Origin of the sequence: Pseudomonas sp. BN515, from assembly GCF_029873155.1 — a bacterium.
GTDB lineage: Bacteria > Pseudomonadota > Gammaproteobacteria > Pseudomonadales > Pseudomonadaceae > Metapseudomonas.
On the sequence record NZ_SSOH01000092.1, the window covers coordinates 159,578 to 213,170 of the forward strand.

56 protein-coding genes (1 of these 56 only partly in view) are annotated in these 53,593 nt (G+C 64.4%); 29 read left to right on the plus strand and 27 right to left on the minus strand.

Annotated features, from left to right (window positions below; genetic code table 11):
- Positions 1-281 precede the first annotated feature (281 nt).
- From phnE to E8E91_RS26360, 4 genes are read right to left on the minus strand one after another with little or no spacing between them, the layout of a single operon-like run.
- Positions 282-1,046 carry a phosphonate ABC transporter, permease protein PhnE gene (phnE, locus tag E8E91_RS26345; RefSeq protein ID WP_280379964.1) on the minus strand — a complete coding sequence of 255 codons (765 nt, stop codon included), beginning with the start codon at positions 1,044-1,046 and terminating at the stop codon, positions 282-284.
- On the minus strand, positions 1,043-1,870 hold the full coding sequence (locus E8E91_RS26350) for an ABC transporter permease (RefSeq protein WP_280379966.1): 828 nt from the start codon (positions 1,868-1,870) through the stop codon (positions 1,043-1,045). Before E8E91_RS26350 ends, phnE begins: the two co-directional genes overlap by 4 nt.
- Complete coding sequence (locus E8E91_RS26355; protein ID WP_280379968.1) at positions 1,864-2,670, minus strand: ATP-binding cassette domain-containing protein; 807 nt, start codon at positions 2,668-2,670, stop codon at positions 1,864-1,866. The genes E8E91_RS26350 and E8E91_RS26355 overlap by 7 nt, the downstream gene beginning before the upstream one ends.
- Entirely contained in the window at positions 2,667-3,518 is an 852-nt protein-coding gene (locus E8E91_RS26360) for a putative selenate ABC transporter substrate-binding protein (protein WP_280379970.1), read from the minus strand. Before E8E91_RS26360 ends, E8E91_RS26355 begins: the two co-directional genes overlap by 4 nt.
- Positions 3,519-3,643: 125 nt before the next feature.
- Between E8E91_RS26360 and E8E91_RS26365 the strand changes: the two genes are divergently transcribed.
- The 4 genes from E8E91_RS26365 to mnmH all read left to right on the plus strand — a co-directional run bounded on the left by E8E91_RS26365 (position 3,644) and on the right by mnmH (position 7,602).
- On the plus strand, positions 3,644-4,531 hold the full coding sequence (locus E8E91_RS26365; protein ID WP_280379972.1) for an NAD(P)-dependent oxidoreductase: 888 nt from the start codon (positions 3,644-3,646) through the stop codon (positions 4,529-4,531).
- Entirely contained in the window at positions 4,531-5,316 is a 786-nt protein-coding gene (locus E8E91_RS26370) for a TIM barrel protein (RefSeq protein WP_280379974.1), read from the plus strand. Before E8E91_RS26365 ends, E8E91_RS26370 begins: the two co-directional genes overlap by 1 nt.
- A gap of 145 nt (positions 5,317-5,461) precedes the next feature.
- Positions 5,462-6,496 carry a selenide, water dikinase SelD gene (gene selD / locus E8E91_RS26375; protein ID WP_280379976.1) on the plus strand — a complete coding sequence of 345 codons (1,035 nt, stop codon included), beginning with the start codon at positions 5,462-5,464 and terminating at the stop codon, positions 6,494-6,496.
- Positions 6,496-7,602, plus strand: coding sequence for a tRNA 2-selenouridine(34) synthase MnmH (gene mnmH, locus E8E91_RS26380; RefSeq protein ID WP_280379978.1), 1,107 nt, complete (start codon positions 6,496-6,498; stop codon positions 7,600-7,602). Before selD ends, mnmH begins: the two co-directional genes overlap by 1 nt.
- Before the next feature lie 27 nt (positions 7,603-7,629).
- Here the strand turns inward: mnmH and E8E91_RS26385 are convergent, their stop codons facing one another.
- Positions 7,630-9,831: a bifunctional diguanylate cyclase/phosphodiesterase gene (locus E8E91_RS26385; RefSeq protein ID WP_280379980.1), complete on the minus strand. Its 2,202-nt coding sequence runs from the start codon at positions 9,829-9,831 to the stop codon at positions 7,630-7,632.
- Between the two features lie 285 nt (positions 9,832-10,116).
- On the opposite strand from E8E91_RS26385, the gene E8E91_RS26390 reads away from it, so the two are divergent.
- Positions 10,117-11,445, plus strand: coding sequence for an MFS transporter (locus E8E91_RS26390; RefSeq protein WP_280379981.1), 1,329 nt, complete (start codon positions 10,117-10,119; stop codon positions 11,443-11,445).
- 71 nt (positions 11,446-11,516) lie between these two features.
- Here E8E91_RS26390 and rapA read toward each other — a convergent pair whose 3' ends face one another.
- On the minus strand, positions 11,517-14,366 hold the full coding sequence (gene rapA / locus E8E91_RS26395; protein WP_280379983.1) for an RNA polymerase-associated protein RapA: 2,850 nt from the start codon (positions 14,364-14,366) through the stop codon (positions 11,517-11,519).
- A 155-nt stretch (positions 14,367-14,521) separates the two neighbouring features.
- Between rapA and E8E91_RS26400 the strand changes: the two genes are divergently transcribed.
- From E8E91_RS26400 to E8E91_RS26420, 5 genes are all read left to right on the plus strand, one after another.
- Positions 14,522-14,818, plus strand: coding sequence for an aspartate-semialdehyde dehydrogenase (locus E8E91_RS26400; RefSeq protein WP_151132488.1), 297 nt, complete (start codon positions 14,522-14,524; stop codon positions 14,816-14,818).
- 42 nt (positions 14,819-14,860) lie between these two features.
- Positions 14,861-15,454, plus strand: coding sequence for an alpha-ketoglutarate-dependent dioxygenase AlkB (locus E8E91_RS26405; RefSeq protein ID WP_280379985.1), 594 nt, complete (start codon positions 14,861-14,863; stop codon positions 15,452-15,454).
- Positions 15,454-15,609: a hypothetical protein gene (locus E8E91_RS26410; protein ID WP_178119283.1), complete on the plus strand. Its 156-nt coding sequence runs from the start codon at positions 15,454-15,456 to the stop codon at positions 15,607-15,609. Before E8E91_RS26405 ends, E8E91_RS26410 begins: the two co-directional genes overlap by 1 nt.
- 318 nt (positions 15,610-15,927) lie before the next feature.
- On the plus strand, positions 15,928-16,044 hold the full coding sequence (ccoM, locus tag E8E91_RS26415; RefSeq protein WP_280178739.1) for a cytochrome c oxidase subunit CcoM: 117 nt from the start codon (positions 15,928-15,930) through the stop codon (positions 16,042-16,044).
- 103 nt (positions 16,045-16,147) lie between these two features.
- A complete protein-coding gene (locus tag E8E91_RS26420) occupies positions 16,148-17,275 on the plus strand; it encodes a GNAT family N-acetyltransferase (protein ID WP_280379987.1) in 1,128 nt (375 codons plus the stop codon).
- On the opposite strand, the gene E8E91_RS26425 is transcribed toward E8E91_RS26420, so the two are convergent.
- The 6 genes from E8E91_RS26425 to E8E91_RS26450 all read right to left on the minus strand — a co-directional run bounded on the left by E8E91_RS26425 (position 17,276) and on the right by E8E91_RS26450 (position 22,534).
- The gene (locus tag E8E91_RS26425; protein ID WP_280379988.1) at positions 17,276-17,620 is read right to left on the minus strand and encodes a DUF2790 domain-containing protein; all 345 of its coding nucleotides are present in this window, start codon (positions 17,618-17,620) and stop codon (positions 17,276-17,278) included. It lies immediately after the preceding gene.
- 317 nt (positions 17,621-17,937) lie between these two features.
- The gene (locus tag E8E91_RS26430) at positions 17,938-18,204 is read right to left on the minus strand and encodes a DUF2790 domain-containing protein (RefSeq protein ID WP_280363073.1); all 267 of its coding nucleotides are present in this window, start codon (positions 18,202-18,204) and stop codon (positions 17,938-17,940) included.
- Positions 18,205-18,345: 141 nt separating this feature from the next.
- Positions 18,346-20,178 (minus strand): ABC transporter ATP-binding protein, encoded by a 1,833-nt coding sequence (locus tag E8E91_RS26435; protein ID WP_280379990.1) that lies wholly within the window; start codon positions 20,176-20,178, stop codon positions 18,346-18,348.
- Between the two features lie 58 nt (positions 20,179-20,236).
- Positions 20,237-20,791, minus strand: coding sequence for a peptidylprolyl isomerase (locus E8E91_RS26440; protein WP_190832824.1), 555 nt, complete (start codon positions 20,789-20,791; stop codon positions 20,237-20,239).
- On the minus strand, positions 20,785-21,594 hold the full coding sequence (locus E8E91_RS26445) for an alpha/beta hydrolase (protein ID WP_280379992.1): 810 nt from the start codon (positions 21,592-21,594) through the stop codon (positions 20,785-20,787). The genes E8E91_RS26440 and E8E91_RS26445 overlap by 7 nt, the downstream gene beginning before the upstream one ends.
- A gap of 13 nt (positions 21,595-21,607) precedes the next feature.
- Positions 21,608-22,534 (minus strand): LysR family transcriptional regulator, encoded by a 927-nt coding sequence (locus E8E91_RS26450; RefSeq protein WP_280379994.1) that lies wholly within the window; start codon positions 22,532-22,534, stop codon positions 21,608-21,610.
- A gap of 109 nt (positions 22,535-22,643) precedes the next feature.
- Between E8E91_RS26450 and E8E91_RS26455 the strand changes: the two genes are divergently transcribed.
- The 3 genes from E8E91_RS26455 to rarD all read left to right on the plus strand — a co-directional run bounded on the left by E8E91_RS26455 (position 22,644) and on the right by rarD (position 25,005).
- Positions 22,644-22,958: a 3-phosphoglycerate kinase gene (locus E8E91_RS26455; protein ID WP_280363083.1), complete on the plus strand. Its 315-nt coding sequence runs from the start codon at positions 22,644-22,646 to the stop codon at positions 22,956-22,958.
- 160 nt (positions 22,959-23,118) lie between these two features.
- Positions 23,119-23,718: an FMN-dependent NADH-azoreductase gene (locus E8E91_RS26460; protein ID WP_280379996.1), complete on the plus strand. Its 600-nt coding sequence runs from the start codon at positions 23,119-23,121 to the stop codon at positions 23,716-23,718.
- A gap of 390 nt (positions 23,719-24,108) precedes the next feature.
- Positions 24,109-25,005, plus strand: a complete 897-nt coding sequence (gene rarD, locus E8E91_RS26465; protein WP_280379998.1) for an EamA family transporter RarD — start codon at positions 24,109-24,111, stop codon at positions 25,003-25,005.
- A 10-nt stretch (positions 25,006-25,015) separates the two neighbouring features.
- On the opposite strand, the gene E8E91_RS26470 is transcribed toward rarD, so the two are convergent.
- Together E8E91_RS26470 and E8E91_RS26475 are read right to left on the minus strand one after the other, a co-directional pair.
- A complete protein-coding gene (locus E8E91_RS26470; protein WP_280380000.1) occupies positions 25,016-25,411 on the minus strand; it encodes an NUDIX domain-containing protein in 396 nt (131 codons plus the stop codon).
- Complete coding sequence (locus E8E91_RS26475; protein ID WP_280380001.1) at positions 25,408-25,953, minus strand: dihydrofolate reductase family protein; 546 nt, start codon at positions 25,951-25,953, stop codon at positions 25,408-25,410. Before E8E91_RS26475 ends, E8E91_RS26470 begins: the two co-directional genes overlap by 4 nt.
- 137 nt (positions 25,954-26,090) lie before the next feature.
- On the opposite strand from E8E91_RS26475, the gene E8E91_RS26480 reads away from it, so the two are divergent.
- Both E8E91_RS26480 and E8E91_RS26485 read left to right on the plus strand, forming a co-directional pair.
- Positions 26,091-27,422: a DEAD/DEAH box helicase gene (locus E8E91_RS26480; RefSeq protein WP_280380003.1), complete on the plus strand. Its 1,332-nt coding sequence runs from the start codon at positions 26,091-26,093 to the stop codon at positions 27,420-27,422.
- Between the two features lie 3 nt (positions 27,423-27,425).
- A complete protein-coding gene (locus tag E8E91_RS26485; RefSeq protein WP_263399191.1) occupies positions 27,426-27,713 on the plus strand; it encodes a DUF1294 domain-containing protein in 288 nt (95 codons plus the stop codon).
- Positions 27,714-27,843: 130 nt separating this feature from the next.
- Here E8E91_RS26485 and E8E91_RS26490 read toward each other — a convergent pair whose 3' ends face one another.
- On the minus strand, positions 27,844-28,821 hold the full coding sequence (locus tag E8E91_RS26490; protein ID WP_280380005.1) for a zinc-dependent alcohol dehydrogenase family protein: 978 nt from the start codon (positions 28,819-28,821) through the stop codon (positions 27,844-27,846).
- Between the two features lie 221 nt (positions 28,822-29,042).
- Between E8E91_RS26490 and E8E91_RS26495 the strand changes: the two genes are divergently transcribed.
- Both E8E91_RS26495 and E8E91_RS26500 read left to right on the plus strand, forming a co-directional pair.
- On the plus strand, positions 29,043-30,101 hold the full coding sequence (locus E8E91_RS26495; protein WP_280380007.1) for a haloacid dehalogenase-like hydrolase: 1,059 nt from the start codon (positions 29,043-29,045) through the stop codon (positions 30,099-30,101).
- Positions 30,102-30,272: 171 nt separating this feature from the next.
- Complete coding sequence (locus E8E91_RS26500; protein WP_280380009.1) at positions 30,273-31,565, plus strand: phospholipase; 1,293 nt, start codon at positions 30,273-30,275, stop codon at positions 31,563-31,565.
- Between the two features lie 65 nt (positions 31,566-31,630).
- Here E8E91_RS26500 and E8E91_RS26505 read toward each other — a convergent pair whose 3' ends face one another.
- A complete protein-coding gene (locus E8E91_RS26505; RefSeq protein ID WP_280380011.1) occupies positions 31,631-33,964 on the minus strand; it encodes an LTA synthase family protein in 2,334 nt (777 codons plus the stop codon).
- 272 nt (positions 33,965-34,236) lie between these two features.
- On the opposite strand from E8E91_RS26505, the gene E8E91_RS26510 reads away from it, so the two are divergent.
- Both E8E91_RS26510 and E8E91_RS26515 read left to right on the plus strand, forming a co-directional pair.
- Positions 34,237-35,073: a S1-like domain-containing RNA-binding protein gene (locus E8E91_RS26510; RefSeq protein WP_280380013.1), complete on the plus strand. Its 837-nt coding sequence runs from the start codon at positions 34,237-34,239 to the stop codon at positions 35,071-35,073.
- Positions 35,074-35,329: 256 nt separating this feature from the next.
- On the plus strand, positions 35,330-35,590 hold the full coding sequence (locus E8E91_RS26515; RefSeq protein ID WP_190832800.1) for a DUF3509 domain-containing protein: 261 nt from the start codon (positions 35,330-35,332) through the stop codon (positions 35,588-35,590).
- Between the two features lie 46 nt (positions 35,591-35,636).
- Here the strand turns inward: E8E91_RS26515 and E8E91_RS26520 are convergent, their stop codons facing one another.
- A complete protein-coding gene (locus tag E8E91_RS26520) occupies positions 35,637-35,960 on the minus strand; it encodes a hypothetical protein (protein WP_280380015.1) in 324 nt (107 codons plus the stop codon).
- A 282-nt stretch (positions 35,961-36,242) separates the two neighbouring features.
- Between E8E91_RS26520 and E8E91_RS26525 the strand changes: the two genes are divergently transcribed.
- Positions 36,243-37,154 carry a c-type cytochrome domain-containing protein gene (locus E8E91_RS26525; protein ID WP_280380017.1) on the plus strand — a complete coding sequence of 304 codons (912 nt, stop codon included), beginning with the start codon at positions 36,243-36,245 and terminating at the stop codon, positions 37,152-37,154.
- Between the two features lie 66 nt (positions 37,155-37,220).
- Here E8E91_RS26525 and E8E91_RS26530 read toward each other — a convergent pair whose 3' ends face one another.
- Positions 37,221-38,156, minus strand: coding sequence for a DMT family transporter (locus E8E91_RS26530; RefSeq protein WP_280380019.1), 936 nt, complete (start codon positions 38,154-38,156; stop codon positions 37,221-37,223).
- A 127-nt stretch (positions 38,157-38,283) separates the two neighbouring features.
- Here E8E91_RS26530 and E8E91_RS26535 point away from each other — a divergent pair, with 127 nt between their 5' ends.
- Positions 38,284-39,222, plus strand: coding sequence for a LysR substrate-binding domain-containing protein (locus E8E91_RS26535; protein WP_280380021.1), 939 nt, complete (start codon positions 38,284-38,286; stop codon positions 39,220-39,222).
- A 46-nt stretch (positions 39,223-39,268) separates the two neighbouring features.
- Here the strand turns inward: E8E91_RS26535 and E8E91_RS26540 are convergent, their stop codons facing one another.
- The 3 genes from E8E91_RS26540 to E8E91_RS26550 form a co-directional block, all read right to left on the minus strand.
- Entirely contained in the window at positions 39,269-39,823 is a 555-nt protein-coding gene (locus E8E91_RS26540; protein WP_280363120.1) for a magnesium transporter, read from the minus strand.
- 188 nt (positions 39,824-40,011) lie between these two features.
- Positions 40,012-40,191 (minus strand): hypothetical protein, encoded by a 180-nt coding sequence (locus tag E8E91_RS26545; RefSeq protein ID WP_028626729.1) that lies wholly within the window; start codon positions 40,189-40,191, stop codon positions 40,012-40,014.
- A 92-nt stretch (positions 40,192-40,283) separates the two neighbouring features.
- The gene (locus tag E8E91_RS26550; RefSeq protein WP_120652128.1) at positions 40,284-40,493 is read right to left on the minus strand and encodes a cold-shock protein; all 210 of its coding nucleotides are present in this window, start codon (positions 40,491-40,493) and stop codon (positions 40,284-40,286) included.
- A 429-nt stretch (positions 40,494-40,922) separates the two neighbouring features.
- Here E8E91_RS26550 and E8E91_RS26555 point away from each other — a divergent pair, with 429 nt between their 5' ends.
- A complete protein-coding gene (locus tag E8E91_RS26555; RefSeq protein ID WP_280380022.1) occupies positions 40,923-41,996 on the plus strand; it encodes a GGDEF domain-containing protein in 1,074 nt (357 codons plus the stop codon).
- On the opposite strand, the gene E8E91_RS26560 is transcribed toward E8E91_RS26555, so the two are convergent.
- Positions 41,984-42,898 carry a LysR family transcriptional regulator gene (locus E8E91_RS26560; RefSeq protein WP_280380024.1) on the minus strand — a complete coding sequence of 305 codons (915 nt, stop codon included), beginning with the start codon at positions 42,896-42,898 and terminating at the stop codon, positions 41,984-41,986. The two genes, E8E91_RS26555 and E8E91_RS26560, sit on opposite strands and share 13 nt — an antisense overlap.
- Positions 42,899-43,028: 130 nt before the next feature.
- Here E8E91_RS26560 and E8E91_RS26565 point away from each other — a divergent pair, with 130 nt between their 5' ends.
- Together E8E91_RS26565 and E8E91_RS26570 are read left to right on the plus strand one after the other, a co-directional pair.
- Positions 43,029-43,787, plus strand: coding sequence for an SDR family oxidoreductase (locus E8E91_RS26565; protein WP_190832784.1), 759 nt, complete (start codon positions 43,029-43,031; stop codon positions 43,785-43,787).
- 262 nt (positions 43,788-44,049) lie between these two features.
- Positions 44,050-44,922 carry a universal stress protein gene (locus tag E8E91_RS26570; RefSeq protein ID WP_280380026.1) on the plus strand — a complete coding sequence of 291 codons (873 nt, stop codon included), beginning with the start codon at positions 44,050-44,052 and terminating at the stop codon, positions 44,920-44,922.
- Between the two features lie 48 nt (positions 44,923-44,970).
- On the opposite strand, the gene E8E91_RS26575 is transcribed toward E8E91_RS26570, so the two are convergent.
- Positions 44,971-45,102 carry a hypothetical protein gene (locus tag E8E91_RS26575; protein WP_263399190.1) on the minus strand — a complete coding sequence of 44 codons (132 nt, stop codon included), beginning with the start codon at positions 45,100-45,102 and terminating at the stop codon, positions 44,971-44,973.
- A gap of 250 nt (positions 45,103-45,352) precedes the next feature.
- Here E8E91_RS26575 and E8E91_RS26580 point away from each other — a divergent pair, with 250 nt between their 5' ends.
- The 3 genes from E8E91_RS26580 (at position 45,353) to E8E91_RS26590 (ending at position 48,575) form a co-directional block, all read left to right on the plus strand.
- Positions 45,353-46,120 carry a protein phosphatase 2C domain-containing protein gene (locus E8E91_RS26580; RefSeq protein WP_280380028.1) on the plus strand — a complete coding sequence of 256 codons (768 nt, stop codon included), beginning with the start codon at positions 45,353-45,355 and terminating at the stop codon, positions 46,118-46,120.
- 4 nt (positions 46,121-46,124) lie between these two features.
- Entirely contained in the window at positions 46,125-47,660 is a 1,536-nt protein-coding gene (locus tag E8E91_RS26585; protein ID WP_280380029.1) for a serine/threonine-protein kinase, read from the plus strand.
- 75 nt (positions 47,661-47,735) lie between these two features.
- The gene (locus E8E91_RS26590; protein WP_280380031.1) at positions 47,736-48,575 is read left to right on the plus strand and encodes an FHA domain-containing protein; all 840 of its coding nucleotides are present in this window, start codon (positions 47,736-47,738) and stop codon (positions 48,573-48,575) included.
- Between the two features lie 382 nt (positions 48,576-48,957).
- Here E8E91_RS26590 and E8E91_RS26595 read toward each other — a convergent pair whose 3' ends face one another.
- The gene (locus E8E91_RS26595) at positions 48,958-49,548 is read right to left on the minus strand and encodes an NAD(P)H-dependent oxidoreductase (protein ID WP_280380033.1); all 591 of its coding nucleotides are present in this window, start codon (positions 49,546-49,548) and stop codon (positions 48,958-48,960) included.
- Positions 49,549-49,706: 158 nt separating this feature from the next.
- Here E8E91_RS26595 and E8E91_RS26600 point away from each other — a divergent pair, with 158 nt between their 5' ends.
- Complete coding sequence (locus tag E8E91_RS26600) at positions 49,707-50,021, plus strand: putative quinol monooxygenase (protein WP_280380034.1); 315 nt, start codon at positions 49,707-49,709, stop codon at positions 50,019-50,021.
- Here the strand turns inward: E8E91_RS26600 and E8E91_RS26605 are convergent.
- Together E8E91_RS26605 and E8E91_RS26610 are read right to left on the minus strand one after the other, a co-directional pair.
- Positions 50,018-50,782 carry an alpha/beta fold hydrolase gene (locus E8E91_RS26605; RefSeq protein WP_280380036.1) on the minus strand — a complete coding sequence of 255 codons (765 nt, stop codon included), beginning with the start codon at positions 50,780-50,782 and terminating at the stop codon, positions 50,018-50,020. The two genes, E8E91_RS26600 and E8E91_RS26605, sit on opposite strands and share 4 nt — an antisense overlap.
- 45 nt (positions 50,783-50,827) lie before the next feature.
- A complete protein-coding gene (locus tag E8E91_RS26610; protein WP_280380037.1) occupies positions 50,828-51,616 on the minus strand; it encodes an SDR family oxidoreductase in 789 nt (262 codons plus the stop codon).
- Positions 51,617-51,790: 174 nt separating this feature from the next.
- Between E8E91_RS26610 and E8E91_RS26615 the strand changes: the two genes are divergently transcribed.
- Positions 51,791-52,114: a carboxymuconolactone decarboxylase family protein gene (locus E8E91_RS26615; RefSeq protein ID WP_280380039.1), complete on the plus strand. Its 324-nt coding sequence runs from the start codon at positions 51,791-51,793 to the stop codon at positions 52,112-52,114.
- Positions 52,115-52,281: 167 nt separating this feature from the next.
- Here the strand turns inward: E8E91_RS26615 and E8E91_RS26620 are convergent, their stop codons facing one another.
- Positions 52,282-53,593, minus strand: partial view of an ABC transporter ATP-binding protein/permease gene (locus E8E91_RS26620; RefSeq protein ID WP_280380040.1) — the 3' portion only. 536 nt of this gene lie beyond the right edge of the window; 1,312 of the gene's 1,848 nt are visible here — the last part of the coding sequence; its start codon lies beyond the right edge, outside the window; the stop codon is at positions 52,282-52,284.

A 53,593-nucleotide genomic window follows, 5' to 3' on the forward strand; every position in this document is an offset into this window, starting at 1 on the left:
GCGATCGGGTAGGGTGCGCCGTGCGCACCGGCGGTTTGGCCTGGTGCCGAAGCGGGTCCTGAAGTCGGTGCGCACAGCGCACCCTACGGTCCAGACCGGGCGAAAGAGGTCGGCGTTGTGCTCGGTAGTGGATTCGCCCCCTTCCAGGGGGCTACCGCAAGTCCACGTTCTACGAACGTGGTTGTTCACTCGCAAAGGGCGGCAACGCTGCCCCTGTGGATTTCGAAGGGCAGCCCTTCGGACCGCTAAGCGATTGAAATCGCCCCCACAGTCTTGCCCGCCTACGCGCTGACCCAGCGCTGGCGCATCCAGCCGCTCAAGGCATCCACGCCCAACACGAGCACCAGCATGGCGAGGATCACGCTGGAGGCCTGGGCTTCCTGGAACAGGGACAGGCTCATGTAGAGCATCTGTCCGAGACCTCCGGCGCCAACGAAGCCCAGCACGCTGGCCATGCGGATGTTGTTCTCCCAGCGATAGAGCATGTAGGCCACCAGTTGCGGCCAGACCGCCGGCAGGGTGCCGTAGCAGAAGGCCGTGATGCGCCCGCCACCGTTCAGGCGGATGGCTTCGGCCGGTTCCGCCGGAGTGTTTTCCAGGGCTTCGGCGAACAGCCGGCCCAGCACGCCAGCGGTATGCAGGGCCAAGGCCAGGGTGCCGGCGTTCGGGCCGAGGCCCGCGGCCAGCACCATCAACGCCGCCCAGACCAGCTCCGGCACGGCACGCAGGGCGTTGAGCACCAGCCTCGCGCCACCCTGGGCAGCCCCGCCGAAGCGGCCAGCGGCGGGTATGGCGAACGCCATTCCCAGCAGGGCCGCCAGCAGGGTGCCCAGTGCCGACATGGCGAGGGTTTCCAGGGCGCCCCTGCCGATGGCTGCAAGATGCGGGGCAGACAGGTCGGGCTTGAGGAAGCGTGCCGCGTAGCTGCCCATCTGTTGCAGGGCATCGCCACTGACGAGCGCGCCGAGATCGATACCCAGCCCTATAAAGGAGGCGATCACTGCCGCCAGCAGGCTGAGAAGCACCAGGATATTGCCTGGCTTCACGCGAACCTCCCGCGCAGGAAGCGACTGAGCTGGTCGGCCAGCAATACCAGGGCGAGGAAGGTCAGCAGCATGCTGGCCACTTCGCCACCGGCGAACATGCGCATGGACAGGTCCATCTGCTGGCCCAGGCCGCCGGCGCCGACGAAGCCCATCACCACCGAGGCGCGCACCGCGCACTCCCATCGGTATACGGTGTAGGAAATCATCTCCGCCGCAGCAATGGGCAGCACGCCGTAGGCGAAGGCGGACAGGCGCGGGCTACCGGCGGCGAGCAGGGCTCGGGTGGGGCGCGGGTCGACGGATTCGAAGATTTCCGCATAGACCTTGCCGAGCATGCCGCTGTAGGTGATGGCGATGGCCAGCACCCCGGCTGTCGGACCCAGGCCCACGGCGCGGACGAACAGCAGCGCCCAGACGATCTCCGGCACGCTGCGCAGGAAAATCAGCAGCCCGCGCACCGGCCAGCGCAGGGCCTGCGCCCACCAGGCCGGGCGACCACCGCGGTGCAGGGCGGACAGCGACAGCGCACGACTGGCCCAGAGGGAAGCGGGCAGGGCGATCAGCAATGCCAGGCTCATGCCGGCGGTGGCGATGGCCAGGGTTTCCAGGGTGGCGCGGCCCAATAGCAGAAGGAATTCCTCGCCGTGCTCGGGAGGCCAGAAGGCGGAGAGGAACTGCCCCATGGTGCGGGCGTTGCCTTCATCCAGCAGGACGGCCGGGTTCAGCTCGCTCAGCTTCAGGCCGGGCCATAGCAGCGCCAGGGCCAGCAGGGTGAGCAGCAGCCGGGGCAGTGCCGCAGGGTCGCGAGGGGAAGACTTCAGCATCGCGGAATATGCAGTACGGGCGGCGCCACGGGCGGGGAAGACGGTAGGTCGCCGCGCAATTGCTCGTTGGCGTAGAGACTATCCAGATCGGCCTGAGTCACGGCCTCGCGGTGACGGTCAAAGGCGATGCGTCCATCCCGTACGCCGACGATGCGCGGGAAGTGCGCCAGGGCAAGCTCCACTGCGTGCAAGCTGGCGAGCAGGGTGACGCCACGACGGCTGGCATCGGCGCAGAGGACGCCGAGGGTGTGGTCGGCCAGGACTGGGTCCATGGCGGAAACCGGCTCGTCAGCGAGGATCAGTTCCGGCGTCTGGTAGAGCACGCGGGCGATGCCCACCCGCTGCAATTGGCCGCCGGAGAGTTGGTCGCAGCGCTCGAAGAGTTTTTCGGCCAGATCGAGCCGGGCCAGCGCAGCCTGGGCACCGGCTCCGTCCAGTGGATGCAGAAGGCTGAGCAGTCCCTTGGCCAAGGACCATTGGCCGAGCTTGCCGGCCAGCACGGCAGTGACTACCCGCTGGCGTGGTGGAAGCGGCGGGGCCTGGTGGACCAGGCCGATGCGTGCGCGCAGTCGCTTGCGTTCCCGCGCGGAGAGCGACCAGGGCGCTGCGCCGAGCAGCTGGAGCTGCCCGGCTGAGGGCTTCAGGCTGGTTGCCAGCAGGCGCAGCAAGCTGGTCTTGCCGGCACCGGACGGACCGATGATGGCGACCCGTTCGCCGTTGCCGACGTTCAGGTCGATGCCCCTGAGCGCCGGCTGGCCGTTGGCGTGGACCAGGTCCACGCCATGCAGCGACAGGCTCACTTCAAGAGGCCGGCCGAGCGTGCGGCTTCCTCGATGCCCTGGTAGTTCTCGGGCTTGGTCGGAATGAAGCGGCTGGCGGCCTGCAGATCGAGGATCGCCTTGTGCTCCGGGTTGGCCGGGTCGAGGGCGAGGAAGGCCTGCTTGATCTTCTCGGCCAGGGCCGGGTCGAGGGTGCCACGCACGGTCCAGTTGTAGTCGTAGTAGGTCGGGGTGGTGGCGAAGACTTTCACCTTGCCGGTGTCGACCTTGCCGGCGTCCACCAGCTTCTGCCAGACGCTGGCGTTCAGCACGCCGCCGTCCACCTTGCCGGCCTGGACCCAGGCCACGGTGGCGTCGTGGGCGCCGGAGTAGGCGACGCGGGAGAAGAACTGCTCGGGCACGATGCCGTCCTTCTGCATGAAGTAACGCGGCATCAGGCTGCCGGAGGTGGAGGACACCGAACCGAAGGCGAAGGTCTTGCCCTTGAGGTCCTGCAGGGACTTCACCGCCGGGTCGGCGCTGATGAATTTGCTGGTGAACTTCTCGTCCTGCTCACGCTGCACCAGCGGAATGGCGTTGCCGGTCTTCAGGCGGGTCTGGACGAAGGTGAAGCCGCCGAGCCAGGCCATGTCCAGGCGGTCGGCCGCCAGGGATTCGACCACGGCGGCGTAATCGGCCACGGGAACGAACTCCACCTTCATGCCCAGTTGCTGCTCGAGGTAGGCACCGAGCGGCTTGAACTTGCGCAGCAGTTCGGTGGGGGCTTCATCGGGGATGGCCGAAACCTTGAGGACGTCGGCGGCCTGGGAAACAACAGCGGATATGGACAGGGCAATGCCTGCCACAAGGGCGAGAGAGCGTTTGAACATGGGATTCTCCGGTTCAATAGCGGAAAAGGCAGGCGGATTATAGTGAGCGGCAAGGCGCTTGGTAGCTTCATGTTGCGGCCCACACGTTTAAGATGTGCGTTTCGCCAACTGTCTGGAGTCTCGGCATGACCGATTCCCTGCCTTCCATTGCTTTCGCCGGCATCGGCCTGATGGGCCTGCCGATGACCCGCCGCCTGCTGGCTGCAGGTTTTCCGCTGACCGTTTGGAACCGTTCCCCGGAGAAATGCGCGCCGCTGCTGGAGCAGGGTGCCCATCGCGTGAAGACTCCGGCCGAACTCTGTGCCGAGGCGGATATCGTCATGCTCTGCCTGGCCGATACCCGTGTGGTGCGCAAGGTGGTGTTCGGTGAGGGCGGGATAGTCGAAGGCGCGAAACCGGGCCAGTTGCTGGTGGACTTCTCCAGCCTGGAACCGGCGGCCACCCGTGAAATGGCGGCCGAGCTGGAGGCCCGTACCGGCATGCGCTGGATGGATGCCCCGGTATCCGGCGGCACTCCCGGCGCCGAGGCCGGCACGCTGGCGATCATGGCCGGCGGCCATGCAGAGGACGTGGAGCGGGTACGGCCGATCCTCGCCCACCTGGGCCAGCGCCTGACCCGCATGGGCGGGGTTGGGGCCGGCCAGGTGACCAAGGTGTGCAACCAGATGATCGTGGCCTGCAACGCGCTGGTGATTGCCGAAGTGGTGGCCCTGGCGGAAAAGGCCGGTGTGGATGCCAGCCTGATCGCTCCGGCTCTGGCGGGCGGCTTCGCCGACTCCAAGCCCCTGCAGATCCTCGGGCCGCAAATGGCCGAGAGCCGCTTCGAACCCATCAAATGGCACGTGCGCACTCTGTTGAAGGACCTGGATACCGCCGTCCGCCTGTCCCGTGAACACGACTCGGCAACACCGCTCAGCGGCCTGGCTGCGCAGTTGATGCGCCTGCACGGCAGTCAGGGCAATCTGGAACGTGATCCGGCTACTCTGGTGGAAATGTACCGGGAGGATCTCTGATGAAGATCGCCGCCAACCTGTCCCTGTTGTTCACCGACCGCCCGCTGATCGAGCGCGTCATTGCTGCCCGCGTCTCCGGCTTCGATGGCGTCGAGGTGCAGTTTCCCTATGAGTTGCCGGCGATCCGCATGAAGGAAGTGCTGGAGGCCGCCGGCCTGCCGCTGATCCTGTTCAACCTGCCGGCCGGCGACCTGATGGAAGGCGGCCCGGGGCTGGCCGCGGTGCCGGAGCGCCAGGAACAGTTCGACGACGCCCTGGAGCAGGCGCTTGCCTACGCCGCCATGACCCGGCCGCGCTTCGTCAACGTACTGGCCGGGCGTCAGGCCGAGGGTGTCAGCCGCGATCGGGCGCTGGCCTGTCTCGCCGCCAACCTGCGCAAGACCGCCGAAGCCTTCGCCGTGCTGCACATCGGCGTGGTCTGCGAGGCGATCAACCCGCTGGACATGCCGGGCTTCCTGATCAACACCCCGGAGCAACTGGACGTGCTGCTGCGTGATGTCGATCACCCGAACCTGCACGCGCAGTACGACCTCTATCATATGGCCCGCCAGGGCGTGGACGCGGCGGCGGGCATCCGTCTGCTGGCCGGCCGCATTGGCCATGTGCAGTTCGCCGACTGCCCCGGCCGTGGCGAACCGGGCACCGGCAATACCGACTTCGACCCGGCCATGCGTGCCCTGCAGGAAGACGATTACCCCGGCTGGCTGGGCGCCGAATACAAGCCCACCGGCGTGACCGCCGAGACCCTCGGCTGGTTGCCGGAGTGGAAGGCCAGGCTGGCCTGACCCAACGAATACGACGTTTGTAGGGGCGAATTCATTCGCCAAGGGCAGCCTAGCTGCCCCAATGCATTGCAGGGCAGGCCGTTGGCCTGCTTGGCGAATGAATTCGCCCCTACAGGAAACCCAAATGCATTTTGTAGAGACGACGATGACCGACCCCATCCGCCTGACCCAGTACAGCCATGGCGCTGGCTGCGGCTGCAAGATTTCCCCCAAGGTGCTGGAAGTGATCCTTGCCGGTAGCGGCGCCCAGAACCTCGATCCGAAGCTCTGGGTGGGCAACGCCTCCAAGGATGATGCGGCGGTCTATGCGCTGGACGATGAGCGCGGCGTGGTGTCCACCACCGACTTCTTCATGCCGATCGTCGACGATCCCTATGATTTCGGCCGCATCGCCGCCACCAATGCCATCAGCGATATCTACGCCATGGGCGGCGACCCGCTGATGGCCATCGCCATTCTCGGCTGGCCGGTGAACCTGCTGCCGCCGGAGGTGGCCCGCGAAGTGATTCGGGGCGGCCGCTCGGTATGCGATGAGGCGGGCATTCCGCTGGCCGGCGGACACTCCATCGACGCGCCGGAACCGATCTTCGGCTTGGCCGTCACCGGCGTGGTGGACAAGCGCAACATGAAGCGCAACGACACCGCCACCGCCGGCTGCAAGTTGTACCTGACCAAACCGCTGGGGATCGGCATCCTCACCACCGCGGAGAAGAAGGGCAAGCTGCGCGAGGCCGACGTGGGTCTGGCCCGCGACTGGATGTGCACCCTGAACAAGCCCGGCAGCCGTTTCGGCAAGCTGGCGGGGGTCACGGCCATGACTGACGTCACCGGCTTCGGCCTGCTCGGCCACCTGGTGGAAATGGCTGACGGCAGCGGCCTGACCGCCCGCATCGATTACGCCAAGGTGCCCAGCCTGCCCGGTGTCGAGTACTACCTGGAACAGGGCTGCGTGCCCGGCGGCACCCTGCGTAATTTCGACAGCTACGGCCATCGCCTGGCGCCGCTGGCCGAGGTGCAGAAGCTGTTGCTCTGCGACCCGCAGACCAGCGGTGGGCTGCTGGTGGCGGTGACGCCGGAAGGGGAGGCGGAGTTCCTCGCCGTGGCCGAGGAGCTTGGCCTGCAACTGGCGCCGATCGGCCAGCTGCACGAGCGACAGAGTCTCGCGGTAGAGGTGTTCTGATGCGTCCCGATACCTCGAATTACCGCGAAATCTTCCTCAATGACGTACCGATGATGGATGCCCGCGCTCCCGTTGAATTCATCAAGGGCGCCTTCCCGCACACGGTCAACCTGCCGCTGATGAGCGACATCGAGCGGCAGAAAGTGGGTACCTGCTACAAGCAGCAGGGCCAGGACGCCGCCATCGCCCTGGGCCACCAGTTGGTCAGCGGCGCCATCAAGGCTGAGCGCATCGAGGCCTGGGCTGCCTTCGCCCGTGCCAATCCCCAGGGGTATCTCTACTGCTTCCGTGGCGGCCTGCGTTCGCAGCTGGTCCAGCAATGGCTGAAGACCGAAGCCGGCATCGAGTATCCGCGCGTGAAGGGCGGCTACAAGGCGATGCGGACCTTCCTCCTGGAAACTACCCAGCAAGCGGTGGAACAGTGCGAATTCGTGCTGGTCGGCGGCCTGACCGGCACCGGCAAGACCGACGTGATCACCCAGCTGGCCAACAGCCTCGACCTGGAAGGCCATGCCAACCATCGCGGTTCCAGCTTCGGCAAGCGCGCCACGCCGCAGCCGGCGCAGATCGACTTCGAGAACAGCCTCGCCATCGACATCCTGAAGAAGCGTGCTGCCGGCCATGAGCAGTTCGTGTTGGAAGACGAGGGGCGCATCGTCGGCAGCTGTTCCGTGCCGCTGGAGCTTTACCAGGGCATGCAGGACTACCCGCTGGTGTGGCTCGACGACAGTTTTGAAGACCGCGTCGAACGCATCCTGCGCGACTACGTGGTGGACCTGTGTGCCGAGTTCATCGACACCCACGGTGCCGAGCACGGCTTTGCCCGTTTCGCCGCGCGTTTGCGCCAGAGCCTGGCCAATATCGTCAAGCGCCTGGGCGGCGAGCGTCATCAGCGCATGTCGGCCCTGATGGACCAGGCCCTGGCCGAGCAGGAGGCCACCGGCAAGGTGGACTTGCATCGTGCCTGGATCGAAGGGCTGCTGCGGGAGTACTACGACCCCATGTACGCCTTCCAGCGCGAGAGTAAGGCCTCGCGCATCGAGTTCGCCGGGGAACAGGCGGCGGTGCTGGAATACCTGCGTCAGCGTGAGCTGGCGCGCGCCTGAGCGGGCTGGCCGAGCGGGGCCGGGACGCTAGGCAGGGTTCGAGTCAATCGGCCTCAGCGGCCTTACGTTGCTGCTGCCCAGCCCGTGGGAGTGGCGCAGGAAATCCTCGATGACCACCAGCGGCTGGGGACGGCTGAGCAGGTAACCCTGGATGTAGTCGCAGCCGTGGCTGCGCAGGAAGTCCAGTTGCTCACGGGTCTCCACGCCTTCGGCCACCACCTGCAGGTGCAGGGTGTGAGCCATGCCGATGATGGCCTGGACGATCTCCATGTCGGCATGGCTACCGGGAATGTCCATGACGAATGACCGGTCGATTTTCAGGGTGTCCAGTGGCAGGCGCTTGAGGTAGGCGAGGGAGGAATAGCCGGTACCGAAGTCGTCGATAGAGATGCTGACGCCCAGGCCGCGGATGCCCTCCAGCAGGTGCAGGGCCTGGCTGACATTACTCATCAGGGCGTTTTCGGTGACTTCCAGTTCCAGTCGTTGTGGGCGGATGCTGTTTTCCGTCAGGGCATGTTGCACTTCGTCCACCAGGTCGTCACGGCTGAGGTTCAGCGCCGAGCAGTTCACCGCCACGCGCAGGTCTTGGAAACCCTGCGCTGCGAGGCTGGACAGGTCGCGGCAGGCCTGGCGCAGCACCCAGCCATCCAGGTCGGCGATGAAGCCGTTGGCCTCGGCAACGCCGATGAAACGATCCGGCGACAGCAGCCCCAGCTGCGGGTGCTGCCAGCGCACCAGGGCTTCCAGTTTGGTCACCTGGCCGCTGTGCAGGTCGAGGATGGGCTGGTAGTTGAGGAACAGCCCCTCGTCCTCGGCCAGCGCCAGGCGCAGCTCTTCTTCCAGTTGCAGTTCAAAGGTGGCCTTGTTCTTCAGGTGGCGGCTGAAGAAATGCAGGTTATTGCGTCCGCTGCTCTTGGCCTGGTAGAGCGCGAGGTCGGCGTGTTTGAGCAGCTCCTCGCAGGTTTCGCCATCGTCGGGGTAGAGGCTGATGCCGATGCTGGTGGTCATGGTGACATTGCGCCCGGCCAGGGTGATGGGCTCCTTCATGCGCTGCATGATGCGCTGGGACAGGGCCTTGGCTTCGGTCAGGTTGCCCAGGCTGGCGAGCACGCAGAACTCGTCACCTCCCAGGCGCGCAATCACGTCGTCGCGGCGCAGGACACTTTGTACCCGGTCGGCTACTACCTTGAGCAGTTCGTCACCGGCGTCGTGGCCCAGGTTGTCGTTAATGCGTTTGAAGTGGTCCACGTCCAGGAACATCACCGCCAGCGACTGCTTGAGCTGGGCGTGGACGAGCAGCTTTTCCGCAAAGAACTCATTGAAGGCGCGGCGATTGGGCAGGTTGGTCAGTGCGTCGTAATGGGCGACGTTCTGCAGCTTCACCTTCACCTGTTCCAGCTCCCGCAACAGATTGCTGACGTGCTGCAGGTCGCGCTCCTTGCGTTGCAATTTCTTGTCGGCCCAGGCCACACCCAGGGCGGACAACAGCACCATGCCGGCAATCACCGCCAGGCTTGAGCCGAGTTGTACGGCATTGTCGGCGTGGTCCAGTTGCAGTTCGGTGCCGACCGGCACCACCAGTTGCAGGGCCAGCATCCCGGTGAAATGCATGGCGCAGATGGCAGCGCCCATGGCCAGGCTGGCGGGAATCTTCAACAGCTGGTGGCCTTCGTCGTGGTCGCGGAAAAAGGTGGAAAGGAGCATGGCGGCCAGGCTGGCGGCGATGGCAACGCCCACCGAGACCGCGACCATGCCGGGGTGGTAGTACTGGGTAGCCGCCGAGCGGATGGCGGCCATGCCGCAGTAGTGCATCAGGGTGATGCCCAAGCCCACGGCGAGGGCCGCGATGACATAGTGTCGGGGCTCCAGCTTGGCCCGCCCGAGGGTGTACATACCCACCAGCGAGGCGGCGACCACGATCATCAGGGAAAGGGCGGTCGTGGGGATGTCGTAATCGATGCTGACTGGCGCCTCGAAAGCCAGCATGGCGATGAAGTGCATCGCCCAGATTCCGCCACCCAGGCAACAGGCGCCGAGCCAGCTCCACCATCGCCGGGTTTCCGACTGTTGCGCATGGGCCACCCGTTCGGCCATGTCGAAGGCGCAGTAGCCAGCTCCCGAAGCCACCAGGAAGGCCAGCAGCACCAGCCAGCTGTTATGGGTGCAAGCCAGCAGAATCTGGCCGTCCGCAGGGAGTTCGGTACCGAAACGCAGGCCCAGCCAATCCATAGATAATTTCCCATGCAGGCGGTTCGAGTTCACGGAAAGAGGTCTGATGGCACAGTGCTGTCAGTTTAGTCAGCGTAGGGGGTCTTTTTTGGTACTAAGGTACCTTGGCGCTGAACGGTCGCCGACGTTGGATAGCTGGCAGGGGAGGGCTCCCATTACCGCAGCATCGGGTTACATAAATCACACGAATTTTCGCAGACAGCTGTCAGCAGGAGGCTCTAGATTGCTGCATCGACCCCGGCTTGCGGTTACCCGGGCGCCTGACAACAACAACGAGACCGACACATGCAGCAATCTCCTCAAGCGGCCAATGCCTGGCGCGTGCTCTTCCTGCTTTTCCTGGCGAACCTGTTCAACTTCTTCGATCGGACCATTCCGGCCATCATCATCGAGCCGGTTCGTCACGAGTGGAGCCTCTCCGACTTCCAGCTTGGCCTGATCGGCACCGCCTTTACCCTGGTCTATGCCGTTGCCGGCGTGCCGCTGGGACGTATGGCCGATACCGGCGCGCGCAGGAAAATCATGGGTTGGGGCCTGGCGGTCTGGAGCGGGCTGACGGCGGTGAATGGCCTGGCCTGGAACTTCTGGAGCTTTCTCCTGGTGCGCATGGGCGTGGGCATTGGCGAGGCCAGCTACGCACCAGCGGCCAACTCGCTGATCGGTGATCTCTTCCCCGCCCACAAGCGCGCCCGCGCCATGGGCATCTTCATGCTCGGCCTGCCGCTGGGGCTGGTACTGGCCTTCTTCACCATCGGCGCCATGGTCAAGGCCTTCGACAGCTGGCGCGCTCCGTTCTTCATCGCCGCTGTGCCGGGCCTGATCCTGGCCATCTTCATGTTCTTCATCAAGGAACCGGCTCGCGGTGCCGCCGAGGTGGTGAAGGTTTCCAGCGCAGTTCCGGTGGATAAGCCGCTGCGCCGGGTGCTGGCTATCCGCACCTTCTGGTGGCTGACCGTGGCCGGCCTGACCTACAACTTCGCCACCTACGCCACCAACTCCTTCATGGTGCCGATGCTGCAGCGCTACTTCCTGATGCCCCTGGAGCAGGCGGCCATCTCAACCGGGATCATCACCGGCCTGACCGGTCTCGTGGGGCTGACCCTGGGTGGCTGGGTGGCGGACAAGGTGCACCAGAAGTCCGAGCGTGGCCGCCTGTTGTTCGCCGCCTTCAGCATGGCGGTTGCGGCCGTTTGCACCGGTTACGCGCTGATGGCGGGACGTATCGAGATCGGCCTGTTCGTCGGCGTGTTCAGCCTGGGCTGGCTGTTTGCCTACAACTTCTACACCTGCGTCTACACCGCCATTCAGGACGTGGTGGAGCCGCGCCTGCGGGCCACCGCCATGGCGCTGTACTTCGCCGGCCTTTACCTGCTTGGCGGCGGCCTCGGCCCGGTCGTGGTGGGCTTGCTGTCGGACCACTATTCCCAAGTGGCGATGCTGGCGGCTGGTGCCAGCGAAATGAACGAAACCTTCAAGGCCGTGGGCCTGCACAATGCCATGTACCTGGTGCCGGCGGCGCTCACCCTGACCATGCTGGCGTTGTTCCAGGCCGCTCGTTGCTTCGTGCGCGATGCGGCGAACATGCGCCAGGGAATGGTGGCTGCCGCGGCCTGATAACGGCCCGGAAAGCAAGAAGGCCCGCATCGCTGCGGGCCTTCTTTTTTGGAGGGGCGGCTGATGGCTGATCAGCCCGCCACCAGCACCCGGATCGACTCCAGACGCAGGGCCGCCTTGTCCAGCAGTTGCAGACCTTCGTCACGCTGATGACGAACGGCTTCCAGCTCGCTGTCGCGCACGGTTGGGTTCACCGCTTGGAGGGCAGTGAGGCGGGCCAGCTCTTCGTCCAGCTCGGCCTTCAGGCGGCGCTGGGCTTCGGCCACACGTTCGGCATGGCGCGGGGCGATCTTGGCTTCGCCAGCGTTGATCTGCACCGCGAGCACATCGCGCTGGGCCTGGACGAACTTGTTGGCGCTGCCGCGCGGCACGCTTTCCAGCTGGTCATTGAGGGTGTCGAAGGCCACCTTCGCCGCCAGGTCGTTGCCGTTGGCGTCCAGCAGGCAGCGCAGGGCCTTGGGCGGCAGGAAGCGGCTGAGCTGCAGGGCGCGGGGAGCAACCGCTTCGCTGACATAGATCAGTTCCAGCAGCACGGTGCCGGGCTTGAGTGCCTTGTTCTTGATCAGCGCCACGGAGGTGTTGCCCATGGAGCCGGAGAGCACCAGGTCCATGCCGCCCTGCACCATGGGGTGCTCCCAGGTGAGGAACTGCATGTCCTCGCGGGATAGTGCCTGGTTGCGGTCGTATGTGACGGTCACGCCTTCGTCGTCGCCCAGGGGGAAGCCGGCGTCGAGCATCTTCTCGCCGGGCTTGAGTACCAGGGCGTTCTCGGAGTGGTCTTCGCTGTCGATGCCGAAGGCTTCGAACAGGGATTCCATATAGATAGGCAGGGCGAACTGGTCGTCGATCTCGAGGATGTCCTCCACCAGGCGCTCGCCCTCGCCGGCGCCGCCGGAGTTGAGTTCCAGCAGGCGGTCACGGCCGTTGTGCATTTCGCCTTCCAGGCGCTTGCGCTCGGCTTCGGCCTCATCCACCAGGGCGTCCCAGTCCTTGTCGTCGCCACCTTCGAGCATGGGCAGCAGGCGCGGGCCGAACTTGTGCTGGATCGCGCTGCCGGTGGGGCAGGTGGCGAGGAAGGCGTTCAACGCCTGGTTGTACCACTGGAACAGGCGCTCCTGCGGACTGGTTTCCAGGTAAGGCACGTGCAGCTGGATGGTGTGCTTCTGGCCGATACGGTCGAGGCGGCCGATGCGCTGTTCCAGCAGGTCCGGGTGGGCCGGCAGGTCGAACAGCACCAGGTGGTGGGCGAACTGGAAGTTGCGGCCTTCGGAGCCGATTTCCGAACAGATCAGCACCTGGGCGCCGAATTCCTCGTCGGCGAAGTAGGCGGCGGCGCGGTCGCGCTCGAGGATGCTCATGCCTTCGTGGAACACGGTGGCGGGAATGCCGGAGCGCACGCGCAGGGCGTCTTCCAGGTCCAGGGCGGTTTCCGCGTGGGCGCAGATCACCAGAACCTTGAACTTCTTCAGCATCTTCAGGGTGTCGATCAGCCACTCGACGCGCGGGTCGAAGCGCCACCAGCGTTCGGATTCGTCGCCGCTGTCTTGTTGCGCCTGGAAGCTGACCTCCGGGTAGAGGTCAGGATGCTCGCCGATCGGCAGCTCCATGTATTCCACCGGGTTGGGCAGCGCGTAGGGGTGCAACTGGCGCTCAGGGAAACCCTGCACGGCGGCACGGGTGTTGCGGAACAGCACGCGGCCGGTGCCGTGGCGGTCCAGCAGCTCGCGTACCAGGCGCGGCGAGGCTTCTTCATCGCCCTCGGCAAGGGCCTTGAGCAGGCTTTCGCCCTCATCGCCGAGGAAGCCCTTGATGGTGGCTTCGGCCTTTGCGCTCAGGCGGCCCTGGTCCAGCAGTTCCTGGACGGCCTCGGCCACGGGGCGGTAGTTGGCGCTTTCGGCGCGGAAGGCGTCCAGGTCGTGGAAGCGGTTCGGGTCCAGCAGGCGCAGGCGCGCGAAGTGGCTTTCCAGGCCCAACTGCTCCGGGGTCGCGGTGAGCAGCAGCACGCCGGGGATGACTTCGGCCAGTTGCTCCACCAGGCGGTATTCGGGGCTGGCCTGTTCCGGGTGCCAGACCAGGTGGTGGGCTTCGTCGACCACCAGCAGGTCCCAGCCGGCGGCGAAGGCAGCATCCTGGGCGCGCTCGCTGCTCTTCAGCCATTCCAGGGAAACCAGGGCCAGCTGAGTGTCCTCGAAGGGGTTGCTGGCATCGCTTTCGGCGAAGCGCTCGGCATCGTACAGGGCAACCTGCAGGTTGAAGCGGCGGCGCATTTCGACCAGCCACTGGTGCTGTAGGTTTTCCGGGACCAGGATCAGCACGCGGTTGGCGCGACCGGAAATGAGCTGGCGATGGATGACCAGGCCGGCCTCGATGGTCTTGCCCAGGCCCACTTCGTCGGCCAGCAGAACGCGCGGCGCAACGCGGTCGGCCACTTCACGGGCGATGTGCAGCTGGTGGGCGATGGGCTGCGCGCGGGCGCCGGAGAGACCCCAGAGGGACGACTGCAGCAGGCGCGAGCGGTGCTCCAGGGTGTGGTAGCGCAGGGCGAACCACTTGTGCGGGTCGATCTGGCCGGCGAACAGGCGGTCGTTGGCCAGACGGAACTGGATGAAGTTGTTCAGCTGGGTTTCCGGGAGGATGCGGCGCTCGTTCTGGGCGGTGATGCCGTGATAGATGAGCAGGCCGTCGACATCCTCGACTTCCTGGACGTTGAGTTTCCAGCCGTCGAAGTGGGTGATCTCGTCGCCGGGGGCGAAGCGCACGCGGGTCAGGGGAGCATTGCGCAGCGCGTACTGGCGGGTGTCGCCAGTGGCCGGGTAGAGCACGGTGAGCAGGCGGCCATCCGACGTCAGGATGGTCCCGAGCCCCAGCTCCGCTTCGCTGTCACTGATCCAGCGTTGCCCCGGTTGATACTGCTGCGCCATGCCTGTCTCCCTGAGATGAAAAAAGCCGCGTATGTTAACGGAACAGCGGGCGCAGGGCGACGCCGGATACGGGCCGTATGTCCGCAAAAGTGTAGCGAGCGCTGGTAAAGAAGCGGCGAAGGCGGCCGACAGACTGACCAAAGGAGGGCGTCACCATGCTGCCACCCATTCCGCAGAGCCTGGTCCCGGTCACGGCCCAACAGGACGTGGTCAAGCCGCGCCCCGACATTCCACCGGTAACACCGATGCAGGAGAGCGCGCAGGAGAGTGCCGTGGGCCTGGACAAGCGCCATCCCCAGGAAGCTGAGGAACTGTTGCGCGAAGAGCAGCGCCGCCGCCAACGACGTGGCTATACCCCGCAGGAGCTGGCGACGGGCGAGGTGGCCGAAGAAGACCAGTCGGTGCTGGAGGAGCTGCCGCGACAGGGCCTGTGGGTGGATGTGGAAGTCTGACGCGCGCAGAATGAGCCATCTTCTTTCCTGAAGCCGATACCGGTGGACCTGTTCGACGATATCCCCTTCCAGCTGCCCGACGCCGAATTGCGCTACGAGCCGCACTTCCTGTCGAGGGATGAGGCTAGCGACTGGTTCGCGAGGCTGGTGGCCGAAACGCCCTGGGAACAACCCGAGGTCTATTTGCACGGCCGCTATTACCCGGTGCCGCGTCTGGTGGCCTGGTACGGCGATCCCGAGGCCAGCTACCGTTATTCCGGCCTGACCCACCAGCCCTTGCCCTGGACGCCGTTGCTGGCGGAAATCCGCGCGCGGCTGGTGGATGCGACAGGCCAACCTCTCAATGGCGTGTTGCTCAACTACTACCGCGACGGCCAGGATTCCATGGGCTGGCACAGCGACGACGAGCCCGAGCTGGGGCGCAATCCCCTGGTGGCCTCGCTGAATCTGGGTGGCACCCGTCGTTTCGACCTGCGGCGCAAGGGCGGCAGCCGCATCGAGCACTCTCTGGAACTGGGACATGGCGCGCTACTGGTCATGAGCGGGCCGACGCAGCATCATTGGCAGCACCAGGTGGCGAAGACCCGTACCCCTTGCGCCCCCCGGCTCAACCTCACATTCCGCTGGATCCGCTGATGAGCAATGACGACAACCTGATCGACTTCGGCGCCGAGCGCGACAAGCGCATCCATGACGTCCACGAGAAGCGCCTGAACGACATGCGCAAGGCCTTCGAGCAAGCCATGCCCTTGTCCAAGGGCAAGAAAGGCAAGAAGCCGAAGAAGCGCTGAGCTTCTTTCGAGTCGCCCTGATACCGCTCCGGTAGGGTGCGCCGCGCGCACCGGCGGTTAGACGTGGCGCCGAAGCTGATGCTCATGCCGGTGCGCATAGCGCACCCTACGATCTAGACCGAGCTAAAGAACTCGGCTTCGCTCCCACAAGCCCTCCATTCCGCGACTTCGATCCCCTCGAAAATTGACTTGGATCAGTCTCCGGCAAGGCTGTTTGCGGGGGCTCGTAGCCTATTGATCCACGTCAATTTTCCCTTCCTGCCGTGCGGGTAACTTGAACCCATCGAAGCAACAACGCCACAACGCAGGAGGCAGATCATGTTCATCGATACAGTCGTTCTCGCCGGTATAGGCACCGTCGGTCTCATGGTCGCTTTCTTCGCCGGTGTTGGTTACTTCATCTGGAAAGACTCCCACAAACGCAATTCGCGTTGAGTCACTCTGGGTTTACAGGCACGCAAGGCACCTCGGGCGACTTCGGTCGCCCATTTTTTTGTTCCCGCTTTTCTTCCTTCCCGGCCCGCGCCAGACTGGCGCAATGCCAATCCAGACCCTTTCCCGCCTAGACGATCTCGACCCGCAGCACTGGGACGCCCTGCTGCCGGACGACCAACCGTTCCTGCGTCATGCCTTTCTATCCACCCTGGAGGAAAGCGGTAGCGTGGGTGGCCGCAGTGGCTGGCATCCGGCCCATCACCTGCTCCGAGGGGCGAATGGCGAGCTCAAGGCCGCCATGCCGGCCTATCTGAAAAGTCATTCCTACGGCGAGTACGTGTTCGATTGGGCGTGGGCCGATGCTTGCCAACGTGCAGGCATTCCTTACTACCCCAAACTGCTGGCGGCAGTGCCTTTCACTCCGGTGGGCGGAGCGCGGTTGCTGGCGGTGGATGATGCTGCGGCAAGCGAGCTGCTCGATGCGGCGGTGGCCGACGCGGCTGCCGACGACCTGTCCGGGCTGCATATCAATTTCACCGATGCCTTCGCCGACCACCATTTGCGTCACCGCGACGGCTGGCTGGAGCGCCTCGGCTGCCAGTTCCACTGGCGCAATCACGGTTATCGGGATTTCCAGGACTTCCTCGACGCCTTGAGTTCGCGCAAGCGCAAGCAGATCCGCAAGGAGCGCGAGCAGGTGGCGGGGCAGGGGATCGAGTTCCAGTGGCGCAGTGGCCAGGAACTGGATGAGGCGGACTGGGATTTTGTCTATTCGTGCTACGCCAACACCTATCGTGTGCGCGGACAGGCGCCTTACCTCACGCGCAGCTTCTTCAGCCTGCTGGCCGAGCGGATGCCGGAGGCGATTCGCGTGGTACTGGCGTTGCAGCACGGCCGGCCGGTGGCCATGGCGTTTTCGCTACAGGGCGGTGACACCCTTTACGGGCGTTACTGGGGGTGTCTGGCGGAGTTCGACAGGCTGCATTTCGAAACCTGTTTCTACCAGGGTATCGACCAGGCCATCGCAGCGGGACTCCAGCGTTTCGATGCCGGGGCCCAGGGCGAGCACAAGTTGATACGGGGATTTGAGCCGGTGATCACCCGCTCCTGGCACTGGCTGTCCCATCCCGGCTTGCGGGCTGCGGTGGACGACTTCCTGGTGCAGGAGCGGGGTGGGGTGCTGGCCTACGCAGAAGAAGCGCGTGGCCTGCTGCCCTACCGGCGGGATTGATCAGCCGATCTGAGCGGGGTCAGCGGAGATGTCAGTCCCGCTGTCGGGGGATACGTCGACCTGGCTGACGAGGGTGCCGTCAGCGGTAGTGCCACCCCATTCGAGGAAGCGGAGCTTGTGCACTTCGCCCTCGCTGTCTTCGTAGACGAGGGTGACCGGCACTACGCCTGTCTTCTGGGAGGTGTCGGTGCGGTGCAGCACCTTCTGGATGTCGACTTCCATTCCGTAGTGATAGTCCACGGGCTGCAGGGCGGCACCGTGGTTCTGGTTCTGAATGCCATCCTGGGCGAATACGCTGGGCGCGAGGCTAGAGAGCAGGGCGCTTACAACCGAGGCCATTTTCATAAGGCTTGTATTCCTCTGTTGGGTTTCGCTTACAAGGGACTCCATCTGACCCGCTGAGCATTTTTAGTTCAACCGCCCTCCTCGGCGAGCCTCGGTTTGGGTGTTTTTTAACCAGCTGCAATCGCCCGAGCTTGAGGTGTTGCGACCGTTTGTCGCAGGTGGTGAATTTTTTTATCTACTGGCCTTTCTGGGCGTTAATTCCACCCCGACCAAACCGTTTATCTGGTGATTTCACCTGGGTAAGGTGCACCGCTCATTCCAGGGCACGAAGTCGGGGGCGCATGGTGCGCCCTACCGTCTGTCAGGTACCGCACAGCTCAGCTGTTGCTGGTATGGCTGCCCCATTCCAGGAAGCGGACCTTGTGCAGTTCGCCCTGGCTGTCCTCGTAGACCATGGTGACGGGAACCACGCCCGCGCGCTGGCTGGCGTCGGTGCGATACAGGACACGCTGAACGTCCAGTTCCATGCCGTAGTGGTAATCGACTGCCGGGATGCCGGCCCCGATATCCCGCTGGTATTCGTGGGCGAACACGCTGGGGGCGAGGCTGGCGAGCACGGCGCTGACGGCGGATGCGATTTTCATGGGCTGATCCTCTCTGGGTCCGTTGATGGTTTCAGGTGAAACCGGATACGGGCTCCATATGACCAGCCGGGCGCGCCGGGTTGAAATCAATGCGCCTTGTAATGGAGATCAGCCGCGTCGATGCAGGGACGCGGCCCGGGATCAATCCACACCGACGAAACCACCTGTCTGGTGCTGCCAGAGGCGCGCGTAGAGGCCGCCGTATTCCAGCAGTTCCCCGTGGGTGCCGCTCTCCACGATCCGGCCCTTGTCGAGTACCACCAGGCGATCCATGCGGGCGATAGTGGAGAGGCGGTGAGCGATGGCGATTACCGTCTTGCCACGCATGAGGGTTTCCAGGCTTTCCTGGATCGCCGCTTCTACTTCCGAGTCCAGCGCGGACGTCGCTTCATCCAGGATCAGAATGGGGGCGTCCTTGAGCAGGACGCGGGCGATGGCGATGCGCTGGCGCTGGCCGCCGGAGAGCTTCACCCCGCGTTCGCCGACATGGGCGTCGAAACCGCGCCGCCCGCTGGCATCGGAAAGCAGGGGGACGAACTCGCTTGCACGGGCCTTGCGTACCGCCTCCAGCAGTTCCGCGTCGCTGGCACCGGGGCGGCCGTAGAGCAGGTTGTCGCGGATGGATCGGTGCAGCAGCGAGGTGTCCTGGGTGACCATGCCGATCCGGGCGCGCAGGCTTTCCTGGGTTACTCGGGCAATGTCCTGGCCATCGATCAGGATGCGTCCGCCCTCCAGGTCGTAGAGCCGCAACAGCAGGTTGACCAGGGTCGACTTGCCGGCACCGGACGGCCCCACCAGGCCGATCTTCTCGCCGGGGCGCACCACAAGGTCGAGGCCTTCGATCACGCCGCTGCCTTTGCCGTAGTGGAAGCTGACGCGCTCGAAACGCACCTCGCCCTGGTTCACCTTCAAGGGCTGGGCGTCCGGGTTGTCGACGACCTGGCGCGGTACCGAAATGGTCTGCATGCCGTCCTGGACCTGGCCGATGTTGTCGAAGATGCCGGTGACCACCCACATGATCCAGCCGGACATGTTGATGATGCGGATCACCAGGCCGGTGGCCAGCGCAATGGCGCCGACGCTGATCAGGCCCTGGTTCCACAACCAGAGCGCCAGGCCGCAGGTGGTAACGATCAGCAGGCCGCCCATGGTGGTGATGGTGGCGTCCATGGCGGTGATCACCCGCGCGGTCATCCGGGTCTTGTGGGTCTGCTCGTTGATGGCTTCGCGGGCGTAGTCCTCTTCCTGGCGGGTGTGCGCGAAGAGTTTGAGCGTGGTGATGTTGGTGTAGCCGTCGACGATGCGCCCCATCAGCTTCGAGCGGGCATCGGAAGATTCCACCGAACGCTGCTTCACCTTGGGGACGAAGTACATGATTGCGAAGAGGTAACCGGCGATCCAGAGCGCCAGCGGCAGCATCAGGCGCCAGTCCGCTTCGGCGAACAGCACCAGGGAGCTGACGGCGTAGATCAGCACATGCCAGAGGGCGTCCACAGCCTGCACTGCGGAATCGCGCAGCGAGTTGCCGGTCTGCATGATGCGCTGGGCGATGCGCCCGGCGAAGTCGTTCTGGAAGAAACCCAGGCTCTGCTTGAGCACGTAGCGGTGGTTCTGCCAGCGGATCAGGTTGGTGAGACTGGGGTTGATGGTCTGGTGGACCAGCAGGTCGTGCAGGCTGTTGAACAGTGGCCGCAGGATCAGCGCCACGATTGCCATCCACAGCAGTTCGGTACCGTGTCGCTGGAACACTTCGCCGCTGGGGGTGGCTTGCGCCAGGTCGACGATGCGGCCGAGGAAGCTGAACAGCGCCACTTCGATCAGCGCGACGATCAGCCCCACCAGCAGCAGGGCGCTGAACACCGGCCACACCTGGCGCAGGTAGTAGACGTAGAAGCGCACCACACTGCGCGGGGGCATTTCATCAGGCGCCTGACGAAAGACGTCGATCAGGCGCTCGAAGCGTTTGAACAACATAACGAGTCCATCCGAAAGTGAAGCGGTCGGCCCGGGCGTCCTGCCCGGGCTGAATAAATCAGAGCCGCTTGGCGGAGAGGATCACCACCGGCTGCAACGGAACATTCTGGTACATCCCGCGATTGCCGGTGGGGACGTTGGCGATCTGGTCGACCACATCCATGCCACGCACGACCTTGCCGAACACCGCGTAGCCGAAGTCCCGGCTGCCGTGGTCGAGGAAAGCGTTGTCGTTGTGGTTGATGAAGAACTGGCTGGTAGCCGAGTTCACCGCCTGGGTGCGCGCCATGGCCAGGGTGCCACGCAGGTTGCGCAGGCCATTGTCCGCTTCGTTCTTGATCGGGTCGCGGGTTTCCTTCTGGCTCATATCGGTGTCGAACCCACCGCCCTGGATCATGAATCCGGGAATCACGCGATGGAACACGGTGCCGTTGTAGAAGCCGGCGTCCACGTAATCGAGGAAGTTCTTCACACTGGCCGGCGCCTTGTCGGCTTCCAGTTCCACCTCAATTTCCCCGGCGCTGGTGGTCAGCAGCACATGGGGCTTGTCGGCGGCCAGGAGGTTGACGGAGAAGAGCAGGGCGCAGGCGCCCAGGACGAGTTTCTTCAGCATGGTTTTGGGTCCTTGTTGCGCTCCACTTCGGCCAGGAAGTCAAGCAGGGTGGCGTTGAATCGTTCGGGTTGATCCAGCGGTGTGGCGTGACGGGAATTCTCGATGACCACCAGCCGCGCGTTCGGTAGCTCCTTCACGTAGGCCTCTTTCTCGGAGACCGGTGTGTAGTCGCGGTCGGCGGTGATCACCAGGGTCGGGCTCTGGATACGCTGCAGGTGATCGCGTACGCCCCAGCCAATGATGGCGTCCAGTGAGGAGAGGTAGGCGCGCTTGTCGTTCTGCGGCCAGCGCTCCTCGATCTTGCTGCGCAGGTCGCCCTGTTCGGGCAGCGGGAACAGCAGGCGGCCAAGGGCCTTGGCGATGCTGTCGAGGCTGAGCAGGCGCGAAAGAGTCCAGCGCTTGGCGATTTCCAGGTAGTCCTTCGGTGAACGGGGCTTCACCTCGGGACCGCTGTTGACGATGGTCAGACTGCGTAGCAACTCCGGGCGATCGACGCCAAGCTGGAAGCCGATCATGCCGCCCATGCTGATACCCACCAGATGCACATCGACCAACCCCAGGTGCTCGATCAGCGCCGCCACGTCTTCGGCGAATGCGGCGATGCTGTAGCGCTCCTGGGGTTTGTCGGAGCGGCCGTGGCCACGCACATCGATGACGATGACGCGGTAATGGGCGGCGAGGGCGGGGATCTGGTACTCCCAGTCGCGGGTGCTGGAGCCCAGGCCGTGCACCAGCAGCACCGGCATGCCGCGGCCGTAGTCCTCGTAGTGCAGCTGGCAACCATCATTCTCGAAATAGGACACGAGCGGCCTCCTGTCAGGCGCTGGGGAGCGGTGCGGCGAATGGCGCATCCAGCGGCGCCGAGTCGAAGGTTTTGATCAGTTCGACCAGGATCTGTGACGCCGGACCCAGGGCCTTGTCCTTGTTGGCATACAGATAGAAGGAGGGATGGCGGCTGCCGCCCTGTTCCAGTGGCAGCGGCTTGAGCTGGCCATCCTTGAGTTCCCGCTCGATCAAGTGACGCGGCAGCCAGGCAAAGCCGAGACCGCTGCTGACGAAGTTGGCGGCGGTGGACAGGCTGCCCACCGTCCAGCGTTGCTCCGCGCCTAGCCAGCCGACATTGCGTGGCTGGGTTCGGCCGGTATCGCGGATCACCACCTGCAACTGGCTTTCCAGGTCCTGGAAGTTGATCTGGCGCTGCAGGCGATGCAGGGGATGATCGGGGTGGGCAACGGCGACGAACTCCACCGAGCAGAGCCCGGCACCCAGGTAGCCCTGGATGTCCAGGCCGGTGATGGCGAGGTCTGCGGAGCCTTCCAGCAACACTTCCTCGACGCCGGAGAGCACTTCCTCGCGCAGGCGCACGCGGCATCCGCGGCTTTGCGGCATGAAGGCGGAGAGGGCGCGTACCAGGCGGGCATTGGGGTAGGCCGCGTCCACCACCAGGCGTACCTCGGCTTCCCAGCCCTGTTCCATGTGGTGGGCCAGCTCTTCGAGCTGGCTGGCCTGCTTGACCAGTTGGCGCGAGCGGCGCAGCAGCACTTCACCGGCTTCGGTCAGCACCGCCTTGCGTCCTTCGATGCGCAGCAGGGGAACACCCAACTGCTCCTGCATGCGCGCGACCGTATAGCTGACCGAGGATTGCGAACGATGGGTCGCTTCCGCCGCCTGGGCGAAGCCGCCGTGATCCACCACGGCCTGCAGGGTCCGCCACTGGTCCAGGGTTACGCGCGGGGCTTTCATGCGGTGCTGCTCCTCTAGCTGCTCATGCCGGCAGATCGTGTGTGCCCATGGCGCTGATTCCGCCTGTGGCGCTCTGTTAAGCTGGCGCTCTCTGCACTGGAGATCGCCCATGAAGAAACTCTGCTGTGCCCTTTTCGCCCTGCTGCCGACCCTGGCCTTCGCATACCCCATTGAGGTGGAGAAGCAGTACAACGGCGCCGAGATCGTCTACGACACCACCGATATTGCAAACAACATGGCCGCCATCAATATCCAGAACGTTGGTGGAACCGCAGCGGAGTGCAAGGCAGTGTTCGTCAACGGACCTGAAACCCCCAAGGTGCGCAAGGCCGTGATCGAAAGTGGCAAGAGCGCCTACGTGACGGCCAATTTCACCCGTGCAGTGATCAAGCTGCGGATCAAGCTGACGTGCAACCCCAAGTAGTCAGAGCCAGGATTCGGGCACAGCAACCAGCCTAGTGCCCCTTCTTATACAAATCAACTTTCTTGATATTTTTCGGCGGATATTTACGCTTTTTTATCGATTCGTGACGAAATAATCTGCGCCCCATCGACGCAATCAACCCCCGATGGAGGTAGCCCAAATGTCCCGCGTACTCGTCATCGAAAGCAGCGCCCGCCAGCAAGGTTCCGTTTCCCGCCAGCTCACCCAGGACTTCATCGCCAAGTGGCAAGCCGCCCACCCGGCCGATGAGATCACCGTTCGCGACCTCGCCACCGAGCAGGTTCCGCACCTGGACGCCGACCTCCTGGGTGGCTGGATGAAGCCCGCCGACCAGCAGAGCGAAAGCGAAAAAGCCGCCCTGCAACGCTCCAACCTGCTGACCGAAGAACTGCTGGCTGCCGACGTATTGGTGATGGCTGCCCCCATGTACAACTTCGCCATCCCCAGCACCCTGAAATCCTGGCTGGACCACGTGCTGCGCGCCGGCGTCACCTTCAAGTACACCGAAACCGGTCCGAAGGGCCTGCTCACTGGCAAGCGCGCTTTTGTCCTGACCGCTCGCGGCGGCATCTACTCCGGCAGTCCGCTGGACCATCAGGAGCCCTACCTGCGCCAGGCCATGGGCTTCATCGGCATCCATGACGTGACCTTCATTCATGCCGAAGGCCTGAACTTGGGCAACGAATTCCAGGAGAAGGGCCTGGCATCCGCCAAGGCTCAACTCGCCCAGGTCGCCTGATCCGCTGCTCCGCTCCTCGCTCCTCCAGGTGCGCCATGGCTCCTTGAGCGCACCCTCCCTGCCCGGCCTTATTCAGGTCGGGCTTTTTTATGGGCGACGAGAAAGTGAGGCCGATGTCCTCTTTGGTGAATGAATTCGCCCCTACAGGGAAATGCCCATGCTGAACGCCGGCACGGAGAGCTCCCTAGAGGGTCGGGGTGAGGGGGCGCCGTTCGTTGTTCGGACCTAAGCCATGCCGTTTTCAACAATGCGGGCGACGGCCCTGCCCGGATGGTCAGATTCCCGCCTTGTTAATCTTCCGCTCGCGGCAAGGAAGGCGTATGTTCGCCGGCTGCTTTGCGAGGCCCTGATGATGTCGTCCCATTCCCTCTTCCACGTGCAGAGACGGTCATGAAGCTGTCCGGTCGTGGTGTCTCGCTGTCCCTGACGGCGTCCGTCCTGTTTGCCCTGATGCCCGGTTACGTGCGCGAACTAGCGCCGCTGGATGGCTTGCAGGTATTTGCCCAACGGGTGCTCTGGTCGATCCCGGCGGTGCTCCTGCTGTTGATGCTGACCCGCCAATGGCCCGCCTTCATCGCCGTGCTCGGTCGACTGAAGCGCGAGCCATTGCTCCTGGCTTCCCTGCCCATTGCGGCGGTGCTGATCGGCCTGCAATGGGGGCTGTTCCTCTGGGCTCCCCTGCAGGGGCGGATGCTGGAGGTGTCCCTCGGCTACTTCCTGCTGCCCCTGGCGATGGTGGTGGCGGGACGGGTGTTCTACGCCGAGCGCCTGCGGCCGTTGCAGCTGGTGGCGGTGCTCTGCGCCCTGGCCGGCGTGCTGCACGAGCTCTGGCTGACCCGTGCTTTCTCCTGGCTGACCCTCGTCACCGCCCTGGGCTATCCGCCTTACTTCATGCTGCGACGCTGGATGAAGCTGGATGCGTTGTCCGGCTTCATCCTGGAAATGGCGGTGCTGGCGCCCCTGGCCATCTGGCTGATCGCGAGCTTCTCGCCGCCGGGTGCGTTCAGCCAGGCGCCGCAACTCTGGTGGCTGATTCCCGGCCTGGGGCTGCTGGGCACCCTGGCATTCGCGGCCATGATGGCGTCCAGCCGGCTGCTGCCCCTGGGGTTGTTCGGGATTCTCAGCTACGTGGAACCGGTGCTGCTGTTCGCGGTGGCGGTGGTATTCCTGGGCGAGCCCTTCAACCCTGCCCAGCTCTGGACCTACCTGCCGATCTGGCTGGCTGTGCTGCTGATTGGCGGGGACAGCGCGATGCTGTTGCGCAGGCAGGCCCGCAAGGGTTTCTGAACAGGGTCGCTCAGCGACCCGCCAGGGCGTGCAGTACGTGGTCGCGCAGCAGCGGGGCCAGGTTTTCCGGGTGGGGCTGACCGGGCTCCAGCCAGGCCAGTTCTTCCAGCTCGGCCGCCGCTTCCACGGCATGGGGCAGGCGGGCGATGAAGATATCGGCGTCCACCCAGGTATCCGCCTCGTTGGCGGCCGGCGCGCGGAAGCGGCCCAGCGGCGTCAGGGCTGACGCTTCCAGGCGCAGCTGGAGTTCTTCCCAGAGTTCGCGTTGCAGGGCCTGAAGCGGGCTCTCGTCAGCCTCGCGCTTTCCGCCGGGCAGCATCAGCGCGCGGGTGCCGCGTTTGCGCACCAGCAGCAGGCGATCTTGCGGGTCAAGCAGGCAGGCGGCGGCGATATTCAGGGTGGTCATGGTGTCTCGGCTTCGGGCAGGAGTTGGTAGTGCAGCTGCACCACTCCGGTGGGAAAGCTGCGCTGCTCGCGAAACTGGAGGCGGTGTTCGAGGCCGGTGGCGAACATCGGGATACCGGCGCCCAGGAGGTGGGGAATGAGGCTGACCACCAGTTCATCGAGCAGCCCGGCAGAGTAGCAGGTCCCGGCCAGCGAACCACCCCCGACCAGCCACACGCGCTTGCAGCCGGCAGCGGCCAGTTGTTCGAGGGCCTGGGCCGGTGTGTCGTGGCTGATCTGTACGTCCGGGCTGGTTTGCAGTGGTTCGTTGCGGGTCAGCACGAGGCAGGGTTTGCCGGGATACGGCCATTCGCCGCCGAACGCCAGGATGCTCTCGTAGGTCATCCGCCCCATCAGCAGGCCGTCGATGCTGGCGTAGAAGGCCTGGTAGCCATGATCGTCGCCCGACTCCTCGATGGGCTTCAGCCAGTCGACGCGGCCGTCGGGACGGGCGATGTAGCCGTCGAGGCTAACGGCGACGTAGTAGATCAGGGCTGGACGCATGGCGGAGCTCCTGGAAAGGGTGCGAAGAGCGTATACCAGCTCGGGTTTTCCGTCGCTGGCTCACTCGGAATTCGGGCGTTTGCTCCCGACTCCGGGTAACCTATGCAGCTATTTACGCTTTTGACCGAGGTAGCCCCGTGTTTTCCCAATTCGCCCTGCACGAACGTCTGCTCAAGGCCGTTGCCGAACTCAAATTCGTCGAGCCGACCCCGGTGCAGGCGGCGGCCATCCCGCCGGCCCTGGAAGGGCGCGACCTGCGGGTGACCGCCCAGACCGGTAGCGGCAAGACCGCCGCCTTCGTCCTGCCGCTGCTGAACCGCCTGATTGGCGAGGCCAAGCCCCGCGAGCGCATCCGTTCGCTGATCCTGCTGCCGACCCGCGAGCTGGCGCAGCAGACCCTGAAAGAGGTGGAGCGCTTTTCCCAGTTCACCTTCATCAAGTCCGGCATCGTCACCGGTGGGGAAGACTTCAAGGTGCAGGCAGCGATGCTGCGCAAGCTGCCTGACGTGCTGATCGCTACGCCCGGTCGCCTGATCGAGCACCTGAACTCTGGCACCGTGGATCTGCGCGAGGTGGAAGTGCTGGTGCTGGACGAAGCCGACCGCATGCTCGACATGGGTTTCGCCGAGGACATGCAGCGCATCACCGAACTCTGCGCCAACCGCCAGCAAACCCTGCTGTTCTCCGCCACCACCGGCGGCGCCGCGCTGCGCGAGGTTTCCGCCAATGTGTTGCGTGACCCGCTGCACCTGCGCCTGAACAGCGTCGATCAGCTCAACGAAAACACCCGCCAGCAGATCATCACGGCCGACCACCCCGAGCACAAAGAGGAGCTGGCGCGCTGGCTGCTGGCCAACGAGACCTACCAGAAGGCGATCATCTTCACCAACACCCGCGCCCAGGCCGATCGGCTGTACGGGCACTTGGTGGCGGGCGGCTACAAGGCGTTCGTGCTCCACGGCGACAAGGACCAGAAGGACCGCAAGCTGGCCATCGAACGCGTGAAGCAGGGCGGTACGAAGGTGCTGGTGGCCACCGATGTCGCCGCCCGTGGCCTGGACATCGAAGGCCTGGACCTGGTGATCAACTTCGACATGCCGCGCTCTGGCGACGAGTACGTGCACCGTGTCGGCCGCACCGGCCGTGCCGGTGGCGAAGGCCTGGCGATTTCGCTGATCTGCCATAACGACTGGAACCTGATGTCCAGCATCGAGCGCTACCTGAAGCAGAGCTTCGAACGCCGGACCATCAAGGAGCTCAAGGGCACCTACACCGGTCCGAAGAAGGTCAAGGCTTCCGGCAAGGCCGCTGGCGCCAAGAAGAAAAAGACCGACAAGAAAGGCGACAAGAAGGCCCCGGCCAAGGCCGCCGCGCCCAAGCGCAAGCCGAGCAAGCCGCGTGAAGAGTCCCGCGTGGTGAGCACCGATGGCCTGGCGCCGCTCAAGCGCAAGAAGCCGACGGCGGAGTAAGTCTTGTCATTCGACCTTGCCTGGCCAGTCCAGGCATTGCTCGTCATTTACCTGGTGATGAGCCTGGTCTGCTTCGTTGCCTATTGGCGTGACAAGCGTTTCGCCGTGGCCGGGGCGCAACGCACTCCTGAGTCCCGCCTCCACTTATACGAACTGCTGGGCGGCTGGCCCGGTGGCCTGCTGGCCCAGAGACTCATCCGCCACAAGAACCGCAAGGTCGCCTACCAGGTGAAGTTCTGGCTGATCGTGGCCCTGCATCTGGGCTTGCTGGGGTACTGGGTGTTGCATTGAGGCGAGCACGGCGGACCTGCGGTCCGCTTGGCGAATGAATTCGCCCCTACAGGAAAAGCGTCGAGGCCCAGGTAAGGCACGTACTGCTCCCTCTCCCGCTTGCGGGAGAGGGCTGGGGTGAGGGTGCTTCTCAGGGCACCAGCACAATCTTTCCATCCCGCTCGCCACCCGCTGCTGCGGCGACGGCTTCCTTGATCTGGCTGATGTCATAGGTGGCGGCGATGCGTGCCTTGAGCTTGCCGCTGGCGATCAGCTGGATCAGTTCGCCGAACAATTGCATCTGTTGTTGCGGCGTGGCCTGGCGGAACCAGCGCGCCAGCCAGAAGCCCTTCAGGGTCACATCGCGGAACACGAAGGAACCCGGATTCACCTGGCAGGGCTCGCCGCTCATGCGGCCGTAGTTCACCAGCACGCCACCTTCGGCCAGGCTGGCTGCGAGATGGTCGGTGGAGGCGCCGCCCACGGCGTCGATGCCCAGCTTCACCGGTGCGCCGCCGGTGGCTTCGCGTACGCGCTTGGCCAGGTCGGGACCGTCCACCAGCACAACGTCACCGCCTTCGGCCTGCACGGCCGCCACCGCCGAGTCGCGGCGCACCACATTGATGGTTTTCAGGCCGCGGATCTTCGCCAGTTGGATCAGGTAGCTGCCCACCCCCGAGTTGGCGGCGTTCTGGATCACCCAGTCGCCCGGCTGCAGGTCGACGAAATCACGCAGCATCAGATAGGCAGTGGGCGGGTTGACGGTGAGCATCGCCAGTTGCTGCGGATCGGCGCTGGGCAGGGGGATGAGCTGCTTGGCCTCGGCGATCAGGTGGGTACGCCAGGTGCCGCAACCCACTGGCAGCAGCACGGTCTGGCCGGGCTTAAGGCCGGTTACGTCGGCGGCTACTTCCAGCACTTCACCCACGCCTTCATTGCCGCCGATGGCGGGCAGCGGCGGCAGCATGCCGTATTCGCCGGTCAGGGTGAGCACATCGGAAGGGTTGATCGGCGCTGCCAGCACTTTCACCAGCGCCTGGCCGGCGGCCACTGCTGGCAGTTCGAACTCCACGGCTTCGATCACGTCCTGGGGCACCGGGCCACGGGTCTGGTATTCGGCTTTGAGCATGACGCTTCTCCTGGCGGCTTGAGGGGAGGTTGAGTCTAGCCGCAGGCGGCCGAGGGGGACTGAATCCCCCGCCATTCCCGTGGCTGATCGGCTGGCGCTAAGAGAACGCTGGAGGTCGTTCTGGTGCAGGCCCCGGGCAGAGCCTTTGTTAGGTTCGGCGGCGAAGCCGGAGTCGGAGCTTCGCCATGCTCACGCAAGCCATCAAAAGGAATAAGAAGAAGATGAAGATCGCCAAGACGTTGATGTCCGCTGCACTGTGTCTGGGATTGGCCACTGGCGCCCAGGCCGCGACTGAGCTCAAGCACTGGCCGGAGCCGGCCGCGAAGCAACTGGATGCGCTGATTACCAAGCACGCCAACCAGGGCAACTTCGCCGTATTCGACATGGACAACACCAGCTATCGCTACGACCTGGAAGAATCCTTGCTGCCGTTCCTGGAGATGAAGGGCGTCCTCACCCGCGAGAAGCTCGATCCTTCGCTCAAGCTGATCCCCTTCAAGGATGTGAACGGACACAAGGAAAGCCTCAACAGCTACTACTACCGCCTCTGCGAAGTGGACGACCTGGTTTGCTATCCCTGGGTCGCCCAGGTGTTTTCCGGTTTCACGCTGCGTGAGCTGAAGGGCTATGTCGACGAGCTGATGGCTTACGGCAAGCCGGTCCCCGCTACCTATTACGAAGGGGACGAAGTGAAGACCATCGAGATCAATCCGCCGAAGATCTTCACCGGCCAGAAGGAGCTGATGAACAAGCTCAGCGAGAATGGCATCGAGGTCTACATCATCACCGCCGCCCTGGAAGAGCTGGTGCGGATGGTCGCCTCGGACCCGAAATACGGCTACAACGTGAAGCCGGAGAACGTCATCGGCGTCACCACGCTGCTGAAGGACCGCAAGTCCGGTGCCGTGACCACCAGCCGCAAGCAGATCACCGATGGCAAGTACGACCCGAAGGCCAACCTCGACCTGGAACTGACTCCTTACCTGTGGACCCCGGCCACCTGGATGTCGGGCAAGTACGCGGCGATCCTCACCTACATCGATGAGTGGAAGAAGCCAATTCTTGCCGCTGGCGACACCCCCATCAGCGACGGCTACATGATGTTCCACGGCACCGATGTGGCCAACGGCGGCATCAATCTGTGGATCAACCGCAAGGCCAAGTACATGGATCAGATCAGCGCCATGCAGAAGCGCAATGCCGAGGCTCAGGCCAAGCAGGGCGTCCCGGTGACGGCGGACAAGAACTGGATCGTGGTGGTACCCGAAGACATTCAGTGACCGCATGTCCTCGCAAAACGACCGCCTCCGGGCGGTCGTTTCGTTTCATGCACTAGAGTCATTCCTGTCGGCTTGATCGGTGAGTCGGGCTGTCCTGGCTGGACAGTGATGCCTCACGCGGTGGCTGTTACCCTGCCGGGCCTTGCCTGAACCCCCGTCATGGAGTGATCGATGAAGTACCTGGCACTCGCCCTCAGCCTGAGCCTTGCCGGCTTGCCATCCGCGGCGCTGGCCTGGTCCAACCACGCCCTGGGTACCGCACTGGCGCTGGCGGATCTGCCGCAGATCAGGGACGCGCAACCGGTTCCGGTGGAAAGCCTGGAGTCCTTCCTGGAAGAGGAGGGCGTGGCTCTGGAGCAGTTGCTGGACGAGCAGGAGGAGTTCTTCCGCGAAAACCTTCCGGGCTACCCGGAACGACCCGATGAGCTGCGCTGGGTGCCCACCCATGGCGGTGACCACCGCAGGGCCTTCCTGACGGCGCTGCGGGTGAACCCCGAGATCAAGTTGGCCTCCTTCGTCCAGGCCCTGCCGGGAATGGACTGGAGCGGCCACACCGCCCTCGATGTCTCCGACGTGCTGGTGTTCCACAAGCTCAGCCTGTGGCGCGAATGGCGCTTCTACCAGGTGCAGCCCGGCGAGACGCTGCCTGCCCTGGCGATCGTTGCCAGTGCTGCCGATGAACCGGACTACGGCCACGACATCAATCTGTTCAGCGACAATCCGGGCGATGCCGGTGCCCGCTACAACTTCGGCCCGCAGCCCTTCGGCGATGCACGTTTCGAGTACTCCTCCCAGGCGCAGTTCCATATCGGTTACTACCACGAGGACGAGCTCATCTACCGTTCCGCGCCTTACCTGGCGCGTACCTATCCCGAAGTGCGGGTCCACCAGTACCTGGGCCTCGCGCGCTTCGCCTTCGAGAGCGGCCACCCCTACTGGGGCTATCGCTTCCTCGGCTGGGGGCTGCATTACATCCAGGACCTGACCCAGCCCTACCACGCCAAGGCCCTGCCGGGACACGGCACACCCGCGCTGATCTGGATCGCGCTGAAGGCCGCTGTCGGCCTGGACAACGACAAATTGGCGGCCATCGAGCAGGTGGCCAACCGGCACACCGAAGTGGAGAAGTACCAGGCCGACTGGTTGCGCAAATTGCTGCGCGAGGGGCGTAACGACAGCCCGCTCCTGCGGGCCTATGCCGACAGCCGCACGGATGCCGACTATCCGCCCTTCGACGGCGACTCGCTGCGCCTCGTGGTGTCCCAGGAGTCCTATGATGCCGCCGATGAATTCGACGCCCGCATCGGCCATTGGCTGGCGGGAGGGCGGACGCAGATGGGGTTCAGCCAGGGCAACCAGCTTGCGCCGTTGCCCGACGATGTTCAGCTGGACCAGACGCTGGTGCGGCTGATCCGCCACTTCGGCGCCCACAGCCGCAACGCCACGCGGGCGACGCTCCCCTGAGGGACGCTGCTCATCCTGTGGGGAACCGTGGGTAGAACAGGGGCGCCATTTCGGCGCCCCTTTGCTTAGTGATACTGCTGCAACCTCAACTCGGTGCTTTCGGGCAGTACGGCGCGCTCATCGCCCGGATTTTCCAGCTCGTTCTCCAGGGCGTCCTGCTGCCGGCCCAACAGGCCGAAGAGCGTGGTGATGGGGTGCAGAGGGCGCTTCTGCGCTACCTGGGCATTGGCTTCGGCGGCCACGGCAGCAGGCGGCAGCGGTTCGGTGGTGACGCGGAAGTCGCTGATCTCGATCACCCCACGACCCTCGGCCAGCAGGTGGAAAGAGAACGCCTTGCGCGCTTCGGGGTTGTCGAAAGCGAAGTTGACCTTCAGCGGCTTGCCCTGCTTGAGCAGCGGCAATTCGGGAATCGGCAGCGCTACGTCACGCTCGAATTCCTTGGCCTTGAGCCGCAATTGGGCACCCTTCTTGTCCATGCGCAGGACCTTGATGGTCATCTGCACGCTGGTGCGGCTGTTCTTCGGCAGTTCCATGTACTGGGCACCGATCAGGTTGTCCGCCCAGTCATCCCGGGCCTTCTCCTTGAGCCGAATGCGATCGCGCGTGGCGAACTGGTATTCCTGGCCGAGGCTGCCGCCCTGCAGGGACTGGTCCAGAAGCGATGCGCGCTGGGCGATCACGCGCGCCTTCTTGCCGCTGTAGCTGCCTAGGTAGCGGGCTTCGTCGGCTATGAATCCCTCGCTCTGGTAGCGCCGGCAGACCTGGCGGAAATCGCATTCAGTGAAGGTGTCCTTGCCATCGTGGTAGCGCAGCTTGCCGTTGGTGTAGGACATGATCTCGCGGCCGGTTTCATAGTCGCGGAACAGCGAACGGCCGGAGAGGTTCTGCGGCACGCGGTAGCCGAAGTAGTCGAGGATGGAGGCTGTCAGGTCGACATGGCCGTATACACCACTCTTGATCGGCGGCAGCGCGGCCTGCTCGGGCGCCAGAACCAGGTTGAAGCCCCAGGCGGAGGCGAGGCGGACGTTCTCGATGCCGTGGGATTCGTCCGAGGTGACGATCACCAGGGTGTCCTTCAGCACGCCCTGTTTTTCCAGGCCGGCGAGGAAGGCGTCCACGGCGTCATCCAGGTAGGCGATGGCGGCTTTCTTCGAGTCCGGGTAGCGCATCAGGTAGTCGACCGGGGCCGAGTAGGGCTGGTGGGTACCGACGGTGAGCAGAGTGAGCATCCACGGCTTCTTCTGGTGGCGCAGTTGTTTCACGTAGGTCTGTGCACCTTCGAAGAAGGCCTTGTCGTCCATGCCCCAGGGGAACTCCAGGTAGGCCTTGTTGCGGAACCAGTTGCGCCCCTGGGTCTTGTCGAAGCCCATCTGCGGCATGATCTTGTCCTTGGCCATGAAGCGCAGCCCGGCGCCCTGCAGGAAGTGGGTGCTGAAGCCGTGCTGGTGCATTTGCGAAGGCAGGCAGGCCTTGGCGCGTGCCGGGTTGTTCAGCAGTTCCAGTCCCTTGGGCGTGCCGGAGTCCAGCTTGCTGTAGTCGCCGCAGAGCATGGCGTACAGGCCGCGGATGGTCTGGTGGCTGTGCAGCACATAGTCCGGCGTGGTCATGGCGCGCTCGGCCCAGGCGCTGAGCTTGGGCATCAGCGAATCCTGGTAACTGCTGTTGATCGCGGCGCGGTTGGCGGCGATGTAGGCGCCAGGGATGCCTTCCAGGGTAATCACCAGGACGTTGCGTGCACGGCCGGGGCCGGCGAGCAGGGGCGTGCCGTTGAGGTCCAGTTGCGCCAGGCCGGCGATGTCCGGCGGAACCTCCGGCTGGTCGCCGTCGAGCCAGTCTTCGACCGCCAGCTGGCCGCTGCTCGCGGCACTGGCCATCAGCTTGTGGGGCAGGTTGAACTGCTTCCACTGGTCGGCATCGCTGGGCTGCACCGATTGCAGGGTGACGTACCCGGTCAGCAGCGCGGCCGGCGTGGCGAACCATTTCCAGTTCAGCGGATCGTGTCGGCGCCGCCAGCACAGCAGGCAGGCCAGGACGCTGGCACCCAGCGCCAGACCCAGGTACGGATGGGTGATGCCGCCGCCCTGGGTGGAATGACTGACGAATTGCGGGTCGAGCAGGTACTTGAGGTCACTCGGCTCTGGCATGCGGCCGACGGCGCCCACCAGTTCGGCATTGCCGAGGATCATCGTGCTCCAGAGCAGCATCAGCGGCAAAGCCAGCCACAGCGAGCGGCCGTAGAGCAGCACGATCAGGAAACTGCCGAAAGCGAGGTCGGAGAGGTAGCCGAAGGGGTTGGACCAGCCCAGCCAGTAGCGGCTGGCGAGGGGAATCACCAGGAACAGCACGCCGAGTGTTGCCAGCGATAGGGTTTGCGACAGCCAGCGGCTGGATGAGCGCACAGGAACTCCTGAGATGGGACAGTGAGAATCCGTCGGGTGATGCCGGAATACATGTAGGTCGCGCGTACGACGACATGATTCTGAAACATCGTTGTGCTAGCGACCAGTAGACAGTTTTGCAGAATGAAAATTCACGCGGGCTTGTGCGGCTTGTCTGGCGATGAAAGGCGCGTTTGACGGCCATCGTGATACCGGCACCGGATGCCCGGCGCTCGTGGTTCGCCGGCCGGCCAGCAGGTAGAATGCCGCTTCGAATTTCAGAGGTAGCGAAGATGGCACTTTTCGGGCGTTTCAATTCACTTCAGGTGGCCAAGCACACCGAGTTCGGTCTGTACCTGGATGGCGGCCCGGATGGCGAAATCCTCCTGCCCAGGCGCTATGTGCCCAAGGACCAGCCCACCGAAGTGGGCGACTGGCTGAATGTCTTCCTTTATCTGGACAGCGAAGACCGTCCGGTGGCCACCACGCTCAAGCCCAAGGTCCAGGTCGGCGGCTTCGCCAGCCTCAAGGTCGTGGAGATCAACCGCATCGGCCTGTTCCTCGACTGGGGCCTGCCCAAGGACCTGCTGCTGCCGCATTCGGAGGAGAAGCGCCCGCTGCAGGTCGGCGACTATTGCGTGGTGCACGTCTACCTCGACAAGCGTACCCGCCGCATCACCGCTACCGCCCGGCTGGACCGCTACCTGGACCAGACCCCGCCGCGCTACAAGCCGGGTCAGGAAGTCGACCTGCTGGTGGTGGACAAGACCGACCTCGGCTTCAAGGCGATCATCGACGGCAAGCACTGGGGCCTGATCCACAAGAACGAAATGTTCAAGTTCGTGCGCAGTGGCATGCGCGAGAAGGGCTACATCAAGGAAATCCGTGATGACGGCAAGATCAGCCTGAGCCTGCAGCCCGTGGGAGCGGAAGCGGTCAGCGGTCTGGGCGAGCAGATCATCGCGGCGCTGCGTGCCGAAGGTGGCATGCTGAACCTGTCCGACAAGAGCCCACCTGAAGTGATCAGCCAGCGTTTCGGCGTCAGCAAGGGTAATTTCAAGAAGGCCATCGGTGGCCTCTACAAGCAGGGGCTGATCCGCATCGAAGACGATCGCATCGAACTGCTCTGATCCCCCTGCAGGCCGCGCCTGGCGCGGCATTGCATACAAAGCCCCCGGCCCGGCGCACACCCAGGCCGGGGGCTTTGCCTTTCAGTGGTCTTGCAAATTGCACGCTGCAAACTCCCGAAATCGTGCGCAATGCATGGAAAAAGTTGTTCAAAAATTTTGCAAACGACTGATTTATTTGGCGTTTCCGTTGTCATAGCGCTGGCATGCACGCTGCAAACGAGGTGCAGGAGCAATCACTTTTCTGGGAGAGAAAGACATGGATCTGGATTTTGACAAGCTGATCAGCGCCTTTCCGGAATACGAGCTGAGCACCAAGCCTCGGCCCGATGGTGGCTTTGTGCTGACGCTGGAGCGCGATGGGAAATTCTTCCAGCGCGTGGTGGCGGCGACGGTACAGCTGGATTGGCTGGTCAGCACGCTCAAGCGCGACCTGGCGCTGGAGCATGGAGAAGTTCCACCGGTGGATTCGCTGAAGGTGCTACACCGAAAGCCTCTGCCGCGCTACTTGCGCGCCTGAGGCGGACAGGCCGCGACAGGGACATCGCGGCCGGAATGACCAGGGATCAGGTCTCGATACCGGAGGGAGGCAGCATGGCGTCCTCTTCCTTGCCCTCATTCTTGTTCGACGGCGCGCGTGGTGTCTGCTCGCGGGCTTCGTCCTTTTTCGGTTCGCCCAGCAATTCCTTGGCTGAAGCCTGGGCTTCGTCCACTTTCTTGTTCAATTCGTTGACCGCTTCGCCAATGGCTTCCCGGGCGATCTCCTGGGCGGCCGCCTCGGCTTTCTCCGCCAGCTTGTTGGCCGATTCCTCGGCCAGGTCGCAGCCGGCGAGGCTGGCCAGCAGGCCGGCGCCGAGCAGCAGGGCGGTGAGGCGGGGGACAGGTTTCATGCAGTGATTCTCCAGTTACGACACGCGGCGCCATCATTGCCTACGGCAGGCGCAGAGGAAACAAGCCAGTCCGGCGATTCTGTATGCGGACGTTTCCAATTTTACGCGCATGGGAAAGCCCCGGGTCTACAGCGGCGACTGGATAGAGTCCGGGGCTTGGGGCCGGCACACGCCAACCTCGAATAAACTGACCGACGGATCGCAGTGGGGTTCCGCGCGACGGCGCCACCGGCTCTGCTTCACTAGGCTTGGTGGGGTGGGCAACGCTGAAGCGGGGGCGAAATGGGCAAGGTGCCGAGGCTGGTCACACTCTGTTTGCTGCTCCTGGCGCCGGCACCGGCCTTCGCTCAGGACGTGACCTTCGACGACATCCAGCCGATCCTCCAATCCCGTTGCGTGATGTGCCATTCCGGCGAAGCCGCGCCGCTCGGCCTGCGGCTAACCAGCCTCGATGAACTGCTCAAGGGCAGCAGCCGGCCGGTGGTGAAAACCGGCGATCCCGCCGCCAGCGAGTTGATCCGGCGCCTGAAAGGCCAGAGCCAGCCGCGCATGCCGATGACCGGGCCGCCCTTTCTCAGTGATACCGAAATCGCCTTGTTCGAGGGTTGGATTGCTGGCGGATTGCAGGCTGGCAGCCGTCCCTCTAATGCCACCGTCCCGCCTGCATCGCTGCAACGCCCGCCCCCTGGCCAGCCGGTCACCTACAGCCATGTGGCGCCGATATTCGCCAGTCGCTGCGTCAAGTGCCATTCCCCCTACGGCCTGATGGGGTCTGCCCCGGAGGGTCTGCTGCTGGATTCCTATGGGGCCATTCTCGATCGCCATGAGCGCGTGCGTGTGGTGCCGGGCTCCTCCGGCGCCAGTGAACTGGTGCGGCGCATACGTGGCCAGTCGCAGCCGCAGATGCCCTATGACGGCCCGCCTTTTCTCAGCGACGAGGAAGTCCGCCTGATCGCCGATTGGATCGACCAGGGGGCGCGCGATGCCGAAGGCCGGCCGGCGCCCAGCCCCGTGGGGTCGCGGGTACGGTTGCAAGGTGTGCTGGGGGAAGGCTGGACGCTGGATTCAGTGCCACTGGCGATAGGCCCTGGCACCCGCATCGACAAATCGCCGGGCGTCGGGGACTACGTGGAAGTGCGCGGGCGTTGGGGCGCGGATGGCCGGATAGTGGTGGAGCGCATCCGTCGGCGCTGACCACTGGCCGGGGCAGGCTTCCCTGACTCCGCTTTCACGAAGATGCATGAAGCCGGCAGAGCCCGGTCAGGCCTCGGAAGGGGCGAGCGCCTTGCGTTGCTGGCGGCCGCGCAGCAACTCGGCACCGCTGACCAGCACGATGCCACCCAATACCAGGGTTGCGCCGATGGCGAAGGACGGGTCGATGGTCTCGCCCAGCACCAGCACACCGAAGGTGACGCCGAACAGCGGCGTCATGAAGGACAGCACCGACAGGCGCGACGCCAGGTAACGGCGCAGCAGCCAGAACCAGGCCAGGTAGCTCACCAGGGCGATGACCACCACCTGGAAGGCCAGGCTGATGACGGCCTTCTGGGTCAGTTGCATGTCGGTCTTGCCGGTGCTGAACGCCACCACGGTGAGCAGCAGGACGGCGCCGAACAGTTGGTAGAACAGGGTCTTCACCGGGTTGGCCTCGGACAGCTTCGACCCGCGTATCACCAGGGTGGTGGCGCCCCAGGCGAGGGCGCCGCACAGGGCGTAGATGTCGCCCAGCAACGCATTGCCGGGTGCACCGGCGGGTTGATCGAGGAAGGCCGTGGCGATGCCGCCGAAGGCCACCAGCACGCCCAGCCACTGGATGGGCGAGAGGCGCTCCTCGGGCAGCATCAGGTGCAGGCCGAGGGCTGCGAACATGGGGGCGGTGTAGAGAAATACCGACAGGTGCGAGGCGCTGGTGTGATTCAGTCCTTCGCCGATGAACAGGAATTCCAGGGCGAACAGCGTACCGACCGTGATCCCCGGCAGCAGGGTGCCGTCGCTGAAGGCGCCGCGTCCTTCCTTCCACAACACCAGGGCGCCCAGCACCAGGGCGGCGCCACCGGAGCGGATGGCCAGCTGCAGGATGGAGGGCACGTCATCCAGCGTCAGCTTGATCGCCACTTGCTGGAAGCCCCAGCAGATGCAGAGGACGAACATCAGTCCGCAGGCGAACCAGTCCAGGGGAAGGCGGGAGGGTTTCATCGTTCGACTCGCAAGGCAGAGGTGCGCGGCAGACGCCGCCAATGGGTTGCAGGATCATCTTCGGCTGGCTTGCTTTCAAACGATGATTTGTCATCATGCTTTGACTTGAACTCAAAGCGAACCCGCCATGCGTCTCCCCTCACTCATCGCCCTGCGTACCTTCGAGGTTGCTGCCCGCAGCCGCAATTTCACTGAAGCCGCCCAGGAGCTTTCGGTGACGCCGGGAGCGGTGAGCCGGCAGATCCGCCTGCTGGAAGCTGAACTGGGCGTGAGCCTGTTCGACCGCACGCGCAACACCGTCACCCTGAACGACAACGGACGCCGCCTGGCCGCCACCGTTGCCCAGGCCTTCGAGCTGCTGGAGCGGGGCGCCGATGAATTGCGTGGACAGGACGAAGGGCCGATCCACATCACCTGTGCCCCGTCCATCGCCAGCCACTGGCTGATGCGCCGGCTCAACCAGTTCTCCGCCTGCAACCCGGACATCACCCTCAGCCTGGAAGCCACCGAGCAGTTGGTGGACCTTGAGCGCGGCGAGGCGACCCTGGCCATTCGCTTCACCACCACCGACGCGCCCATGCCGGCCAGCGAGTTGCTGTTCGTCGAAGAGTTCTTTCCGGTATGCAGCCCCGCCTACCTGGAGCAGTACGGCGCGGTGCGCGAACCGCGGGACTTGCTCGGCGCCCGGCTTATCCACACCCACTGGAAGAACACCGGCAACTTGCATCTGCCGAGCTGGGAAGACTGGTTCACCACCTTTGTGGGCGAGCCAGGGCCGGTGAAGGGGGGGATGCGCTTCGGCCTGATCGGCCACGCCATCCAGGGGGCGGTGAGTGGACAGGGTTTCGCTCTGGGTTCCACGGCCCTGGCTTTTGACGACATCGCCAATGGCCGGCTGGTGCTGCCTTTCGGCGAGGGTTGCCGCCTGTCGACACCCTGGGCCTACCGGCTGGCCTGGAGCCGCAGGTCGCCCCCGGCAGAGAAAGTGCGCAGGCTGATCGACTGGCTGCTGGCCGAAGCCCGCGCCAGCACAATGTCGGATCAGGGAGCGGTGAAAGCGGGTTGAAGCGGCGGATGACGCCAGGCGTTGCATCCGCCGCCGCAGGCGTGGATCACATCATCTTGCGCCACTGATGCAGGCGGTGTTGCAGGCCTTCTGCCCAGTCCGGCGTGGCTTGTCCGGTGCCAGCGGTCCTGAGCATCGGGTGGTGGCTGACGACAGTGGCGAGAATGGCTTCCTGCGCGGGTTTCACATCGACGAAGAACACATGCTTGCCTTCTTCCAGGGTGCGCTGGAAACGCTTCACCACGGCATTGGGTGTCTGGATTCCGAACAGGCTGCCTTCCCAGACGCTGAAGCCGAACAGGGCGATGGCGAGGAAGATGAAGGGGATCCAGCCGGCGGCCGTGCCGGTCCAGCCACTGAACCAGGCCACCAGCATCACCAGCGCCGCCAGGGCGATGCCAATGCCGACGCCGATCAGGCCGGAATGGACCATATCGAGCTTCATCACGGAGGACACGTCGTGGAGTTGGTAGTGCTCGACGTCGGCATCGCGTTCGCTGAGCACGTGGATCTGCTCATGATCGATGCCCTGGGCTTCGAGCTCGTCTTCGACCCTTTCCAGGTCTTTGAGGTTGTCGCTGATGTAGTAGTGCCGCTGCATGGGACACCTCCCATCTGGCTGGCGCCGGGCCCCTCCGGCCATTACCCCCAGTTCCGGCCGCTGGCGGCCTGAATGGAAGTTTAGCGTGGTGGGCCCTGTGGCAAGCGGCATCCGCCCATCGGCAGGACGGAGCGTTGGCGCCGGGCGTCAGGTCGCGTGCCTGACCGCCCGTTGGCGCCAGGAAGGTCTTACTTGTTGCCGATGCGGATGTGGCGGCTCGGCGCGACCTGGGCGCTCACGCCCTTGGCGATCTCCTGGATCTCGCCACCCTTGTTCAGGAAGGCGGCAATCTGAGCTTCCAGGGCTTCGCTGCTGGTGGTGGCTGCCGGCGGCTTGGGGGTGCTGCTGTGGGAAGTCTTGATGCGCATTTCACTTTCTCTGTACGTAGTGGCCGGGTGGGGCCATTTAAAACCACTGAAAAAAAAACCGGCCCGAAGGCCGGTTCTTTTTCGGCTCGTGCTTACAGCACTTGCACTTCGTCGGCCTGCATGCCTTTTTGGCCCTGCACGGCGATGAAGGAGACCTTCTGGCCTTCCTTCAGGCTCTTGAAGCCGGCGCTTTGGATGGAACGGTAGTGAACGAACAGATCCGGGCCGTTATCGGTGGTAATGAAGCCGAAGCCCTTTTCATCGTTGAACCACTTGACGGTACCGGTTTGGCGCTCGGACATTTGAATGTCTCCTAGAAACTGAATTATTGCTGGGCTGGATCGTTCCAGCCTGTCACTGAGTGCAGATAGTCGGCAACCGATGAAGAGGGGACCGCTAAAGTACAGACCGTTTCCCGGTGACACATGCATCACAGCGCTCGACACAATACCTGTGCTTTCGAGGAATGCCTAACCTTTTATTCGCCGGCCGTCAGTTCACCCCGCCAAAGCGCCATTGCAAGCCCCATGCAACGACTGTCCGACCAGTGGATCATCGCTCGCAAGGGGCGCGGAACCATTTGCTGGTACCGACACCCGTTACCTATGTCCACCGGCTGAACACGCGGCGCACCCTACAGCTGTTGGATCTGTGGGGGCGATTTCAATCGCGAATGAATTCGCCCCTGCAACGGGTGAACTAGGCTCCTTGAGTCGCCACTGGAGGGCCTCATGTTCCGCACCGTCGAATCCCAGCTGTCCCGTCTGGCCGTCACCGCCGAACTCAGGGTGGAGTTCCTGCAATACGACTTCGAGCGATTGCGCACTTTCTGCATGCTGGTGTTCAGCCTCAGCATCGCGCTCTGGTTTCTCTTCGACCTGGTGGTGAGCTTCGAGGGAGGGCAGGGCTTCACCATCAGGTCCATCTACTTCCTGGCGCTGCTCGGTGGCTTGACCTGCTGTGTGCCCTTTATTCGCAAGGCGGGGCATTTCTATCTGCTTAATCTCGCCTTCGTAATGGTCTACTGCCTGGGCGCACGGCTGGTGATCGACGGCATCCCGCTTGATCTCCAGCCGCTCTGGCTGACGCTCACCGCCTCCAGCATCATCTTCCTTGCCTCGGTACTGCCGCAGAGCAACTTCAGTTTCTTCGCCGTGCTGGTGCTGAGTTGGGCGCTGCTCAATCCCTTCTTCCACGACGTCCCGGTGCTGGAGCTCAAGGGCACGCTGATCCTGTTCTATGCGCTCGTCTTCTCCACCCTGACCGTCTACACCCATCTGCGTCTGCGCCAGGGCAAGCTGCACAACTACCTGATGGCCAAGCTGCTGATGGAGCAGGCCTATATCGATGCGTTGACCCAGATCCCCAACCGCCGCGCCTTCATGACCCGCACCGCTGCGCGCCTGGAGAAGTCCGCACCCGGTCAGCGTCGTTACCTGGCCATGGTGGATATCGACTTTTTCAAGAGGATCAACGACAGCTTCGGCCATGACATCGGCGACGAAGTGCTGCAGCGCGTCGCCGGGAACATCCGCGATGCGATGGGCGGGTTCGAGTTCGCCCGCCTGGGCGGTGAAGAGTTCGGTGTCTATCTCTGGGAGCTGTCGCCGGAAGAAGCCTGGAAATCCATGGACAGGTTGCTGCACGCGGTGCGTGATACACCCTCTGCGCATCCCGCCACCATTAGCGTCGGGCTTGCCAGGCTGGCCGATGGCGACAGCATCAACCAGGCGCTGATCAAGGCCGATCAGGCGCTCTACGAGTCCAAGCACAATGGGCGCGACCGCTGCACCTACGCGCCCTGAGGCCAGGGCGCGGCCTGTTCCCGTACCACCTGTTCCAGCCAATCCATGAAGGCCCGCACGCGCCGGGGCAGACGTCGGTGGGCATAGAGCAAGGTGGCTTCCAGCGGCGGTGCCTGGAAGTTCGGCAGCAGCGCTACCAATTCGCCACTCTGCAGGTACTCGCGCACGCCATGCAGCGGCACCTGGATCAGCCCGAGCCCGCCGAGGCAGGCAGCGCTGTAGGCCTCGGCGTTGTTCACCGCCACGCTGCCGGCCATGGGCAGGAAATGCACCTTGTCGCCGGCCAGGTATTCGAACCCCGCCGGCCGGCTGCCCAGCACCGGCACGTAGTGCACCAGCCGGTGCCGGCTGAGGTCCTCCAGCGTGCGCGGCACGCCATGGTCCGCGAGGTAGTCGCGGCTGGCGACGTTGACCATCGGAAAGCCGCCCAGGGAGCGCGCCACCAGAGAGGTGTCCAGCACCGGTCCCACCCGCAGCACCAGGTCGAAGCCCTCACGCACCAGGTCCACCCGACGGTCGGTGCTGCTGACTTCCATTTCCACACCCGGATGCCGACCGGTGAACTCAGCCAGGCGTGGCATCACCACCTTGCGAGCGAGCACGGTGGGCATGTCCACGCGGATGCGGCCAGCCAAGGCGGTAGCGTCTTCGCGGAACAGACCTTCCAGCTCGTCCATCTGTGCCAGCAGTTCGCGGCTGCGCTCGTAGAACAGCAGGCCGTCCTGGGTCGCCTGCACCCGTCGCGTGGTGCGTTGCAGCAATCGCGCGCCCAGCAGGTCTTCCAGGGCTTGTATCTGGTCGGACACGGTGGAGCGGGGCAGGCCGAGGCTGTCGGCGGCCTGCGTGAAACTTGACAGCTCGCTCACCCGTACGAAGGTTTTCAGTAGCTCCAGCTTGTTCATCCGTGTGGCGCCTCCCTCCGGATTGTTCGATTGAGCCGATCAGTGCTTCCGAGATCAGCATATTTATCGCATATGAACCGGACAATAAGCTCCTCACCACTCCCCACCCACTGCATCCAGGAGCACAGCAATGACCCGCAAGATCGCACTCATCACCGGCGCCAGCCGCGGCCTCGGCAAAAGCATGGCGCAGCACCTGGCGGCCCAGGGCATCGACATCATCGGCACCTACCACAGCAAGCTGGAGGACGCCGAATCCCTCAGCCGCGAGATCATGGACCTCGGCGGTCACGCCGCCATGCTGCAGCTGGATGTGAGCAAGAGCGCCACCTTCGACGGCTTTGCCGCCAGCCTGGCGCGCCTGCTCAAGAACGAGTTCGGCCGCGACAGCTTCGACTTCCTGGTGAACAACGCCGGCATCGGCATCCACGCGAGCTTCGCCGAAACCACCGAAGAGCAGTTCGACCAACTGGTGAACGTCCAGCTCAAGGGGCCGTTCTTCCTCACCCAGAAACTGCTGCCGCTGATCGCCGATGGCGGCCGCATTCTCAACATTTCCACAGGCCTGGCCCGCTTCGCCCTGCCGGGCTATGCCGCCTACGCGGCGATGAAGGGCGGCATCGAAGTGCTGACCCGCTACCAGGCCAAGGAGCTGGGCGCGCGGGGAATTTCGGTGAACGTGCTGGCACCCGGCGCCATCGAGACCGATTTCGGTGGTGGGGTGGTGCGTGACAACTCCCAGGTCAATGCCTTCATCGCCAGCAACACCGCACTGGGGCGCGTCGGCCTGCCGGAAGACATCGGCGCCGCGGTGGCCATGTTGCTCTCCGATGCCGGTCGCTGGATCAACGGCCAGCGCGTGGAAGCGTCGGGCGGGATGTTCCTGTAACGCTGCTGGCCAGGGATGGCCGGCAAGCCCGGATGCGGCCCGGGGCGTGCCATGCGCCTTTATTCCATCAGTAGCGCGGCTTAGCACCAATCGGGCTTTACCGTGCGATGACCTGCCTTGCCCAGGCCAGCCTGGTGGCCATACTCCTTGCCTGATCCCATTTTTCCGAAGGCACGCGTCCCCCGACGGCTGGGGACCTGTGCCGCGTTAAAACAAGAAGGGCCCGCCCGCAATCGCATTTCAGCAAAGGAGGACGATTGCCATGCGCTCGATCGCGAAGATCCTCGTCGTCATTCCCGCCGAACCTGGCTCCCCGGCCCTTGAACGGGGGCTGCAACTCGCTCAGAAGCTCGGCGCTAACCTTTACCTGTTGCTTTGTGACCCGAACGATGGCTCTTCCGGGCTGCTCGATCAGTACCTGGTCGGCTTGCTGCGGGCGGGTGTGCGTGCCCGTGGCGAAGTGGCGCGGGTGGCTTTCGAACGGGCCAGCAGTCAGGTCCTGGAGGTCTGCCGGTCCCAGGAATGCGACCTGGTGATCAAGCAGCACCGTCCGTCCGGGCGGTTGAGCCAGCTATTGATGACCCCCGACGACTGGCAGCTGCTGCGGCAGGTGCCCACGCCACTGTTCCTGATCCGCAGCAGCCTGACCTGGGAAGGCGGCACCATCCTCGCCGGCATGGACGTCGAGCACCAGGACGAGGCGCACGTGGCGCTGCAAGGCAGCGTGATCGAGTACGCCAACTTCCTCTGCGACCTGTTTGAAGCCGATCTCCATGTGGTCAGCGCCTATTCCTCCACGCGTTTGCCCCAGGCCGACCCGGAGCAGACCTTTGGCCAGGTCGCCGCGCGTCATTGCCAGGAGCAATGCCGCTGGTTCATGGAGGAATACGAGCTGCCCGAGCATCGCCTGCACGTCGGCGAAGGGCCGGCCAGGGACCTGATTCCGCGGGTCGCCCACGAGTTCGAGGCGGCACTGACTGTGCTGGGCACGGTCGCCCGTCAGGGAGTGGTCGGTGCGCTGGTGGGCAATACGGTCGAAGCCGTGCTCGATCGCCTGGAAGGCGATCTGCTGGTGCTCAAGCCGAACGCTGCATCGCTGGATGACGTGGTGCCCAGCGGCCATCGCGCGGCCTGAAAGACAACGCCCTCCGTCTAGGAGGGCGTTTTCATGTTACCGGGCGTCTCAAGGATTCGGTGCATGGCTGCCGAGCAGGCCAGCGCCGGATTTCTTGCTGCGCTTGGCCATGCGTTTTTCCTGGAGGGTTTTCTGAGGCTTTTTCTTCGCCTCGCGTTTTGAATCGAGACCTTTGCTCATGGCGGTGACCTCCGCGAGAGGGTGAATGGGTCAGCGCATCCCTGCCTTGAAGCGCTCAATGGCCATTACCACCTCCTGGGCTGCACGAGCCTGTGGTTTGCGAATCCGATGCACTCAGCATAGCCCCACTGCGGCTGGTCGCACGGCCGGGCAATTCCTCGACTGCTTAACACTTCATGCGCCAGGCAGTGACAGCGCCGGGTGGTCGCCGCATCATGCAAGGTCATCGCTGGACTGAAGTAGGAACCCCATGTCCGAGCTCCTGGGATACGCCGCGCAGTCAATTACCGGTTGCGTGCGTGAACACAACGAAGATGCGCTGCTCTGCGCCCCCGAGCTGGGGCTTTGGGCTGTGGCCGACGGTATGGGTGGCCACCTGCGCGGCGAAGTGGCCAGCGCGGTGGCGGTAGCAACCCTGCGCGAGGCTGTGGCGGCCGGGCAGGGCCTCGACAGTGCCGTGCAGGCGGCCCACGAAGCGGTGATCGCGGCGGCGTCGGGTTCCGGCATGGGCACGACCCTGGTCGCGGTGAGGTTCGACGGGGCGGCATTCGACCTGGCCTGGGCCGGCGATAGCCGCGCCTATCGGGTGAGCGCTGGCGACATCGCCCGCCTGAGCCACGACCACAGCCTGGTGCAAGCACTAATAGATGCCGGCCAATTGAGCCCGAAGCAGGCGCGCCGCCATCCCCAGCGCAACGTGGTGACCCAGTGCCTCGGCCAGGAACACCAAGCCCTGGATGTCGGCCACATGCAGGGCCGGCTGGCCCCCGGCGAGCTGTTGTTGCTCTGCAGCGACGGCCTCAGCGGCGAACTGGAGGATGGACAGATCCAGACCCAGTGCGCCGGCGCCGACACCCTCGACGAGCTGGTAACGCGCTTGCTGCAGCAAGCCTGCGATGCCGGCGGTCGGGACAATATCTCCTGTATCGTCATCGGCCTCGTGTCGCCGGAAACCTCTTCGGTGGCACAAAGGTCCAATTCGTTCCTGAGCCGGTTGCTCAAATCCCGTAGACCCTGAACCCATGACCGACAATCTTCTCGATATCCCCGGCTACCTCGTGCACGGACGCCTGGGCAAGGGCGGGATGGCCGAGGTTTACCTCGCCACCCAGGAATCCCTCAACCGCAAGGTGGCGGTGAAGGTGCTGGACAGGCTGGACGACGAAGCCTTCATCGACCGCTTCTTCAGGGAAGCGCGAATGCTCGCGTCCCTGCGCCATCCGTCCATCGTCACCATCCACGACATCGACCGCCTGCCCGACGGCCGGCCCTATCTCGCCATGGAGTTCCTCTCCGGTGGCGACCTCGGCCGCTACAAAGGGCAGGTGCTGGAGCCCCTGGAGGCGCTGCGCATTGTCCGGCAGATCGCCGGAGCCCTGGCGGTGGTGCACGACAAGGGGCTGGTACACCGCGACATCAAACCGGCCAACATCCTCTTCCGCGACGATGGCACGGCGGTGCTCACTGACTTTGGCATCGCCAAGGACCTGGAACTGGACACCGAACTGACCCAGTTCAACGTCGCCGTCGGCAGCCCGGCGTACAGCAGCCCCGAACAGGCTCAGTGCCAGCCGCTGGATGCGCGCAGCGACATCTACAGCCTGGGCGTGATCCTGCTGGAGCTGCTGACCGGCGAGAACCCCTACCGTGGCGCCAACTACGCCGAAACTGTGCTCAACCACGTGCAGATGGACCCGCCGCTGCTGCGCCGCGGCCTGTCCGATTATCAGCATGTGATCGATCGCATGCTGGCCAAGGAGCCGGACGAGCGCTTCGCCGATTGCCGCGTGCTGCTGGAGAGCCTGACCGAGCTGAGCGACCTCGATCTCGACTTCACCCGCATCGCGCCGGTCGCGCTGGTGGACGGGGCGAAGCTGAAGTCGAAGGCGAAAACGGCGGCCCCGAGCCGCTTGCGTGGCCTGCTCTGGGGCTTGGCCGGCCTGATGCTGCTGGTGGCTTCCGCCGGTGGTGGCTATTACGTCGTGTTGCGGATGAAGATCGCCGACCTGCTGGAGCTGGGCGAGCAGCGCCTGGTCGAAGGCAAGCTGGTGGAGCCGGCGGCGGACAATGCCGACTTCTATTTCCACGAGGTGCTGCGCCTGGACAACGACAACGCCCAGGCTGGCGACGGCCTGCAGCGGGTGCTTGCCGCGCGCGTTGCCAATATCCTCGCGCTGGCCGAACAGCGCCTGGCCGAGGACAACCTGCTGCAGCCGGACCAGGACAACGCGGTGTTCTATTTCCAGCAGGTGCTCACCCTGGCGCCGGGGAACGAGCAGGCTCTGGCTGGGCTGGAAAGGGTGGCGCAGCGCTTCGTCGAGCACAGTGAAGCGGCATACGGCCGTCGCGAGTTCGCCCTGGCGCTGGAGTACATCGACGCTGGCCTGCAGGTGGCGCCGACGAACCCGACCCTGCTTGAGCTCCGTGCCGTCCACGAGCAGCGGGTGAAAAAGGCCACGCGTGCCACTACGACCCGGCAGGCCAGGCCGCAACAGCAGGCCAGGCAGCAGGAAGAGAGCAACCCCATCAAGAAATTCTGGAACCGCCTCTTCAATTAACTGCCAACTCCAGCAAGGTCAAAGTTGCAGGCACATGGCTATCATTGGCCTGTGCCCTGCCTCCAAGGACCCCACATGCTCAGGATTCACTTCGCCGATAACCGCCAGGCCCCGATCTGGCTAGTGGACGAACGCTTCACCATCGGCCAGGACAGCCGCAACAGCCTGGTCCTGACGGAACCGGAGATCAGCCTGTTCCACGCGGAAATCCGCCAGGACCACGGCCAGTACTACCTGAGCGATTGCGGCAGCCCCGGCGGCACCTTCGTCAATGGCGAACGCGTCGGCGCGCGCTTCCAGCTGCGTTCCGACGACCGTGTGCGCATCGGCAACCTCGAACTCCTGCTGATGGACCCGGCCAAGGCGCGGCCAAAGACCGAAGCGTCGGCGCGCTGGTTCCTGCAGGTGATCAAGGGCGAGCACGAGGGGCAGAAGTTTCACGTCACCGGCTCTATGAGTTTTGGCCGATCGGTGAAATGCGAGCTGTGCTTCAGCGACCAGGAGCTGTCGCGTCGGCACTGCGAGTTCTTCCTCAAGGACGACGTGCTGGAGGTCAAGGACCTGGCTTCGGCCAACGGTGTGTTCGTCAACCAGCAGAAGGTGAACACCGCCGTGCTCCAGCCCGGCGACCAGGTCCGCATGGGCTCGGTCACCCTGCTGGTGATCGGCCCCAAGGTGACGGCTCCCCAGGCCGTGGACGAAGACGCCACGCTGTTCATGCCTGCCGTCCAGTTACCCAAGGCGTCCGTGCCGCGTCCGGCCTCTCGTCAGCCAGTAGCCAACCCGTTGCGGGCGGCGCAGAAGAACGCCGCTCCGGTTGAAACGCCACGGCAATCGCCAAGCAAGGTGCTGATCGGCGTGTTGCTGCTGGCCGTGGCCGCAGCGGCCGCCTTCGCCGGCAAGACGATGCTATAGGGGCGAATTCATTTGAACTTGGGAAACCACGTCCTGAGGACGTGGTCATGAGTCATCGGCTCTGCCTGTGACGATTCGACTGCTTGGGCTAGCAGGATGAAGGCGATCGGGTAGGGTGCGCCGTGCGCACCGGCGGTTGGGCCTGGTGCCGAAGCGGGTCCTGAAGTCGGTGCGCACAGCGCACCCTACGGTCCAGACCGGGCGAAAGAGGTCGGCGTTGTGCTCGGTAGTGGATTCGCCCCCTTCCAGGGGGCTACCGCAAGTCCACGTTCTACGAACGTGGATGTTTACTCGGCAAGGGCCGCGCAGCGGCCCCGTAGGTTGGCGCTGAGCTTGCGAAGCCCAACGCGTCGGTCGCCTTGGCTACGGGCATCGGCGCGGATCAGGCGGTGATGCCGAACACTTCTGCCAGGTGCTCTTCATAGCGCTGAACATCGGCCGCGATGTTCGGCTGCTTCATCACATCCACGCAGAGAAAGGTGGGCAGGCCGCTCATGCCGAGGAACTGATTGGCCTTGTGGAAGGGGAAGTAGACCGCATCCACGCCCTTGGCCTCGAAGAAATCGGTGGGGTCGTCGAACGCCTGCTGCGGCGCGTTCCAGGTCAGCGACAGCATGTACTGCTTGCCCTGGATCAGGCCGCCGCTGCCGTATTTCTGCGAGGCGTCGGAGCGGGTACGGCCGTCGTTGGCGTAGAGGCTGCCGTGACCGGCGGTGAACACCTCGTCCAGGTAGCGCTTCACGGTCCAGGGAGCGCCCATCCACCAGCCCGGCATCTGGTAGATCACCACGTCGGCCCAGAGGATTTTCTGTACTTCTTCGGCCACGTCGTAGCCGCCGTCGATAAAGGTTTCCTTCACGTCGAAACCGGCGCGGTCGAAGAAGGCCAGCGCGGCCTCATGCAGGGTGGCGTTGTAGCGGCCGTCGGAGTGGGCGAACTTCTTGCCGCCGTTGAGCAACAGGACTTTTTTCATGGCAGTAGCCTCCGTAAATCGATGTGGCGGCAGACTACCGGTCGCGCCCCCGCGGAAAAATCCGCGCAGGCGCAATTGATATTTGCTCAAAAGTCATGAATTAAGGTGTGTGCCTTGCGATAGGGTTTATAAAGCTTATCACCTGCAAGGCCATCGCCATGACCCAGCCCTACGGCTTCATCCTTCATGCCCATACCCGACCCGAGAAGGCGGACGAGTTCGAGGCACTGTTCCGCGCCTATGTCGAACCCAGCCGCGCGGAAGAGGGCTGCATTGAGTACCACATGCTGCGGGATGCCCGGGACCCGAGCCTGTTCATCTTCTACGAGGTCTGGAAAAGCCGCGCCCATCTGGCTATCCACAGCGCGCTGCCGCACATGCGGCGCTTCCATGAGCAGCGCATGGAGTTTCTGCAACGGGATTTCGAGATCCGCGAGATCGAGATGCTCAGCCCGTCCTCGGCCCGCGCCTAGAGCGCGTCGCGGATCAGCCGCAGGTACTCCGGCTGTCCGCCGATGTCGTTGTGCCCCGCATCGCTAATCACCTCCCGCCGAGCCACGCCTGAGCGAAATTGGGCGAAGAGCTTTTCGCTGCTCCAGCGAGGGATCACCTCGTCATGCCCGGCGACGATCAGCAGGGTGGGAGCGGTGATGGCCGGGGCGTAGCGCCAGGACTCGTACTTGTCCTGCAGCATCCAGCGCACCGGATAGATCGGGAACTGCCGCTGGGCCAGTTCAAGCACGCTGTTATAGGGCGTAACCAGCACCAGATGCGCCACCGGACGCTGGCTGGCCAGGCGGATGGCAACGCCACTGCCCAGGCTGCGGCCGACGACTGCCACGTCGCCGTGCAGGGCATTCACCTTATCGAACAGCTCCAGGGCATCGTGCTGGATGGCCTCCTCGGTGGGCTTGCCGGTGCTGTCGCCAAAGCCCCGGTAGTGCAGCAGGTAGAGCGCGTGGTCGGGGAAGGCTTCGGCAAAATCCGGCAGGCTGCGGGACACATCCTCGGCATTGCCGCCGAAGTAGATCAGCGCCCTGGAACTGGCCAGCGGACGCACGGTGACGACGATCTGCTCATCCGTCACCGGCAGCATCAGCTGCCGGTCCGGGCCGCCAATGGCGCGCGGCTGCGGGAAGTAGATCAGTGAACGCTGGAACACCAGGAGCAGCGCGCCCACGCCGAGGTAGAGCGCAAGCGCGATCAGGACGACGCCGACCAGGCTGCGGCTCATGGCAGCCCAGCCGGCGAAGATCGCCCGATTGCCCTGAGCAAGGGCTCAGAACGCCGAACGGACCACGCCACCATCCACCCGCAGAGCCGCGCCATTGGTGGCGGAGGATGCTTCCGAGCAGACATACACCACCAGGTTGGCGACCTCCTCGGGCCTGGCGAAGCGCTTGATGAGGGAGCTGGGACGTGCGGTTTCGAAGAACTCCTTCTCGAACGTCTGGAACGACTGACCACCGGACAGCTTCTCGACGAACTCCTCCACGCCTTCGGAACTGGTCGGGCCGGGCAGCACGGAATTGACCGTCACCCCGGTGCCCGCGCAGCTCTCGGCCAGCCCGCGTGACAGGCCGAGTTGGGCGATCTTGGTGACGCCGTAGTGGATCATCTCCACCGGAATCTGCACGCCGCTTTCACTGCTGATGAACACCACCCGGCCCCAGTTCTTCGCCTTCATCTTCGGCAGGTAGGCGCGGGACAGGCGCACACCGGACATCAGGTTGATGTCGAGAAAGCGCAGCCAGTCCTCGTCCGGGATGTCCTCGAAGGGCTTGGGATCGAAGATGCCCAGGTTGTTCACCAGCACGTCCACCGCCGGGTAGCGCGCCGTCAGGGCGTCGATCTGCGCCGGGTCGGCCAGGTCGCCGGCGAAGCCTTCCACCTTGGCCCCCGGTTGCGCCGCGAGCAGCCGCGCAATGGCCTCGTCCACCGAAACCTGGGAGCGGCCGTTGACGATCACCCGCGCGCCCTCCCGCGCCAGTCCCTGCGCGATGGCGAAGCCGATGCCCTTGGTCGAACCGGAAACCAGGGCGAGTTTGTTCGAGAGTCTGAAGTCCATCGAGGGAATCTCCGCATGGGAAAAAGCGGCCAGGCATTGCCCGTTTGTTTCCGGGCGGAGACGCCTGGCACCGAATATCCACGGATTCGGTATAGACGCCCCGCGTGGATTGGCCAGGTCCCCGGGCCGAAAGCTTTCCTAAGCTGAAAGGGCATGTCCCAGCGAGGTGGTCCCATGGAACGCAAACACGGTCTCGATACCTACAAGCGCCTGAAGAAACAGCACCCGGCGTATTTCCAGGCGGTGGAAACCCTCGGCGCCGTGGTGCGCCAGGTCGGCCCCCTGGACGAGCGCAGCCTGCAGCTGATCCAGCTCGCCGCCGCTGCCGCCGTCCACTCCGAAGGCGCCGTCCACAGCCATACCCGCCGCGCCCTGGAAGCCGGCGCCACCCCCGAACAGATCCACCACGCCCTGCTGGCGCTGACCAGCACCATCGGCTTCCCAACCGTGGTCGCCGCCCTGAGCTGGGCGGGGGATGTGCTGGAGGGAGAGGATTAGGGGCTTTCAGGGCGGATTTGTGTGGGAGCGATTTCAATCGCGATGCAGGTCGAAGACCTGCCGGGATTCGCGAATGAATTCGCTCCCACAGGGCGGCCTACGGTCGAGTTCTGCGTGCGGCGGGTGGATTCGTAGGATGGGTTGAGCTCCGCGATACCCATCACACCCTACGGCGAACCCGCCACCTCGGGCTCCTGCTGCTGGAGCATCCACATCTGCGCATAGGTGCCGCCGGCTTCGAGCAATTCGCGGTGGGTGCCTTTTTCGATCACGCGGCCGGCGTCGATCACCAGGATCTGGTCGGCGTCCATCACGGTCGACAGGCGGTGGGCGATGACCAGGGTGGTGCGGCCGACCTGGATGCGGTCCAGCGCGGTCTGGATAGCCTTCTCCGACTTGGAGTCCAGCGCCGAGGTGGCCTCGTCGAAGATCAGGATGGCCGGGTTCTTCAGCAGGGCGCGGGCAATGGCCACGCGCTGCTTCTCGCCGCCGGACAACTTGAGGCCGCGCTCGCCGACTTGCGTCTCGTAGCCATCGGGCAGGCGCAGGATGAAGTCGTGGATATGGGCGGCGCGGGCGGCGGCTTCCACGTCCTCGCGGCTGGCGCCGGGACGGCCGTAGCTGATGTTGTAGTAGATGGTGTCGTTGAACAGCACCGTGTCCTGGGGAACGATGCCGATGGCGCTGCGCACCGAGCCCTGGGTCAGTTCGCGCAGGTCCTTGCCGTCGATGCGGATATGCCCGGCGTCGATGTCGTAGAAGCGGTAGAGCAGGCGGGCGAGGGTGGATTTGCCCGACCCGGAATGACCGACCACCGCCACCGTGCCGCCCGGGGGAATCTCGAAGTCCACACCGTGGAGGATTTCCCGGCGCGGGTCATAGCCGAAGTGCACGTTCTCGAAGCGCACGCGTGGGCGGCTGGTCTGCAGCGCGATGGCGCCGGGAGCATCCTGTACGTCCTGGCGTTCGTCCAGCAGGCCGAACAGGCGCTCCATGTTGGTCAGCGCCTGTTTCACCTCGCGGTACATCATCCCCAGCATGAACAGCGGCGCGGAGAGTTGCAGCAGGTAGGTGTTCACCAGCACCAGGTCGCCGATGGTCAGCTCGCCGGCCACCACGCCGGCAGCCGCGCGCCACATCATCGCGGTGACGCCGATGGCGACGATGGCGGTCTGGCCCAGGTTGAGCAGTGCCAGGGACTTGGTGGCCTTGACCCGCGCGTTTTCCAGGAAGCGCAGGTTCTCGTCGTAGCGCGCCGACTCGTGGGCCTCGTTGTTGAAGTACTTCACCGTCTCGTAGTTGAGCAGCGAATCCACGGCACGCTCGTTGGCGCGGGTGTCCGCCTCTACGGATGCGCGGTAGAAGCGGGTGCGCCATTCGGTGACGGCGAAGGTCCAGAGGCCGTAGGCCACCAGGGTGCCGAGGGTGATGAAGGCGAAGCCCCAGTCATAGGCCCATACCAGCACCGCCGTCACCAGC

Excerpts from the sequence above, each read along its gene's own strand:
- E8E91_RS26570 (WP_280380026.1), top strand. The coding sequence starts at position 44,050 with ATGCGCTCGATCGCGAAGATCCTCGTCGTCATTCCCGCCGAACCTGGC.
- E8E91_RS26490 (WP_280380005.1), bottom strand. The coding sequence starts at position 28,821 with ATGCTCAAAGCCGAATACCAGACCCGTGGCCCGGTGCCCCAGGACGTG.
- E8E91_RS26525 (WP_280380017.1), top strand. The coding sequence starts at position 36,243 with ATGGGCAAGGTGCCGAGGCTGGTCACACTCTGTTTGCTGCTCCTGGCG.
- E8E91_RS26475 (WP_280380001.1), bottom strand. The coding sequence starts at position 25,953 with ATGCGTCCAGCCCTGATCTACTACGTCGCCGTTAGCCTCGACGGCTAC.
- E8E91_RS26585 (WP_280380029.1), top strand. The coding sequence starts at position 46,125 with ATGACCGACAATCTTCTCGATATCCCCGGCTACCTCGTGCACGGACGC.
- E8E91_RS26565 (WP_190832784.1), top strand. The coding sequence starts at position 43,029 with ATGACCCGCAAGATCGCACTCATCACCGGCGCCAGCCGCGGCCTCGGC.
- E8E91_RS26385 (WP_280379980.1), bottom strand. The coding sequence starts at position 9,831 with ATGGATTGGCTGGGCCTGCGTTTCGGTACCGAACTCCCTGCGGACGGC.
- E8E91_RS26595 (WP_280380033.1), bottom strand. The coding sequence starts at position 49,548 with ATGAAAAAAGTCCTGTTGCTCAACGGCGGCAAGAAGTTCGCCCACTCC.
- E8E91_RS26580 (WP_280380028.1), top strand. The coding sequence starts at position 45,353 with ATGTCCGAGCTCCTGGGATACGCCGCGCAGTCAATTACCGGTTGCGTG.
- E8E91_RS26605 (WP_280380036.1), bottom strand. The coding sequence starts at position 50,782 with ATGAGCCGCAGCCTGGTCGGCGTCGTCCTGATCGCGCTTGCGCTCTAC.
- selD (WP_280379976.1), top strand. The coding sequence starts at position 5,462 with ATGACCGACCCCATCCGCCTGACCCAGTACAGCCATGGCGCTGGCTGC.
- E8E91_RS26450 (WP_280379994.1), bottom strand. The coding sequence starts at position 22,534 with ATGAAAGCCCCGCGCGTAACCCTGGACCAGTGGCGGACCCTGCAGGCC.
- E8E91_RS26560 (WP_280380024.1), bottom strand. The coding sequence starts at position 42,898 with ATGAACAAGCTGGAGCTACTGAAAACCTTCGTACGGGTGAGCGAGCTG.
- E8E91_RS26360 (WP_280379970.1), bottom strand. The coding sequence starts at position 3,518 with ATGTTCAAACGCTCTCTCGCCCTTGTGGCAGGCATTGCCCTGTCCATA.
- E8E91_RS26425 (WP_280379988.1), bottom strand. The coding sequence starts at position 17,620 with ATGAAAATGGCCTCGGTTGTAAGCGCCCTGCTCTCTAGCCTCGCGCCC.
- E8E91_RS26390 (WP_280379981.1), top strand. The coding sequence starts at position 10,117 with ATGCAGCAATCTCCTCAAGCGGCCAATGCCTGGCGCGTGCTCTTCCTG.
- ccoM (WP_280178739.1), top strand. The coding sequence starts at position 15,928 with ATGTTCATCGATACAGTCGTTCTCGCCGGTATAGGCACCGTCGGTCTC.
- E8E91_RS26540 (WP_280363120.1), bottom strand. The coding sequence starts at position 39,823 with ATGCAGCGGCACTACTACATCAGCGACAACCTCAAAGACCTGGAAAGG.
- E8E91_RS26500 (WP_280380009.1), top strand. The coding sequence starts at position 30,273 with ATGAAGTACCTGGCACTCGCCCTCAGCCTGAGCCTTGCCGGCTTGCCA.
- rapA (WP_280379983.1), bottom strand. The coding sequence starts at position 14,366 with ATGGCGCAGCAGTATCAACCGGGGCAACGCTGGATCAGTGACAGCGAA.
- E8E91_RS26430 (WP_280363073.1), bottom strand. The coding sequence starts at position 18,204 with ATGAAAATCGCATCCGCCGTCAGCGCCGTGCTCGCCAGCCTCGCCCCC.
- rarD (WP_280379998.1), top strand. The coding sequence starts at position 24,109 with ATGAAGCTGTCCGGTCGTGGTGTCTCGCTGTCCCTGACGGCGTCCGTC.
- E8E91_RS26515 (WP_190832800.1), top strand. The coding sequence starts at position 35,330 with ATGGATCTGGATTTTGACAAGCTGATCAGCGCCTTTCCGGAATACGAG.
- E8E91_RS26555 (WP_280380022.1), top strand. The coding sequence starts at position 40,923 with ATGTTCCGCACCGTCGAATCCCAGCTGTCCCGTCTGGCCGTCACCGCC.
- E8E91_RS26470 (WP_280380000.1), bottom strand. The coding sequence starts at position 25,411 with ATGACCACCCTGAATATCGCCGCCGCCTGCCTGCTTGACCCGCAAGAT.
- E8E91_RS26440 (WP_190832824.1), bottom strand. The coding sequence starts at position 20,791 with ATGCTGAAGAAACTCGTCCTGGGCGCCTGCGCCCTGCTCTTCTCCGTC.
- E8E91_RS26615 (WP_280380039.1), top strand. The coding sequence starts at position 51,791 with ATGGAACGCAAACACGGTCTCGATACCTACAAGCGCCTGAAGAAACAG.
- E8E91_RS26365 (WP_280379972.1), top strand. The coding sequence starts at position 3,644 with ATGACCGATTCCCTGCCTTCCATTGCTTTCGCCGGCATCGGCCTGATG.
- E8E91_RS26530 (WP_280380019.1), bottom strand. The coding sequence starts at position 38,156 with ATGAAACCCTCCCGCCTTCCCCTGGACTGGTTCGCCTGCGGACTGATG.
- E8E91_RS26460 (WP_280379996.1), top strand. The coding sequence starts at position 23,119 with ATGTCCCGCGTACTCGTCATCGAAAGCAGCGCCCGCCAGCAAGGTTCC.
- E8E91_RS26610 (WP_280380037.1), bottom strand. The coding sequence starts at position 51,616 with ATGGACTTCAGACTCTCGAACAAACTCGCCCTGGTTTCCGGTTCGACC.
- E8E91_RS26455 (WP_280363083.1), top strand. The coding sequence starts at position 22,644 with ATGAAGAAACTCTGCTGTGCCCTTTTCGCCCTGCTGCCGACCCTGGCC.
- E8E91_RS26520 (WP_280380015.1), bottom strand. The coding sequence starts at position 35,960 with ATGAAACCTGTCCCCCGCCTCACCGCCCTGCTGCTCGGCGCCGGCCTG.
- E8E91_RS26370 (WP_280379974.1), top strand. The coding sequence starts at position 4,531 with ATGAAGATCGCCGCCAACCTGTCCCTGTTGTTCACCGACCGCCCGCTG.
- E8E91_RS26590 (WP_280380031.1), top strand. The coding sequence starts at position 47,736 with ATGCTCAGGATTCACTTCGCCGATAACCGCCAGGCCCCGATCTGGCTA.
- E8E91_RS26545 (WP_028626729.1), bottom strand. The coding sequence starts at position 40,191 with ATGCGCATCAAGACTTCCCACAGCAGCACCCCCAAGCCGCCGGCAGCC.
- E8E91_RS26600 (WP_280380034.1), top strand. The coding sequence starts at position 49,707 with ATGACCCAGCCCTACGGCTTCATCCTTCATGCCCATACCCGACCCGAG.
- E8E91_RS26400 (WP_151132488.1), top strand. The coding sequence starts at position 14,522 with ATGCTGCCACCCATTCCGCAGAGCCTGGTCCCGGTCACGGCCCAACAG.
- E8E91_RS26495 (WP_280380007.1), top strand. The coding sequence starts at position 29,043 with ATGAAGATCGCCAAGACGTTGATGTCCGCTGCACTGTGTCTGGGATTG.
- E8E91_RS26410 (WP_178119283.1), top strand. The coding sequence starts at position 15,454 with ATGAGCAATGACGACAACCTGATCGACTTCGGCGCCGAGCGCGACAAG.
- E8E91_RS26550 (WP_120652128.1), bottom strand. The coding sequence starts at position 40,493 with ATGTCCGAGCGCCAAACCGGTACCGTCAAGTGGTTCAACGATGAAAAG.
- E8E91_RS26350 (WP_280379966.1), bottom strand. The coding sequence starts at position 1,870 with ATGCTGAAGTCTTCCCCTCGCGACCCTGCGGCACTGCCCCGGCTGCTG.
- E8E91_RS26420 (WP_280379987.1), top strand. The coding sequence starts at position 16,148 with ATGCCAATCCAGACCCTTTCCCGCCTAGACGATCTCGACCCGCAGCAC.
- E8E91_RS26575 (WP_263399190.1), bottom strand. The coding sequence starts at position 45,102 with ATGAGCAAAGGTCTCGATTCAAAACGCGAGGCGAAGAAAAAGCCTCAG.
- E8E91_RS26510 (WP_280380013.1), top strand. The coding sequence starts at position 34,237 with ATGGCACTTTTCGGGCGTTTCAATTCACTTCAGGTGGCCAAGCACACC.
- E8E91_RS26535 (WP_280380021.1), top strand. The coding sequence starts at position 38,284 with ATGCGTCTCCCCTCACTCATCGCCCTGCGTACCTTCGAGGTTGCTGCC.
- E8E91_RS26435 (WP_280379990.1), bottom strand. The coding sequence starts at position 20,178 with ATGTTGTTCAAACGCTTCGAGCGCCTGATCGACGTCTTTCGTCAGGCG.
- mnmH (WP_280379978.1), top strand. The coding sequence starts at position 6,496 with ATGCGTCCCGATACCTCGAATTACCGCGAAATCTTCCTCAATGACGTA.